The organism is Streptomyces sp. NPDC051172, assembly GCF_040682555.1.
Classification (GTDB): domain Bacteria; phylum Actinomycetota; class Actinomycetes; order Streptomycetales; family Streptomycetaceae; genus Streptomyces.
On the sequence record NZ_JBFBBE010000001.1, the window covers coordinates 57,672 to 115,342 of the forward strand.

Below are 57,671 nucleotides of genomic sequence, written 5' to 3' on the forward strand. Positions count from 1 at the left end.
GCACCGACCCTGCCGGGCCCGCGTCCGAACAGGTTCAACGACACGGTCCGCTCCTCACGGTCAGTCCGGCCTTCCCGGCCGCGTCGAAGGCGTCGTCGACGGCGACCACGTCCCGGCCGGCGGCGTGCAGCAGGGAAGCGGCGATGGCGGCGCGCATACCGCCGGCGCAGTGCACCCACACCTGGCCGTCGGGGACCTCGCCGAGCCGCTGGTGCAGGGCATGGAGGGGGATGTGGACGGCCCCGTCCACGCAGCCGCCCGCGCGTTCGCTCTGCCGCCGGACGTCGAGCACGACCACGTGTCCGTCCCCGTCCCGCCGGCGGTCCGCCAGGTCGGCGAACGTGGCACGCGGGAAGGAGACCGGTGACTCGCCCGCACGCACCCAGTCCGACGGGTCACCGGTCGCCGCGGCGGCCGGACGGTCGATGCCCACCCGGGCCAACTCGCGCTGGGCTGCGAGGAGTTGTCCGGCCGACTCGGCCAGCAGCGTCAGTGGTTTGCCCCAAGGGATCAGCCAGGCCAGATGGGTGGCGAGCTGCCCCTCGGCCTCGAAGTTGACGGAGCCGGCGACATGCCCTGCGGCGAAGGCCACGCGGTTGCGCAGGTCCACCACCCACTCCCCCGCGGCGAGCCGGGCAGCGATCTCCTCGGCGTCGGCGAGGGCGGGCGTGGTGAGGTCGACGGGGGCGGGTCCGGCGGCGTTGGCGGGGCCCATGTGCACGTAGTAGGCGGGGATGTCGTCCAGTCCGGCCAGCAGATCGGCGACGAAGGTGTCCACATCGCGGGTGAGCGCCTCGTTCGACGCCTTCTCCTTGCCGATGGTCGTGTCGCCGCCCTCCGCCCGGGCCGAGGAGCAGAAGCTGCCGAAGCCGTGGGTGGGCAGAACCGGCGTCTCGTCGGGCAGTTCGGCCGCGAGGCGGTGTGCGGAGGCGTGCTGGGCGCGGGCGAGACGTTCGGTGAGCCGCGGTTCGACCAGGTCGGGCCGTCCGACGGTGCCGATGAGCAGCGAGCCGCCGGTGAACACCGCGACCGCCGTTCCGTGCTCCTCCAGGACGTAGGACGTGTGGTGCGGGGTGTGGCCGGGGGTCGCCACCGCGCGCAGAACCAGCCCGCCGTCGACATCGACCTCCGTACGGTCCCCGTCGCGGACCGGCACCCGCTCGAAGGCGACCCTGGCGCCCGCCGGGACGAGATAGGCGGCGCCCGTGACGCGGGCCAGCTCCAGGCCGCCGGTGACGTAGTCGTTGTGCAGGTGGGTCTCGACCACGTGCGATATCCGCACCCCCCGCCGCGCCGCCGCCGCGATCACCTGGTCGATGTCGCGCGGCGGATCCACCGCGACGGCCGTCAGCCTGCCGCCCGCCAGATAGCTCCGGTTGCCCAGGCCGGCCACTTCGATCGTGTCGACGAAGAACACGAGGCACTCCTTTCCCTCGAACATATACCCCATGGGGTATCTGCTCTCGACAGTAGCACGGGTACCCCCGGGGGTATTTTCAGAAGGACCCTCGACCCGTCCCCACTCCTGTGACTGTCCGAGACCCTGACCGATGCGGTACTGGTGCCCGAGGTCGGCCGGTTGGAGCCGGCCGCCCGGGTCGGTTTCCAGGTGCACTTCGTGGAGCGCGCGCCGGGAGGTCAGGGCCGAGGCCATCGAGCGCGCTCTCGCCGCACTGGCCGAAGCCTGCGGGCTGCCGGGGTCGTCGCCGACCTGGTGGGGCAACTTCCGGGTCGTCGACGAGGGCACCTGCCCCTCCTGGAGAGCGGCGTGTTCACCGAGGAGAAGGCCGGGGCGATCCGCTCTTCGGTCGGTGCCTGAGCCCGGCCGATCTCACTGACAGCCGGTGCGGTGACGCCCCGGCAGTGCTTCAGCCGGCCGCCTGCAACTTGCCCCCGGCATGCCCCTGACCGGCGAGCGCGCCCGCGATCAGCCTTTCGAGCTGCTGTGCCACCTGGTCCAGCGGCTGCATGCTGCGCTTGGCGCGGCATATCGCGATGGCGCCCTCGACCGAGGCCACGACGAGGGCCGCGAGGCCCGGAGCCTCGTCGGCGTCGGCTCCGTGCTTGCGGATCGCCTCGGTGAGGAGTTGCTCTCAGGCCCCGAAGGCCTCGGCTGCGGCGGTGAGGGACAGTGGCGTCTCCTCGGCCGGCGGCTCCCCGACGGAGACGGCCAGCACCGGACAGCCGGCCCTGAAGCCGCTCTCGAGCACGATGCCGCGCCAAAGGAACAGGAAGGCGCGCAGGCCGGCGGCCGGGCCCGCGTCCAGTTCCCTGCGCAGGATGCGGGCCACCGCTCCCCCGGCGTACCGCACCGCCTCGGTGGCCAACTGCCCCTTGCCCTCGGGGAAGCAGTGGTACGTCGAGCCGAGCAGCGCCTTGGCGTGTTCGGCCGGCTCGCGGATGCTGGTGGCGTTCAGGCCGCGCCTCATGATCAGGTCCGCCGCACCGGCCACGAGGCGCTCACGCGACGGTGCGCCGGATTCGGCCACGGCCGTACTCCCCCTCCGAACCCCACGTCCCGTCCGGTTCGTTGACCGAGGAGGGCCGCGGGACCTGCGCTGGGAGGGGGCGCCCGACATCGCGTTCTTCCGCGCCCAGGCCTGGAGCTACCTCGTGGAGCTGCCCGAGGGCGCGCAGACGACCGCCGAGGACGACGCTCCCCGCTTCCTCGTGATGGTTCCGCAGGGGCGCTGTGCGAGCGGCGCAAGGCGGGTCTGGTCCAGGACGCCGCCAAGACGGTGCTCGCGGCCGCCGGGCTGTCCGAGGCCGACGTCCTGCGGGTGTGGGTGCTGGTGCACGAGCAGCCCGACGGCACCTGGGGTGCGGGCGGCTCCGTCATCCCGACCGCGCCCTGTTCCCGAGCGCATGGGGCTCAGCAGCCCGTCGGGCTCATCGCGGCTGTTCGGTGAACCCGTCCCTGACGTGGTCGAAGACCGGTCGGTAGGTGCTCCACTTGGCTTCCGGGGCCGACAGGTAGATGTCGTACTCCCGGCCGCCCGCGGTGCCGTAGCCGAGGTCGATGGCGCGAAAGGCGCGGGCCCGGCCCTGGAAGGTGAACTCCCACACCGCCGCCGGTTTGCCCCGGAAGGTCGTCTGCTGCATGCGCAGCCTGCGGTAGACGGAGTAGTTGGCCTTGGTGTTCGTCTCGATGTCCTTGAAGTGGCCTACGGGGTTGGAGCCCGCGGGGTCGACCGTGCCGATGGTGATGCCGGCCAGGCCGGTCGGGTCGGTGTAGGTGACCTCGTCGTCACTCGACTGCTTCTTCGGCTGCCAGCCGTCCGGCACGGGGAAGGAGACGCCGAGCCGGTCGGCGTGGACCAGGTGGTAGCCGTCGGGGACGGGCTTGGGCGATACGGACGCGGTGGGCGTGGTCACTGCGCCCGCTCCGTCCCGGTCGGCCCGGTGCGACGACATGTACAGCGTGACGGCGGTGGCGGCCGCGGCCAGGAGGACCACGACCGGCACGAGGACACGGCGGCTGCGGCCGCGACGACGACGGCGTGCGCTCCTACCCGTCGGCGACGGTGGGCTCGGCGGCGCCGCGGAGGTGTGGTGCGTGGTCGAGTCGTCGTCCTCCGTGCCGACCGGGACGGCGGAGGACCGCTCGGTCGGCGGGCCCGTGGACCAGGTGGCCCGCAGCACCCGTTCCGTCTGCTCCGCCGTGGGCCGGTCCTCGGGGTCCTTCGACAGCAGGGCCTCGATGAGCGGTTCCAGCGAACCGGCCTTGAGCATCGGCTCCAGCGGGTCCACTGCGATGGCGTACGCGGTCTCCATGGGGGTGTCGCGGCGGTACGGCGGACGTCCCTCCACCGCCTGGTACAGCGTCGCGCCCAGCGACCACAGGTCCGAGGCCGGGCCGGGCCTGTGGCCGCGGATCCGCTCGGGGGCCATGAAGTCGATGGAGCCGACCATCTCGCCGGTCTGGGTGAGGGTCGAGGATCCGGCGGTCTGGGCGATACCGAAGTCGGTCAGGACGACCCGGCCGCCGGGACCGAGCAGGACGTTTCCGGGCTTGATGTCGCGGTGCAGCACGCCGGCCGCGTGCGCGGCGCGTACGGCGGCGATCACACCGAGGCCGATGCGTGCCGCCTCCTCGGGCGGCAGCGTCCGGCCGCCGTCGAGGACGTCGGCGAGGGTGCCGGCGGGGACGTACTCCATGACGATGCACGGCTGCCCGCCGTCGTCGACGACGTCATGGACGACGACCACATTGGGGTGCACGACCCGGGCGGCGCTGCGCGCCTCGCGGCGGACGCGCTCGTACAGCGTGGTGATCTCGGCGTCGGACAGGTGCGGCGGTGTGTGGAGCCGTTTGAGCGCTACCTGACGGGTGAGCTCCTCGTCCTCGGCAAGCCACACGGTGCCCATACCGCCGCGGCCGATGCGCTCGACCAGCCGGTAGCGCCCGGCGACGAGCCGCCCTTCGTCCGACACTGCTTCGCCCTCCGCCTGCTCTGCCCCCTTTTCGTCACTCAGCAATGCACACTAACCGACGTTTTCGCACTACAGGTGTGCAGTCCGTGTCGATCACGTCATAAGAGACCTCAGTCGGCAAGGCGGCACGCGCGCATCGCCGCCGTGTACACCTCCGCCGTCGCCGCCGCGGCCGTGTCCCAGCCGAAGGAGCGGGCGTGGCGGGCCGCGGCCTCGCCCATGCGGGCGGAGAGCGCCGGAGCGTCGGCGAAGCGGCGCAGTGCCCGCGCGTAGTCGACCGGGTCGTGGCCGGGTACGAGTACGCCGCTCAGCCCGTCCCGTACCGCCACCGGCAGACCGCCGACCTCGGCGGCGATCACGGGAGTGCCGCAGGCCTGCGCCTCGACGGCGACCAGGCCGAAGGACTCACTGTGGGAGGGCATGACCAGGACGGATGCCGCCCGGTACCAGTCGGCGAGCTGGTCCTGATCCACCGGCGGCCGGAACCGTACGACGTCGGAGATGCCCAGGCAGGCCACCAGTTTCTGCAGGCCCTCCGGCTTCGCCAGGCCGCTGCCGCTCGGCCCGCCCACGACCGGCACCACGATCCGCTCCCGCAGCTGCGGCCGCTCCTCCAGCAGGTGGGCCACCGCGCGCAGCAGGACGTCCGGCGCCTTCAGCGGCTGGATACGGCCCGCGAACAGCGGGATGAGGGCGTGCGTCGGCAGTCCGAGGCGGGCTCGGGCCGCGGCCCGGCCGGCCTCGACTCCGGACGCGGCGAGCCGGAAGCGTTCGAGGTTGACGCCCGGGTGGACGACCGAGACCCGGTCGGTGTCGGCGTCGTAGTGGTGGAGGAGTTCCGCCGCCTCCTTGTCGGTGTTGGCTATCAACCGGTGGGCTGCGCGGGCGACTTGGGTCTCGCCTAGCACGCGGTGCGCGGGTTCGGGGGTGTCCCCCTCGGCGAGGGAGGCGTTCTTGACCTTGGCCATGGTGTGCATGGCGTGGACGAGCGGGACGCCCCAGCGCTCTGCGGTGAGACGGCCGACCTGCCCGGAGAGCCAGTAGTGGGAGTGGACCAGGTCGTAGTGGCCCAAGGGGTGGCCGGCCCAGGCCTGGGTCACGCCGTAGGTGAAGGCGCACAGCTGCGCGGGCAGGTCCTCCTTGGCCAGACCCTCGTAGGGTCCGGCGGCCACGTGCCGCACCAGGACGCCGGGCGCGAGTTCGACGCTGGGCGGAAGGGCGGCGGAGGTGGCCCGGGTGAAGATCTCCACCTCGATGCCGATGGCGGCGAGGCGCTTGGCGAGCTCGACGATGTAGACGTTCATGCCGCCCGCGTCGCCGGTGCCCGGCTGGTGCAGCGGTGAGGTGTGCACGCTGAGCACGGCGACACGGCGGGGACGGCTGCGGGCGCCGGGCGGTCGCTGCCGGGGCGGCGCGAGCAGGGTGCCGCCGTGCAGCGGGGCGCGCCGGGTCACGCCACGGCCTCGGCGGTGAGATCGATGCGCTGTTCACCTGTGTACACGTTCATGGAGGTGCCGCGCAGGAAGCCCACGAGCGTGAGCCCGGTCTCCGCCGCGAGGTCCACCGCGAGGGAGGACGGCGCCGAGACCGCCGCGAGGAGCGGGATACCCGCCATGACCGCCTTCTGCGCCAGCTCGAAGGAGGCCCGTCCGGAGACCAGCAGAATGCTCTGGGACAGCGGGAGTCGGCCGGATTGGAGTGCGCGGCCGATCAGTTTGTCGACTGCGTTGTGCCGGCCGACGTCCTCGCGCAGGTCCAGCAGTTCACCCTCGGGCGAGAACAGTGCGGCGGCGTGCAAGCCGCCGGTCCGGTCGAACACCCGCTGGGCGCCGCGGAGTTGGTCGGGCAGGCCGGACAGCAGGACGGGGGTGACACGGACCTGGGGTGTGTCGGCGATCGGCCGTCGCGCGGTGGTCCGTACGGCGTCCAGGCCGGCCTTGCCGCACAGTCCGCAGGAGGACGTGGTGTAGACGTTCCGTTCGAGGGTGATGTCGGGGACGGGCACGCCGGGGGCGAGCTGTACGTCGACGACGTTGTACGTGTTCGAGCCGTCCGCGGTGGTGCCCGCGCAGTAGACGATGTTCGCCACCTCGTCGGACTGTCCCAGGACACCCTCGCTCACCAGGAAGCCCGCGGCCAGGGCGAAGTCGTCGCCGGGGGTACGCATGGTGATCGCCAGGGGCCTGCCGTTGAGGCGGATCTCCAGGGGTTCCTCTGCGACCAGGGTGTCGGGGCGGGTGGTTTGCGCTCCGCTTCGGATGCGCAGTACGCGTCGGCGTTCGGTGACACGTCCCATGGTCTCGACTCCTGGTTCGATTTCCTGCAGCGCCCGCGCTCTCAGCACTCGATGACGTTCACGGCCAGCCCGCCCCGGGCCGTCTCCTTGTACTTGACCTTCATGTCGGCGCCGGTGTCCTTCATGGTCTTGATGACCTTGTCGAGGGAGACGTGGTGGCGGCCGTCGCCGCGCAGCGCCATCCGGGCTGCCGTGACCGCCTTGACCGCGGCCATGCCGTTGCGCTCGATGCAGGGGATCTGGACGAGGCCGCCGACGGGGTCGCAGGTCAGGCCGAGGTTGTGTTCCATGCCGATCTCGGCGGCGTTCTCGACCTGTTCCGGGCTGCCGCCCAGTACCTCGGCCAGGCCGCCCGCGGCCATCGAGCAGGCGGAGCCGACCTCGCCCTGGCAGCCGACCTCGGCGCCGGAGATGGACGCGTTCTCCTTGAAGAGCATGCCGATGGCGCCTGCCGCGAGCAGGAAGCGGACGATGCCGTCCTCGTCGGCGCCGGGCACGAAGTTGAGGTAGTAGTGCAGGACGGCCGGGATGATGCCCGCGGCGCCGTTCGTGGGGGCGGTGACGACGCGGCCGCCCGCCGCGTTCTCCTCGTTCACCGCCATCGCGTAGAGCGTGACCCACTCCATCGCACGGGCCAACGGGTCGCCCTCGCTGCGCAGTTGGCGGGCGGCGGCCGCAGCCCGGCGCCGTACCTTCAGACCGCCCGGGAGGATGCCCTCCAAGGCCAGGCCGCGCGACACACAGCCCTCCATGACCCGCCAGATGTCGAGGAGCCCCGAGCGGATCTCGTCCTCGGTGCGCCATGCCTTCTCGTTCTCCAGCATCAGCGCGGAGATCGACAGGCCGGTCTCACGGGCCAGCCGGAGCAGTTCGTCGCCCTTGCTGAAGGGGTGGGCGAGCTGGGTGTCGTCGAGCGTGATCCGGTCCGCCCCGACGGCGTCCTCGTCGACGACGAAGCCGCCGCCCACCGAGTAGTACGTCTTCTCCAGCAGCGGCACGCCGTCGGCGTCGTAGGCGAAGAGGATCATGCCGTTGGCGTGGTACGGCAGCGAGCGCCGGCGGTGCAGGACCAGTTGGGTCGAGACGTCGAAGGGGATCTCGTGGGCCGGGCCGATCTGGGCGCCGAGGAGACGGATGCGCCCGGTGGAGCGGATGCGCTCGACATCGAGGTCTGCCTGGGCGACGTCGACCGTGTGCGGCTCGTTGCCCTCCAGGCCGAGCAGCACCGCCTTGGGGGTGCCGTGGCCGTGGCCGGTGGCGCCGAGGGAGCCGAACAGCTCCGCCCTCACCGTGGTGGTCTGGGCGAGCAGGCCGTCCTGCTTCAGCCGGGCGGCGAACATCGCGGCGGCGCGCATCGGGCCGACGGTGTGCGAACTGGACGGGCCGATGCCGATGGAGAACAGGTCGAAGACGCTGATTGCCACGCCATACTCCGGGGGATTGGCGGGGCGTGCCGACGCGGATCACGGGCACGCCCCTGCGGGCGGGTTGTCGGTCACAGACCTGCGTAGGCGTCGGCCGCGGCGGCGATGTCCGGGTCGAGCGTGCGCAGCGACTGGGTGGACAGGGTCATCGGCGGACTCCTCGGGTGTGGGCGCAGTGGGCTGCATACGCGTCGGCGGACAGGGCGCCGGCGATGTTCTCGACCCGCAGCCGGAACAGCCAACCGACGGTGTAGGGGGCGGTGTTGACGACGCCTGGCGCGCCGACCAGCGCGGTGTTGACTTCCAGGACCTCGCCCGAGGCCGGGGCGTACAGGTCACTGACGGCCGTCAGTGACCTGATCTCTCCGCAGCTCTCGCCCGCCTCGACGCGGCTGCCGACCTCCGGCAGCCGGAGGTGGACGACATCGCCGAGGGCCGCGGCCGCGAAGGCGGTGATGCCGACGGTGGCGTTGCCCTCGTCCACGACCAGCCACTCGTGGTCCCAGGTGTAGCGCAGGTGCCGTGGGACGGCGGTCGTCTGCGCGTCCTTCAGGGGCAGTTGGGGCGTGGGACTCATGACACGACGGCCGCGGTGGCGGGGGCGAGGGTGCGGCGGAGCCGGTTGAACAGCTTCGGCTGGTTCAGGGAGAGCACGGCTACGGGGGTGCCCTCGCGCAGATAGACGGAGACGAAGGAGCGGCTGTCGAGGCTGCCCTCGATGAGTTCGGGGCGGTCGCCGGGGGCTACGTGTCCGGCGAGCTGGATGCGCACCTGGTACTGGTCGGACCAGAAGTACGGCGCGGTGACCCGGGCGGGGGCGGCGGACCCGCCGGTGAGGAGCGTGCGGGCGGCGGTCTTCGCCTGCTCGGTGGCGTTGGTCCAGTGCTCGATGCGCGCGTGGCGTCCGGTGAAGGGGTCGGGCCAGCGGGCGACGTCGCCGACGGCGACCACGCCCGGGACGCTGCTCGCGCCGCCCGGATCGCACACCACGCCGTCGTCCACCTGCACACCGGAACCGGCGAGCCAGTCGGTGGCGGGCCGAACGCCCACCCCGACCACCACGATGTCGGCGGGCAGCAGGCGCCCGTCCGCCAGCCGTACCCCGGTGACCCGGTCCTCGCCGGTGAGCCCCGCCACGCCGGTTCCGCACAGCAGGCGCACTCCGTGGTCGGTGTGCAGCGAGGAGACCACCAGGCCCATCTCGCGCCCCAGTTGGCGTTCCAGCGGGACGTCGACGGCCTCCACGACGGTGACGTGCAGGCCGAGCCGGTGGGCGGTGGAGGCGACCTCGGCGCCGATGAAGCCGGCGCCGATGATGACGACCCGAGGCAGTCCGTCCAGCAGTTCGGCGCGCAGGGCCTCGGCGTCGTCGAGGGTGCGCAGGGTGTGGACGCCGGCCAGTCCGTCCATGCCGGGCAGCAGCCGGGGGCCGGCGCCGGTCGCGACGACGACACCGTCGCTGCGCAGCCGGCGTCCTCCGGCGAGGGTGACCGACCGGTCCGCTGGGTCGAGGCGTACGGCGCGCTCGCCGAGCAGCCATGTGACCTGAAGGGCCTCGTACTCTTCGGCGTCACCGAGCGCGAGCGCCTCGGCGTCGATGTCACCCTTGAGGAAGTCCTTGGACAGCGGCGGGCGGTCGTAGGGGGTGTGGCGCTCCTCCCCCACGAGGACGATCTCGCCGTCGTAGCCCTCTGCGCGCAGCGCGCGGGCCGTGCTCAGGCCTGCCAGCGACGCGCCGACGACGGTGATGCTCATGGGGAACCTCCGGGTTGCGGGCGCCTGACCGGGTGTCTCGAATTACACAACAAAGCTCGCTATACGCAACATGCTTGGGGTGAGGTCGGGGGCTTGTCAAGAGACGGGCGACATCAGTGCGCAATGGCGCAGAAGGTTGCGCGATGCGCAACCTTCAGGAGGGCTGGAACGGGGTTGCAGCAGTGGCTCGTCCCACTGGCCGAGCAGCAGGTCATACGGGTGCACGGCTGCACGACGCCGCCGCGCCAGGCCCTACGTCCAGGCGCACCAGCGCGGTGTCGAGCCCGTCGGGGCCACCACGGCGCACTACGTCACCTCCGACCTCGACGCGGAGGCGCAGGTGCTCGCCCGGGCCGTGCAGTGGCGCAGGGAGAGCCGTGTCCTGACCAAAGGGCACTGCACCGTCGCCTTCCGCTGACGCCCGCCACGAAATGCGTATAGTTGCGCCATGAGCAACTACACGCCGGACGGCGAAACAGCTGCTCCCGCGGTGAACGGGGTGCAGTCCGTCGACCGTGCCGTCAGCGTCCTGGAGATCCTCGCCCAGCGCGGCGAGGCGGGCGTCAGCGAGGTGGCCGGCGAGATCGACGTCCACAAGTCGACCGCGTTCCGCCTGCTCGGCGCGCTGGAGGCACGCGGTCTGGTGGAGCAGACGGCCGAGCGGGGCAAGTACCGGCTCGGCTTCGGGATCGTGCGGCTGGCCGGTGCGGTCACCGGCCGGCTCGACATCACCCAGCAGGGCCGGCCGGTGTGCGAGCGGCTCAGCGAGGAGATCGGCGAGACCGTCAACATCGCGGTCCTGCAGGAGCATTACGCCGTCAACCTCTACCAGGTGCGCGGACCGGGCGCGGTCGGCACGCACAACTGGGTCGGACAGCTCACCCCGGTGCACGCCACGTCCAGCGGGAAGATCCTGCTGGCCCATCTGTCGCCGGAGGAACGCTCGGACGTGCTCGCCGCGTCCGGGCTGCAGAAGCTCACGCCCCACACGCTGACGGTCAGGGCGAAGCTGGAGAAGGACCTCACGGCGGCCCGGGAGCGCGGATACGCGGTGACGCTGGAGGAACTGGAGATCGGGCTGCACGCCATGGCGGCGCCGATCCGTTCCCGTGACGGCGAGGTCATCGCGGCGCTGAGTGCGTCGGGGCCTGCGTACCGGTTCACCGAGGAGCGGATGCACGGGTTGGCGCCGGTGCTGCTCAAGGGGGCGGAGGAGATCAGCCATCGGATGGGGTATCTGGGCTAGGCGCTGCGCTGCTTGGTTGCTGTCAGGCAGGCCTCTCGGCGCCCCAGCGGGCCGTCACCCGTACCGCGTCGAGCGTCGACGTCACGTCGTGTACCCGTAGGCACCAGGCGCCCTGCGTGGCAGCGAGTACGGACACGGCGGTGGTCGCGGCGTCGCGCGACTGTGCCGGGCGGGGCTGCCCGGTCACCGGATCCGCCAACAGGCGCCCCAGGAACGACTTGCGGGACGCGCCCACCAGGACGGGGTGGCCCAGCGCGCGGATCTCCCCGAGGCGGCCCAGCAACTGCCAGTTGTGCTCCGCCTCCTTGGCGAAACCCAGGCCGGGGTCGAGGATCAGGCAGCCGGGCCGGATGCCCGCCTGCAGTGCGGCCTCGACCCTCAGACGCAGTTCGTCGACCACGTCGGTGACGACGTCGCCGTAGACGGCGTTCGCCTGCATTGCGGTGGCGTGGCCGCGCCAGTGCATCAGCACATACGGCGCGTCGGCGCGGGCCATCGTCGGCAGCATCGCGGGGTCGGCCAGACCGCCCGAGACGTCGTTGATCAGCCGTGCGCCCGCGTCGAGCGCGCGGGCGGCGACCTCGGCCCGCATGGTGTCGACGCTGACGACGGCGCCCGTGGCGGCCAGTTCCCCGACGACGGGCAGGACCCGCCGCAGCTCCTCCTCGAGTGTCGGCCGTTCCGCACCGGGACGGGTCGACTCCCCGCCCACGTCGACGATGTCCGCCCCCTGTTCGAGCAGCGCAAGTCCGTGCGCGACGGCCGCTTCCGGGGCGAACGCGAGCCCGCCGTCGGAGAACGAGTCCGGCGTGACGTTCACGACGCCCATCACCAGCGTCCGGCCGGGCCGCGGCAGGCCGTGCGGATGCAGTTCCGGAGTCCCGGGGCGCGGCGGGGCGCTCGTCCGGACCATGGCGGTCACGAGGAGCCCGCTTTCCGGGTCGGGTGGACACCGGTTGCGTCGCACTGGTTGCGCACGCCGTACTGGTCGGACCAGAGGCACGACGGACGCCCACCCCTCGCGACGAGGCGGCGGCGGTGACCTGGCTCGGCTGCGGCACGGCCTGCGGGCCACCGGACTGCGCGGTGCCGTCCGCAGTGGACGCGGCAACGGCCCGCGCCGGAGCGCGCTGCGGAGGTGCCCGGCAGCACTGGGGAGCCCGGGCCGGGGCCCGCCGCCATCAGCGGACCGGCGAGGATTCCTGGGCCGGACTCGACGACCGGCCGTCCGGCGTACGGACGACGGCACTCGCCGTCAACGGCCGCGCCCCTCGCGGATCGCAACCTGACACCGCGTCCGACGCGGAGGGCGAGGACCGACCGGCCGCCCCCTGCCCTTCCCAGCGCACCGGCGAACGACCGCCTCGCGCGCACGTAGCACTCCTCGTCGCCAGCCGCCACGCCCACGGGCCGCAGCCGCACGCGGCAGCCGATGGGACGGGCGAGGACCGACCGGCCCCCCGCCGCTGCCCGCGGGTCGGCGAGGGCGGTCGAGCTCCCGACGACCGGCCGCCCGTCGCCGGGGTGACAGGGCTCGTGGACGGCGGTCCTCATATTCCTCACGTGACCCCTCCCGCCGGCGTGGCTCCCCGGAGGCGGGCGGCCACGCATGTCGGCGGGAGGTTCGGTGGAGCCTCGGAGAGCTCGACGTGGATCGTGCCGTCCTCGACGAGGACCCGGTGGGTGCGGACGGGCAGTCGGGCGGGCGGAGCGTCGACGGCACCGGTGCGCAGGTCGAACTTCGAGGCGTGCAGCGGGCATTCCACCTCGAAGCCCTCCAGCCAGCCCTCGGAGAGCGAGGCGTCCTGGTGGGTGCAGGTGTCGTCGATCGCGTAGAGCCCGCCGTCCTCGGTGTGGAACACGGCGACCGCAGGGTCGGACTCGAGCCGGAACGCCTCGCCCCGCAGCAGATCGGCGAGACGGCACGCGGGAAGCTTCATGACCACCTCGGTGCGTATTACGAAACTAAATGCGCGACGCGCAACGTCAGTGTCGGACCGCCCCCCACCCTTGTCAAGGAGTCACCCGGCGGCAGCCACCACGGAGTCACCCGTGCCGACGGGCCCCGACGCACCCCGTCAGGGAATCTCCTGCTCCGCCCAGATGATCTTTCCGTCGGGCGTGTACCGGGCGCCCCAGCGACTGGTCAGCTGGGCCACCAGGAAGAGGCCGCGACCGCCCTCGTCGGTGCTGCGGGCATGCCGCAGCCGGGGGGCCGTGCTGCTGGCGTCGGCGACCTCGCAGGTCAGATGGGAGTCGCGGATGAGCCGTAGCCGGATGGGCGGTTCGGCGTAGCGGATCGCGTTGGTGACCAGTTCGCTCACGACGAGTTCCGTCGTCATGACCAGGTCCTCCAGCCCCCAGGCTGCGACCTGGCGGGTGGCGCGGGCGCGTACGTCGGCCACGGCGGCCGGGTCCACCGGCACCTGCCACGAGGCGACGTGGTCGGCGCCGAAGGCGTGGGTCCGCGCCAGCAGGAGGGCGATGTCGTCGGGCTGCGGCACGGGCACGAGTTGCCGTACCGCGGAGGTGCACAGAACGTCCAGGTCGGTGTCGGAGCGGGCCAGCAGCTCGCCGAGCCGGGACATGCCCAGCTCCATGTCGCCGTCGGCGCCCTCGATGAGGCCGTCGGTGTAGAGGCCGATCAGGCTGTTCTCGGCGAGTTCGATCTCGGTGGCCTCGAAGGCCATCCCGCCGAGGCCGAGCGGCGGCCCGGCCGGCGGCTCCGGGAAGGACACCTGCCCGTCGGGTGCCACGACGACCGGCGGCGGGTGTCCTGCGCGGGCCATCGTGCACCGCCGGGTGACCGGGTCGTAGACGGCGTACAGGCAGGTGGCCCCGAGGAAGGGGGTGGTGCTGCGCTGGGCCGCCTCGTCGTCGGTCCGCTCGGCGCTCAGCCGCAGCACGAGGTCGTCGAGGTGCGCGAGCAGTTCGTCGGGCGGCAGCTCCATGTCGGCGAGGGTCTGCACCGCCGTGCGCAGCCGGCCCATGGTCGCCGCGGCCGTGATGCCGTGCCCCACCACGTCGCCGACGACGAGGCCCACCCGGCCCCCGGACAGCTGGATCACGTCGAACCAGTCGCCGCCCACCCCGTCCGTCGGGTCCGCCGGCAGATAGGCCGAGGCCACCTCCAGCGCGGTTCCGCCGGCCAGGGCCTGCGGCAGGAGACTGCGCTGCAGGGTGACGGCCGCGGTGTGTTCGCGGGTGTAGCGGCGGGCGTTGTCGACGCACAGCGCCGCCCGCGCCACCAGCTCCCGGGCCAGCAGGACGTCGTCGGGCTGGAACTGGACGGGATTGAGCGACCGCATGAACGTGGTCAGGCCCAGGATGGTGTTGCGTGCCCGCATCGGCACGGCGATGAAGGAATGCAGCCCGAACTCCTTTATTTTTGCTGCTCGTTCGGGCTGTTCGGTGATCCATCGCTCGTCGGACGGATCGAGGACGGGCAGCAGGATCGGCTCGCCGTCGACGAGCAGGTTCACGTCGTGCGCGGGAGGCAGGAAGCCCGTCCGGTCCCCGACCCGTACCACGGCCTCCGGGCAGCCCTCGCGCACCGAGCTCATTCCTGCGCGGCGCATCACCGGTCCGACGGAGGCCGGCCCGGCGTCGGTCAGCCATGCGCCGTGGCCTTCGGTGCTGAGTACGGGCTCCAGCAGGTCCACGACGACGAAGTCGGCGAAGCGGGGGACGGCGAAGTCGGCGAGTTCCTGAGCCGTCCGCATCACGTCCAGGGTGGTGCCGACGCACGTCCCCGCCTCGTTGACCAGCGTCAGCAGCCGGCGGGCGGTCCACCGCTCGGTGACGTCCTGGACCATGTAGCAGACTCCGGCGGCGGACTCGTCGGCGTCCACCAGCGGGAAGAAGGATGTCGAATAGGCGTGCTGGCGGTGCGGATCGGCCCAGCTCCAGCCCAGGTACTCGTAGTCGGTGACCGGGACTTTGGTGTCCAGGACCTTGCGCATCAGTCCCTCGATGGCGGCCGCCTGCAGCCCGGGCAGCAGTTCACTCAGCCGGCGTCCCAGCCGCTGCTCGCGGGGCACTCCGCCGAAGCGTTCCAGGGTGTCGTTGAGCCAGACGTAGCGCAGTTCCTGGTCCATCACGGCCATGCCGATGGGGGAACGGGTCAGGAACCCGTCGAGGACGGTCTGGCCGACCGACCACTGCTGCCGCCGCTCCCGCGCCGACAGCAGGAAGCACTCGTCCTCTCCGATACGGAAGGACGCGGACACCCGCAGGTCGACGTCGAGACTCCGGCCGTCGCGGTGCTGCACGGAGATGAGGCCGCTCCAGCCCATTCCGGCGCGGCACCGCTCGGCCACGGCGGCCACCCGGGCCGGGTCGGCGGGCATCGCCACCAGGCGCGCGGCGGGGCCGCCGACCACCTCGGACGCGGAGCGGTCGAGCAGTGCTTCGGCGCCCCGGGTCCAGCCGAGCACGACGCCCGTCGCGGACACGACCGCCGCCGCGTCGGTGGACGCGTCGAGGAGTTCGCGCGGCCCTGAGGGCGTCGGCCCGTCGGATGTCTCTCGCGCAGGGTCCATGGGTGCCATCCGGGGTGCCGTCCTCGTACAGGACCATGTTCCTGCTTGTCCGCCCGATCTGCACGGCCCTGGCGGACTCCCCCTTCCCGCCCGCAGCGCTTCCGCCCTTCCCGGACCGGAGGGAGCATGGAAGTGCCGCTGGTCGGAACCCGGGTGGTGGTGATGCAGGCCGGGGTCAGCGGATCCCGCCGAACGGTGGAGGTGGTTGCGGGATGACAGCCGAATCCTTCCGGTCCGACAGTGGTGCGGCTGATTTCGAGCCGCCCCCGCCGACCGGTCTGCTGGACGTCCTGAGCGTGGCCGCGACGGTCGTCGACGCCGATGGACGCATCGTGTTCTGGACCCCGCAGGCCGAGGAGCTGTTCGGATACAGCGCACAGGAGGCGCTCGGCAAGTACGCGGCCCGGCTGTTCATCCACCCCGAGCATCTGAAGTCCGTGGTGAAGCTGTTCGCGGAGGTGCTGGAGACCGGGCGGAGCTGGGCGGGCGCCTTCCCCATCCGGCACAAGGACGGCAGCACCCGTCTGATGGAGTTCCGCAACATGCGCCTCCAGGACGATCTCGGGGACATGTATGCCCTCGGTATCGCCGCCGACCACAATCTGCTGCAGCGGGTCGAGACCGACCTGGCCCTGTGCGAGCGGCTGATCAACCAGTCCCCGATCGGCCTGGCCCTCCTCGACCCCGATCTGCGGTACATCCTGGTCAACCCGGCGCTGGAGCGCATCGACGGCATCCCCGCCGAGGACCATGTGGGCCGCGGTCTGAGGGAGACGCTGCCACTGCCCGACGTGAGCACCATCGAGAGCGCGCTGTTGCAGGTGCTCACCACCGGGACCCCGCTGCTCGACCAGTACCACGTGGGCCGCCCGCGGACCGATCCGGACCACGAGCACGCCTGGTCGCTGTCCTTCTACCGGCTGGAGGATCCGGGCGGCCGGGTGCTCGGTGCGGCCGCCTCGGTCGTCGATGTCACCGAACGGCACCGGGCGGCCGCCGAGGCGGACCGGGCCCGGCGCCGCCTCGCCCTCATCGCCGACGCCTCGGTGCGGGTGGGCACCACGCTGGAGGTGGAGGAGACCGCCCGGGAACTGGCCGAGATCGCCGTGCCGCAGCTCGCCGACGTGGTCGCCGTCGACGTCCTCGACTCCGCGCTGGCCTGCCGCCGCTCACGCAGGCCGGACGACGGTCCTGAACTCTTCCGCGCCCTCGCGCTCAAGGCGGCCCAGCCGACCGTGGCACTGCGCGCGGCCGACCCACCCGGCGGCCTCGCGGCCTACGAAGGAGACCGCCTGGTCACGTTGTGCGTCCACACCGGCCGGCCGGTCCTGGTGCAGCACGTCGGCGAGCGCGATCTGCCACGCATCGCCCGGGACGCCGAAGCCGGCTCGCTGCTGGCCCGGGCCGGCGTCCACTCCTACCTGGCCGTACCGCTGATCGCCCACGGCGAGATACTCGGCGCCCTGGACCTCAAGCGCACCACCAACCCGCTCCCCTTCGACGAGGACGACGTGATCCTCGCGAGCGAGCTGGCCGGGCGCGCGGCCGTGGCCATCGACAACGCCCGCTGGTTCCAGAGCGTGCGCAACACCGCCCTCACCCTCCAGCGCAGCCTGCTGCCCGACCATCCGCCCCAGCACGCGGGGCTGGAACTCGCCTCCCGCTACCAGCCCGCCCAGGCCACCAGCGAGGTCGGCGGCGACTGGTACGACGTCATCCCCCTCAGCGACGACCGGACCGCCCTGGTCGTCGGCGACGTCATGGGCAACGGCATCGACGCCGCCGCCACCATGGGCCGACTGCGCACCGCCACCTGCGCCTACGCGGACCTCGACCTCGCCCCCGACGCCGTGCTCCAGCACCTCGACAAGATCACCTGCGATCTGGAGCACTACATCGTCACCTGCCTCTACGCGGTGTACGACCCGCGCACCCGGCGGTGTCAGTTCGCCAACGCCGGCCACATGCCGCCCGCCCTGGCCGGCCCCGGCCACGCCGCCAAGCTGCTGGACCTGCCCTCCGGCGCCCCGCTCGGCGTCGGCGGCATCGCCTTCGAGACCACGACCGCCCGGCTCGACCCCGGCGACCTGCTGGTCCTGTACACCGACGGCCTCGTCGAGACCCGCCACCACCCCATCGACGACCGCCTCGACGTCCTGCTCGGCTTCCTCGACGCACCCCACCGGTCCCTGGAGGAAACCTGCGACCTCCTGCTCTACGGCCTGCGCCACCCCGACGACCACGACGACGTCGCCCTGCTCGTCGCCCGGGCCCTCTAGGGGAACGGGGGTGACGGGAGAGGCGTTCTCCTTCGTGATTCGTGAAAGGAAACGGGGCCAGGATGAGTGACAAGGCACGGAAACTGTTCGAGGCGCTCGACCTCGACAACAGCGGAACACTGACCCGCGAAGAGGTGATCATCGCCCTGCGGACCAAGGGCCCGACCCTGGCCGCGTCGGGAGATCTGCCGTCCTGGGCCCTGGGGGACGCCGAGGCCTCCTCCGCCCTCTTCGACGCCGCCGACCAGAACGGCGACGCCATCCTGACCCTGGAGGAGTTCGCGGCCCTGGTGGACCGTCGCTTCGGCTGGCAGTGACGCGGCCGAGGTCAGTTGCCCTGTCGGCGGGCCTGTTTCACCTCGCGGTCGACGGCCCAGGCGTCTCCGACCGGGCCGAGGTGGCCGAGCTTGTCGGGGTTGAGCACCGTGCGGACGGTCTGGATCCGGCCGTCGAGGACATCGAGAGCCATGGTCTGCAGGATCCTGCCGTCCCGGTCGCGGAAGATCGCGCCGGGCTGGCCGTTGACCTCGTGCAGCTCGAACGTCACGTCGACCCGGATCAGCCAGGGGAAGACCGTACCCAGCAGCCGGGCCACGTTCTCCGCGCCCATGACGGCCCTGGCCAGCTGCGGGGCCTTGCCGCCGCCGTCCCCGACCAGCTGCACATCGGCGGCCAGCAGACTCTGCAGCCCGCCCACGTCGCCGTTCTTCAGCGCGTCGAAGAACCGCGTCGCCAGCTCCTCGCGGTCCTCGCGGTCCGCCGCGAACCGGGGCCGTCCGTCCTGCATGTGCCGCCGGGCCCGTACCAGCAGCTGCCGGCATGCCGCTTCCGAACGCCCCACCGCCGCCGCGATGTCGTCGAACCCGAAGGCGAACACCTCGCGCAGCACGAACACCGCCCGCTCCAGCGGGCTGAGCCGCTCCAGCAGCACCAGCGCCGCCATCGACACCGAGTCGGCCAGTTCCACCGACCGCGCCGGATCCTGATACGGGTCGCTGAGCAGCGGCTCGGGAAACCACGGTCCGACATACTCCTCCCGCCGCACCCGCGCGGAACGCAGCACGTCGATCGAGATCCGGGTCACCACGGCCGACAGATACGCCTTGGTCGACGTGGGCCGGGTCGCCGAGCCGTCGAACCGCAGCCACGCCTCCTGCACCGCGTCCTCGGCCTCACTCACGCTGCCGAGAATCCGGTAGGCGATCGAGAACAGCAGCGGCCGCAGCTCCTCGAACTCCTCGACCTTGCTCACGGCCGATCCCCTTTCCCCGAGGTGCTCCCACGTCGCGCGTCCATGATGTGCTCCTCTGCCGTCTTCAGTGACCACGCCCTCTGAGACGGGATGTCCCGCCCCCCTGTGACATCGCCGAATGTGACCTGCGTCGCCCGGCCGGGGAAAGCTCCCTCCCCTGCGCCGCGGAAACCCTCGAACACCTGCTCGGACCGGGACCGGGCGCGCCTGTCAAGGACCTCCCGCAGAGCTGATGTCGCAACCGCCTTTCGGTCCTGCTGTAGCGCCTGCTCCAATTAGCGTGGGCTCATGACCACCGAACGCAAGCAGCACGCCAACGGTGTGGAGTCCCGCCGCCGCATTCTCGACGCCGCCGTGGAGATCGCGGGCGAGCGCGGCTACGAGGGCACGTCCATCGCGGCGGTCAGCGCCAAGTGCGGGCTGCCCGCCAGCTCGATCTACTGGCATTTCAAGGACAAGGACGACCTGATCGCCGCGGTCATCGAGCGCAGCTTCGAGAGCTGGCCGGCGGCCGTCGAGCTGCCGGGCGAAGAGGGCGGTACGCCGCTGGAGCGGGTCACGGCGATGGCCGCGAACGTCGCGAAGGCGCTGGTCGACGTCCCGGACTTCCTGCGTCTTGGCCTGATGCTCGCCCTGGAGCGCCGCCCCACGCAGCCGCGCGGCCGCACGGTGTTCCTCCAGGTCCGCGACATCGCCCGGCAGCGGACGGCCGAGGTGGTCAGGGAACTGTTCCCGGACCTGGCCGAGTCCGACGTACAGATGCTGACCGGCTACGCCCTGGCCGGCGCCGACGGCCTGTTCGTGCACCGGGAGATCAACGGGGATGCCGTCGACCTGGTGGCGATGTTCGAGCTGCACGCGCGGCTGCTCCACGACGCCGCGACCCGTATGAGGGCCTCGCCGCCCTCTGCCTGAACGGCACCCGCCGACGCCTGGCACGAAACCGCGGGACGGCCGCCTGCCGCATTCGCTTCTATCGTGGGAACACACTGATGGTTGGCGCCAAGGCAGGCAGCACATGAGGAAACCGCAACCGATCGATTACGCGGCGGTCTTCCAGGCCCTGCCCGGCATGGTGGCGCTGCTGACGCCGGAGCTGGTCTACGTCGACGTCAACGACGACTTCGAGCAGCTCGCCGGGCGCTCCCGGGAGCAGCTCCTCGGCCGCTACATCTTCGACGTCTTTCCGGAGAACCCGAACGACCCGGCCGCCGCCGGCATGCGGGAGACCAGGGAGTCGATGCTGCGCGTGGTGGCCACCGGCGAGCGGGACACCATGGCGGTGCTCCGCTACGACATCGAGGACGCCCAGCGGCCCGGCCACTGGCAGGAGCACTTCTGGAGCCCGGTCAACGCCCCCGTCCTCGGTCCGGACGGGAAGGTGGTGCTGGTCGTGCACCGGGTGGAGGAGGTCACCGAGCTCCTGCGCGCCCGCGGCAGCCTGACCGACAGCGACCGGGCAAGCGTGCTGGAGGCCGAGCTCTACACCCGCGCGAGGGAACTGCAGGAGGTCAACGAACGGCTGCGCAGGGCCCACGCCCATGAGCGGGAGGTCGCCCTGGCTCTGCAGACGGCGATGATGCCCACCCCGAGGCATCTCGGTCCTCATCAGGCGGCCGTGCGCTACCGGCCCGCCATCGGTGACCTGAACGTGTGCGGCGACTGGTACGACCTGGTGGACCTGCCGGGCGACCGGATGGCGGTCGCGGTCGGCGACGTCGTCGGCCACGGTCTGGCGGCCGCCTGCGCCATGGGGCAGCTGCACAGCGCGCTGAGCGCGGCCACCCGTGTCGCCGACGGACCGGCGCAGGCGCTGGAGGCCCTCGACATGTACGCCTGCTCCGTCGACGGGGCCGAGTCCGCCACGGTGACGACGACCTTCATCGACTGGGGCGGGCGCAGCATCACCTACAGCTGCGCCGGCCATCCTCCGCCCGCCGTACTGCACCCCGACGGCACCGTGTCCTTCCTGGACCAGGCCACCGACCCGCCGATCGACGCGCGCCCCGTCCGCGTCGCCCGCCCCCAGGCCCGTGTTTCCTTCGCGGAGGGCGACACTCTGGTGCTGTACACCGACGGTCTGGTCGAGCGCCGCAGCGAGGACATCGACACCAGCCTGGGCCGCCTCGCCGACTGCCTGGCCCGCCACCGCCAGGCCGCTCCCGAGGCCCTGGCGGACGCCCTGCTGGCCGACCTTCTCCCCGCAACGGGCAACACCGACGACACCGCGCTGGTCGTCGTCAGCCTGTAGCCGACGAGCCCGACCTGCCGACCCTCTCCTGCCGAGACGGCCGCACCGGCACTGCCTCCGGCCGGCGCCCACCCATGCCCGTCGTACTGCACATGGCACCCCAGGCGTCCCCCAAAGCGCGAAAGACCCTCGCCTTTGACATCGTTCCGGGCCTTTGCGGCAAGGCCGCCTACGGATTCGCCTCAGTCTCCCCCGTACTCAGCAGGAGGTACACCGCATGGTCGGCAGACATGCAGCGGGCAAACACCACGCCGCCCTGGCCGCACTCGGCACCCTCGTCCTCACCGGGATCCCCGCAGTCGCGGCGGCCGCCCCACCCCCCGCACCGGGGCCCCTGCCCGCCGGGGCCCGGTCACTCGGCGCCGACAAACCGTCCGCGCAGATCCTCGGCGCGATGCAGCGCGACCTGCATCTGACGCGGGCGCAGGCGGCCACCCGGCTGGTCAACGAGGAGGAGGCGGGGACCCGTGCGGGCCGGCTGCACAACGCCCTGGGCGGGCACTTCGCCGGAGCCTGGGTGAGCGGGAAGACCTCCGCCGAGCTCACCGTCGCGACCACCCACGCGGAGGACGTGCCCGCCATCAAGGCGCAGGGCGCCAAGGCCGTGGTCGTCAAGGCGCCGCTCAGCGCCCTCGATGCCGTCAAGGCGAAGCTGGACGCGGCGGCCGTCCGCGTGAAGGCCCACGACACCCCGGTCTGGTACGTGGACGTACCGGCGAACCGGGTCGTCGTCGAGGCGACGAGGCAGTCGGCGGCCGCCGCCTTCCTCAAGGCCGCCGGGGTGGAGGACCGGGGTGTGGCGGTCCGGCTGACGAAGGACCGGCCGCGGCTGATGGCGGACCTCGTCGGCGGTGAGGCCTACTACATCAACAACGCCGCCCGCTGCTCCATCGGCTTCTCCATCACCAAGAGCCAGCAGCAGGGCTTCGTCAGCGCGGGCCACTGCGGCAAGGCCGGCGACAAGACCACCGGCTACGACAAGGCCGACCAGGGCACTTTCCAGGCGTCCACGTTCCCCGGCAAGGACATGTCCTGGGTGGCCGTCAACAGCAACTGGACCGCCACGGCCGACGTCAAGGGATCGGGCGGCAGGAACACGCAGGTCGCCGGCTCGGTCCAGGGGCTCGTCGGGGCGTCGGTCTGCCGCTCGGGCTCCACCAGCGGGTGGCACTGCGGCACGATCGAGCAGCACAACGCGTCGGTCGACTACGCCCAGGGCTCCGTCGACGGCCTGACCCGGACCTCGGTGTGCAGCGAACCGGGTGACTCCGGCGGGCCGTTCCTCTCCGGCGCGCAGGCGCAGGGCGTCACCTCCGGCGGCTCCGGCGACTGCACGGCCGGCGGGACCACCTTCTTCCAGCCGGTCAACCCGATCCTCAGCACCTTCGGCCTCACCTTGAAGACCGCGTCCGTGCAGACCGGCCCGCCCGCCCCGCAGGGCACCGGCACGGCCAGTGCATGGGCCGCCGGCCGGGTCTACGAGGTGGGCGCCACGGTGACCGTCGCGGGCGTGCGCTACCAGTGCCTGCAGACCCACCAGGCGCAGGGTGCCTGGTCGCCGGAGGGCACGCCGGCCCTGTGGCAGCGGATGTAGCGGCCGCGGGGCCCCGGTGCGGGGGCGCGGCCCCCGCACCGCCCGCTCAGCGCACGGGTTCCGGGGCCCTGGCCGCCCTGCCCAGCAGCCACTCCAGAGGTCCGCTCCGGAAGTACCGGGACCACAGCGTCGCGAACGCGGTCACGGCGACGACGAAGCCGAGCAGTACGTGCAGCGGGGAGCCGGGCAGTTCCTCGATGCCGAGGAAGCGGATGCCGACGATGTGGAACACATAGGCCGTCAGGGACATCGATCCGACCGCGATGACCGGGCGGGCCAGCCGGTGGAAGGGCAGGAAGGCGTCGACCGCGGCGAGGCAGGCGGCCAGGACCGCGATCGCCAGGCCCGTGTTGGCCACGATCGACAGGGAAGTCTCACTGTGCGGTGAGGCCACCAGCAGGCCGGCCGGGGTGTCCCCGCTCGGGTAGCCCCAGCTGTCGGACCGCCAGGCCGGCCCGGCCGCACCGCCCTCGCCGAGGCCCCCGGAGCTCAGCTTCGACAGGACGCCGGGGACGAGGTGCAGGGCCGGCCAGGAACCGCCGTGACCGAGAACGGCGAGGCCCACGCCGGTGAGCGCCAGACGGGCGCGTACGGCGGTGGCGGCGAGGTCGAGTCGGGCCACGGCCATGCCGGCGATGGCGAACGGGACCCAGGCCAGCGCCGGGTGGCTGCCGGTGAACAGCGGCGAGACGATGCCGTCGCCGCCCTCGGGCCAGGCACAGATGCCGCCCGGGCCGCCGTCGGCGGTGTTCAGGGCGCCCTGGACGACGTAGAGGATCTGGGGCAGGACCAGGGCGCTCGCTGCCGCGACGGCCGCGAGCGGCCCGGCGCCGAGGCGGTACAGCGGCAGTACGAGCAGGAAGTACAGGCCGTAGAAGGCGAGGATCACCTCGACCGGTGTGCCGGTCAGGGTGAGTGCGGTGCCCAGGGCCAGCAGGATCAGCGCCCGGATGACGACCTTGGCGACCGCCTGGCGCCCCGCTCGGCCGGTCTTGGGGGTGCGGAGGCCCGGCCGTGTGCCAGCTCCATGAGGTGACCGGTGACGCCGCCTTCGGAGGGGCCGGGGCCGACATGGGCGGCGTACCTGCCGTAGACCGCGAGGCCGCGGGCCAGATCCACGCCGATCAGGCGGCCCACCGGGGGCGTTGAGCCGCCGAGGCTCCGGCCGGTTCACTCGCCGGGCGCTCGGAGCGGGCGGAGCCGGACTCGACGTGCGCCGTGTCATCTGCGTTCTGGGTCATGCCTCCCAGGCGGGAGAGGCGTTCGGGCCGGGAGTGTCCGGCGGGTGCCCGGACCTCCCCCGCCACCTGGCGGGGGGAGGCACCGGGCCGCGGGACCCTAGATGTATTCGGTCGCCGCGTCCAACAACCAGTCCGCCAAGTACCCGGCGAAGGACGAACGGACCAGGACCCAGAATCCGGCCCCGGGTTCGTCCCGGGCGACCAGGACGACCTGGGTGCGGCCCAGCGTCGTCTGGGCGCAGCGGCCGGTGCCGAAGGCGCGCGGGTGCAGGTCCAGCGCGCAGCCGTGGGCAAGCAGATCGCGGGCGCTGGAGCCGGAGACGAGGAGGGTGGTGCGCTGGGCGGAGACGTCGGTGACGGAGACGGGCTCCTCTCCGACGGCGGCCCGGATCCGGGTCTCCAGGTCCCGCTCGCTGCCCGGCGGGCCCACCACCAGCCATTCGTCCGGGCCGAGCCACAGCGCGGTCGACTCCCCCGCGCGGATGGCCGTGTTGGGTTCGAGCGGCAGCTGCAGGCCCAGTGCGAGCCCGACCGCGTCGGCCGCTCCGCCCTTGGCGTCCAGGCGGACGTTCACCTGGGACAGGAAGGGGAGTTCGGCCAGCCGGACGGCGCCCCGGGAGGTGCGGGTCGCGGCGGCCAGCCGGTCTGCGTAGGGCGCCAGGGGGCTGCGGGGCGGGGCGGTGAGTGCGGTGTCAGCCATCGCGGCGGGCTCCCTCGGGGTCGTAGAGGACGGGGCTTGCGACGGTCACCGGGACCAGCCGGTCGCCGACGGGGGCGTACAACCGCTCGCCGATGCGCTCCCGGCCGCCCTTGATCAGGGCGAGGGCGAAGGTGCGGCCGAGGGCGGCGCTGCGGTAGCTGGAGGTGACGTGGCCGAGCATCGGGACGGGCGGCGCGGGCAGTTCGCTGTCGGCGACCAGCTGGGTGCCCTCGGGGAGGAAGGTGCCGGGGTCCTCCGGGAGCAGGCCGACCAGGTGCTTGCGGTCCGGGCGGACGGTGTCGGCGCGGGCGAACGAGCGCTTGCCGATGAAGTCCGGCTTCTTCTTCGACACCGCCCAGCTCATCCCGAGGTCGTGCGGGGTGATGGTGCCGTCGGTGTCCTGCCCGATGATCGGGTAGCCCTTCTCGGCACGCAGGACGTGCATGGTCTCGGTGCCGTACGGGGTGATGCCGTACGGGGCACCGGCCTCGTACAGCGCCTCCCACAGGGCGAGGGCCTCCCACGGCGACACGTTGATCTCGTAGGCGAGCTCACCGGAGAAGCTGATCCGGCACACGCGCGCCCCGATGCCCGCGACGGTCGTCTCCCGCCAGGCCATGAACGGGAAGTCCTCGTTGGAGACGGCCAGTCGGGGAGCGAGCGAGGCGAGGACCTCGCGGGACTTCGGGCCGACCAGGGCGACGGTGGCCCACTGCTCGGTGACCGAGGTGCAGTGGACCTTCAGCTCCGGCCACTCGGTCTGCAGCCACTCCTCCATCCAGTCCAGTACGGTCGCCGCGTTGCCGGTGGTCGTGGTGACCAGGAAGCGGTCCGGAGCGAGGCGGATGACCGTGCCGTCGTCGAAGACCATGCCGTCCGGCTTGCACATCACGCCGTAGCGGATCATGCCGACCTTCAGGGTGCTCATCATGTTGGTGTAGAGCAGGTCGAGGAAGACGCCGGCATCGGGGCCCTGTACGTCGATCTTGCCGAGGGTGGAGGCGTCCATGAAACCCACGCTCTCGCGCGTGGCCGCGCACTCGCGCAGCACGGCCGTCTCCAGGTCCTCGCCGTCCTGTGGGTAGTACCAGGGGCGCTTCCACTGGCCGACGTTCTCGAACAGGGCGCCGTGTTCGACGTGCCATCCGTGCAGGGCGGTGGTGCGGACCGGGTCGCTCAGCACGCCCCGGTCCCGGCCCGCGAGGGCCGCGAAGGAAACGGGTGTGTAGGGCGGCCGGAAGGTGGTCGTGCCGAGCGCGGAGATGTCCACGCCGAGCAGGTCGGCGACCACGCCACTGGCCAGGACGCCGGAGGTCTTGCCCTGGTCGTTGGCGGTTCCGGCCGTGGTGTAGCGCTTGGTGTGCTCGACCGAGCGCATGCCGGCGCCGGTCGAGCGGGCCAGGTCGTCGATGGTGACGTCGCGCTGGAGGTCGACGAAGCGGGGGGCGCCTTCGCGGCCGGGGACGGTGAAGACCTGCATGGGAGGCGTGGCCTGCGGCTGGGCGGGCACGGCCGGGAGCGCCGGGGTGTCCGGGGTGTCCGGGGTGTAGCCCTCGGCCTCGATCGCCCGGGCACCGGCGGCGGCGCCCTGGGCGAGCACGGCGGCCAGGTCGAAGGTGCCGTTCGCGCTGCCCGCGACCTCGACGGCCTGCCGGACGACGTCGGGCACGAAGGTGCCGAGCGCCTCGTCGTAGCGGAGCTTGCCGCCCGCCTGGCTGAACAGGTGCGCCACCGGGTTCCAGCCGCCGGAGACCAGCAGCAGGTCCGCGGCGAACTCCCGCTGCGCCGCGGTCTCCCCGTACGGCGCGACGCTCACAGCGGTCAGCCGCGCCTCGCCCTCCGTGCCGGTCACCGCGTATCCGGCGAGCACCTCGATGCCGGCGGCGCGGGCGCGGTCCGCCCACTCGCCCGGTGCGGGGCGGGTGTCGACGATCGCCGCGATCCGGACGCCCGCCGCGGCGAGGTCCAGTGCGGCAGTGTAGGCGCTGTCGTTGGTGGTGAACACGACGGCGTGACGGCCGGGCAGGACACCGTGGCGGTGCAGGTGGGTGCGGGCCGAGGCGGCCAGCATGATGCCGGGACGGTCGTTGTCCGCGAAGGCCAGCGAGCGCTCGTGGGCGCCGGTGGCGAGGACGACACGGCGGGCGCGGATGCGGTGGACGCGTTCGCGGGACACGTTCGCCGGGGCGTCGGCGCCGAGGTGGTTGGTGCGGCGCTCCACGGCGAGGAGGTGGTTGTCGTCGTAGTAGCCGAAGACGGTGGTACGGCGCAGCACGCGGACCTCGGGGGCGGACTCCAGACGGGCCTCCAACTCATCTGCCCAGCCGGGGAGTTCGCCGGTGCCGAGGAGGCTGCCGCCGAGTTCGGGGCGGTCGTCGGCGAGGATGACTCGGGCGCCGCTGCCCGCCGCGGCCGCTGCCGCCGCGAGGCCGGCGGGGCCGGCGCCGACGATCAGCAGGTCGCAGTGGGCGTGTACGGCGTCGTAGCGGGCGGGGTCCGGTCGGGTGGCCAGGCGGCCCTGGCCGGGGAGGCTGGTGGCGACCAGGCCGTCGTAGAGCTCGACGGTCGTCGCCGGGAGCATGGGCTCGGGGAAGGGTTCCTCGATCTGGACGACGGCGTTGGGTTCTTCCACGCCGGCGGAGAAGATGCCTCGGGGGCGGCCGAGCTTGATGCCGGTCGCTGCGGTGATCACTCCGTTGGCCAGCAGTGCCGAGGCCAGGGTGTCGCCTCGGTAGCCCTGGTATTCGGTGCCGTCGAAAGTGAACGTGAGGGGTTCGGCGCGGTTGATGCGACCGCCGCTCGCGAGGCGGAGGCCTGTGGCCGTGGACGTCGCCGGGGGCTCTGCCCCCAGGCCCCCGTTCGGCCCTGAAGGGGCCTCGTCCTCAAACGCCGGACGGGCTGGAGTGGCTGGACGCGGCTCAGACGTGGCCGCAAGCGAGGCAGGAGTTGCGGACCGGGGCTCAACAGTCGCCGGGCGTCCCTCACCCGACCGGTACACCGCCAGGATCTCGTTCGTCGACGTGTCCCGTATTGCGTTGAACCAGCGGCGGCAGCCCGCCGAGTGGCTCCAGCGTTCGGCGAACGGGCCCTTCGGGTTGTCGCGGAAGAACAGGTACTTGGCCCACTCCTCGTCGGTCAGCGCCGACGGGTCCTGCGGATAGGCCACATGCGCCTGGCCGCCGTAGTGGAACTCGGCTTCGTCGCGGGGCCCGCACCACGGGCATGAGATCAACAGCATGGTTCGGGCTCCCTAGTGGGCCACCGCGGCAGCGCCGTGCTCGTCGACGAGCGCGCCGGTGGTGAAACGGTCGAGCGAGAAGGGGGCGTTGAGGGGGTGGGGGGTGTCGTGGGCGATGGTGTGGGCGTAGACCCAGCCGACGCCGGGTGTGGCCTTGAAACCGCCCGTTCCCCAGCCGCAGTTGAGGTAGAGGTTGTCGACGGGGCTCAGGCCGACGATCGGCGAGGCGTCGGGGCTGACGTCGACGATGCCGCCCCAGGTGCGCAGGACGTGGGCGCGGGCGAAGACCGGGAAGAGCTCCAGGGCCGCCGCCATCTGGTCCTCGATGATGTGGAAGGCGCCGCGCTGGGTGTAGGAGTTGTACGCGTCGATGCCCGCGCCCATCACCAGCTCGCCCTTGTGCGCCTGGCTGACGTACACGTGGACGGCGTTGGACATGACGACGGTGGGGTGCACCGGTTCCAGGAGTTCCGACACCAGGGCCTGCAGGGGGTGGCTCTGGACCGGGAGGTCGATGCCCGCCATGGCGGCGAGGACCGAGGTGTGGCCCGCGGAGCAGAGGGCCACCTTGCCGGCCGCGATCGGGCCCAGGTTGGTCTGGACGCCCACGACCCGGCCGCCGACCACGTCCAGGCCGGTGACCTCGCAGTTCTGGATGATGTCGATGCCGGCCGCGTCCGCGGAGCGGGCGAAGCCCCAGGCCACGTAGTCGTGCTTGGCGATGCCTGCGCGGGGCTGGTAGGTGCCGCCGAGGACCGGGTAGCGCACGTCGGGTGAGATGTTGACGATCGGGCAGACCTCTTTGACCTGCTCCGCGTCGAGCCACTCGGCGTCGACGCCGTTGAGGCGGTTCGCCTCGACACGGCGGACGCTGTCACGGACGTCCTGGAGGCTGTGGGCGAGGTTGAGGACACCGCGCTGGGAGAAGAGGATCGGGTAGTCCAGCTCCTCGTCCAGGCCCTCCCACAGCTTGAGGGCGTGCTCGTAGATGCCGGCGCTCTCGTCCCACAGGTAGTTGGAGCGGATGATCGTGGTGTTGCGGGCCATGTTGCCGCCCGCGAGCCAGCCCTTCTCCAGTACGGCGACGTTGGTGATGCCGTGGTTCCTGGCCAGGTAGTGGGCGGTGGCCAGGCCGTGGCCGCCGCCGCCCACGATCACGACGTCGTACGACCGCTTCGGCTCGGGGTTGCGCCACAGGAATTCCGGGTGGTCGGGGAGGTCGGCGCCGGGGGTGGTGGGGCTCATCGGGCGTCTCCTGAAGTACCGGAAAGGTGCGGGTAGAGCGGGTGCTTGGCGGCCAGGGCCGCGGTGCGGGCGCGCAGGGCCGCGATGTCGGGCTCGGGCTGGAGGGCCAGCGCGATCACGTCGGCGACCTCCGTGAAGTCCTTCTCCATGAAGCCGCGGGTGGCCAGCGCCGGGGTGCCGATGCGCAGGCCGGAGGTGACCATCGGTGGGCGCGGATCGTTGGGGACGGCGTTGCGGTTGACCGTGATGCCGATCTCGTGGAGCAGGTCCTCGGCCTGACGGCCGTCGAGCGTCGAGTCCCGCAGGTCCACGAGGACCAGGTGGACATCCGTACCTCCGGTCAGGACCTTCACCCCGGCCGCCGCCGCGTCCGGCTGCGTCAGACGCTCGGCCAGGATGCGGGAGCCGGCCAGCGTGCGGGCCTGGCGTTCGGCGAACTCCGGGGAGGCCGCGACCTTGAAGGACACCGCCTTTGCGGCGATGACGTGCTCCAGGGGGCCGCCCTGCATACCCGGGAACACCGCCGAGTTGATCTTCTTGGCGAGGTCCGCCTCGTTGGTGAGGATGACCCCGCCGCGCGGGCCGCCGAGCGTCTTGTGGGTGGTCGTGGTGGTGACATGGGCGTGCGGGACCGGGTTCGGGTGCAGCCCCGCCGCCACCAGGCCCGCGAAGTGCGCCATGTCGACCATCAGCAGAGCGCCGACCTCGTCGGCGATCCGGCGGAAGGCCGCGAAGTCCAGCTGCCTGGGGTAGGCCGACCAGCCCGCGATGATCATCTTGGGGCGGTGTTCCTTGGCGAGCTGCTCGACCTCGTCCATGTCGACCAGGTTGTCGGCCTCGGACACGTGGTAGGGCACCACGTTCAGCATCTTGCCGCTGTAGTTGATGCGCATGCCGTGGGTGAGGTGGCCGCCGTGCGCGAGGTCCAGGCCGAGGATGGTGTCGCCGGGCTGGAGCAGCGCGAAGAAGACCGCCGTGTTGGCCTGCGCGCCCGAGTGCGGCTGGACGTTGGCGTAGCCCGCGCCGAACAGGGACTTGATGCGCTCGATCGCCAGCCGCTCGGTGACGTCCACGTGTTCGCAGCCGCCGTAGTAGCGGCGGCCGGGGTAGCCCTCGGCGTACTTGTTGGTCGCGACCGAGCCCTGCGCCTCCATCACGGCGGTGGGCGCGAAGTTCTCGGAGGCGATCATTTCGAGGGTGGACTGCTGACGGTGGAGTTCGGCGGTGAGGGCTTCGTGGACCTCGGGGTCCAGCTCGGCCAGGGGGGTGTTCAGCGCGTTCATACGGCGTTCGCGTTCCTCTCGGCGGCCTCGACGACGTTGGCCAGCAACATCGCGCGGGTCATGGGGCCCACACCTCCGGGCATCGGCGCGAGCCAGCCGGCGACCTCGGCGGCCTCCGGGTGGATGTCGCCGACCAGCCCGTTCTCGGTGCGGGTGATGCCGACGTCCAGGACGGCCGCGCCGGGGCGCAGCATGTCCTTGGTGATCAGTCCGGGTGAGCCGGCCGCCGCGATGACGATGTCCGCCTCGCGCACGTGCCAGGACAGGCCCTTGGTGCCGGTGTGGCACAGGGTCACGGTGGCGTTCTCGGAGCGGCGGGTCAGAAGCAGGCCGATGGGCCGTCCGACCGTGATCCCGCGTCCGATCACGCACACCCGGGCGCCCGCGAGGGGCACCTCGTGGCGGCGGAGCAGTTCGACGATGCCACGCGGGGTGCAGGGCAGCGGCGCCTCGGTGCCCAGGACGAGCCGGCCGAGGTTGACGGGGTGCAGTCCGTCGGCGTCCTTGGCCGGGTCCATACGGGCCAGCACGGCGCCCGCGTCCAGGTGCCCCGGCAGCGGGAGCTGGACGATGTAGCCGGTGCAGGCCGGATCGGCGTTGAGTTCGTCGATGACGTCCTCGACCTGCTGCTGGGTCGCGTCCGCGGGCAGATCACGCCGGATGGACGCGATCCCGACCTGCGCACAGTCCCGGTGCTTCCCGCCGACATAGGCATGACTGCCGGGGTCGTCCCCGACGAGGACGGTGCCGAGGCCCGGCGGCGGCCCGCCATCGGCGGTCAACTTGGCGACGCGCTCGGCGAGTTCGCGGCGGATGGCAGCGGCGGTCGCCTTACCGTCAAGCACTTGGGCAGTCACCGACGGCACTCCTTCCAACAGGGCTCAGCGGCGGCGCCCCGAAGGGGCGCGGGGAACTGCTCGACCAGCCACACCGAACCTGCAGCCGATCGACAACCAATCGCGGCACTACGAACGCTTCACCCACGGAGACGGGACATGGTCGGGTCGAACAGCGGCTCTTCGGTGACGACTGCTTCGATGCGCTGGTCGAAGTACCCGATCTGCAGCGTGGTCCCAGGAGCGGCCAGCTCACTCGGCAGCCACGCATACGCAATGCCCTTGCCGATCGTGTAGCCGTACGCTGCGCTGGTGACGTAGCCGACCGCCCGCTCACCGTCGAAAACCGGCTCCTTGCCGAGGACGACGGACTGCGGGTCGTCGATGGTGAGGCAGGTCAACTTGCGCTGCACGTTCTCCTTGCGGCGCTCAAGGGCGGCCTTGCCGATGAAGTCCTCCTTGTCGAGCTTCACGGCGAACCCGACACCGGCCTCATAGGGGTCGTGCTCATAGGTCATGTCGGTGCCGAAGGACCGATACCCCTTCTCCAGGCGGAGGCTGTTGAAGGCGCCGCGGCCGGCGATGATGCCGCCCAGGGGCCTCGCCGCCTCCCACAGGGTGTCCCAGAGCTTCTGGCCCTGGTCGGCGGTGGTGTACAGCTCCCAGCCCAGTTCACCGACGTACGACAGGCGCATCGCGGTCACCGGCACCGAGCCGATGTGGGCGCGCTTGGCGCGGAAGTACTTGAGGCCGTCGCCCGAGAAGTCCTCGTCCGTCAGCGGCTGCAGCACCTTGCGGGCCAGCGGGCCCCACAGGCCGATGCAGCAGGTGCCGGGGGTTGTGTCGCGGACCTGGACGGTGCCGTCGGCGGGGAGGTGGCGGGTGAACCAGTCGAGGTCCAGGTTGCCGTTGGCGCCGACCTGGAAGAGGTCGCGGGCCAGGCGGGCGACGGTGACGTCGCTGCGGATGCCGCCGTCGTGGTCGAGCAGCAGGGTGTACGTCACCGAGCCGACCGACTTGGCGACCTTGCCGGTGACCAGCTTCTCCAGGAAGTCGGCGGCGCCGGGGCCGCTGACCTCGAGGCGCTTGAGGGCCGTCATGTCGTACATCGCGACGGTCTCCCGGGTGGCCTGCGCCTCCGCGCCGACGATGGGCGACCAGAACTGCGCCGCCCAGTCGTTGGGTGTGGGGATGTTGCGGCCCTCGACGAGGGAGGCGTTGGCCTCGTACCACTGCGGGCGCTCCCAGCCGTTCGCCTCCAGGAAGAAGGCACCGTGCTCCTGCTGGCGGGCGTGGAAGGGGCTGGTGCGGATCGGGCGCGGCTTCCCGGACGGCTGGAGGGGGTGGAGGATGTCGTAGACCTCGACGAAGTTCTGGCAGTCGCGGGCCAGGACGTACTCCGGGGACAGCTGGTGCGGCTCGAAGCGGTTGACGTCGCACTCGTGCAGGTCGAAGGAGGAGCAGTAGCCGTCGACCAGCCATTCGGCCATCGCCCGGCCGACGCCGGCGGAGTGGGTGACCCACACGGCCTCGGCGACCCAGAATCCCTTGACGTCCTGGGACTCGCCGAGGAGAGGGAAGTTGTCGGTGGTGAAGGAGAACAGGCCGTTGATGCCCTCCTCGACCTTGGCCTCCTGCGTGGCGGGGAGCAGCGACTGGGTCTCGGTCCAGGCGGGCTCGAAGTCCTCCTCGGTGAACTTCAGGACCGACGGCATGGGCGCGGCCTCGTCGAAGGAGAGGATCTCGTCGGCGGTGATCGGCATCGGGCGGTGGCCGTAGTAGCCGATGCCGATGCCGTCGAAGCGGTCGCGGTAGTAGAGGTCGGCGTCCTGGTGGCGCAGGATCGGACGGACCGCTTCCTCGGTCTGGCCGGCGAGCGCCGGTACCGGGCCGGTCCAGGCGAGCTGGTGGGCGAGCGGGGTCAGCGGGAGGTTCATGCCCACCATGCGGGCGATCTTCGGGCCCCAGATGCCGGCGCAGCACACCACGATGTCGGCCGCGATCTCGCCCTGGTCGGTGAGGACGCCGGTGACGCGGCCGTCGGCCTGCTGGACGTCGAGTACCTCGTGGCGGGCCAGGAAGGTGACGCCGCGCTCGGTGGCGCGGCGGATCTGCGCCTCCACGGCGAGGACCGCCTTGGCCAGGCCGTCGGTGGGGACGAGGAGGCCGCCGAGGACCTTGTCCCGGTTGACCAGCGGGTGCTGCTCGACGCACTCGTCGGCGCTCAGCAGCCGGGCCTCGATGCCCCAGGCGGTGATCCAGCCGTGGCGGCGGTGCAGTTCCGCGAGGCGCTCCGGGGTGGTCGCCACTTCGAGGCCGCCGACCTGGAGGAAGCAGGGCTTGCCGTCGACGTCGAGGGAACAGAACTTCTCGACCGTGTAGCGGGCCAGCTCGGTCATGGTCTTGGAGGAGTTGGTCTGGAAGACCAGGCCCGGCGCGTGTGAGGTGGAGCCTCCCGTGGCGGGCAGCGGGCCCTGGTCGACCACGGTCACTTCGGTCCAGCCTCGCGCGGAGATCTCGTCAGCGAGGGCCGCTCCCACGACGCCCGCTCCGATGATCACCACTCGGGGTCCCGCCATCGCCGCACCTCCGAAATTCAAAACCGTCGAGTTGCTTTCTGCGCAACGTGATTCAGGTTGCGCAACTCAGCGTGCCTGTCGCGGGAGGGGGTGTCAAGAGGTCCGTGACGTCGGAAAACGGGCCGGAACACCCGCCCGGGACATGGCGATGCCCGGCGGGCGGCGCACACCAGTGCACGCCGCCCGCCGGGCATGTTCGACCGTCCGCCGAGTCCGGCCGTCGGGCCGGGCTACTTGATCCAGGCGTCCACCTTGTCCTTGTTGGCCTCGACCCACTTCTTGGCCGCCGCGTCGTCCGTCAGCTTGTCCTGGGCGATGTACTTGGCGACCTCGTTCTGGTCGTCGTTCGTCCAGGTGAAGTTCTTCACCAGGTTGTAGGCGGGGCTGCCGGACTTGGCGAACTTCGCGCTGACGACCTTGTTCAGGTTGTAGACGGGATAGTCGCAGGCGACCTTGGCCGCGTCTGTGTCACAGCCCGTCTTGTACGCGGGCAGGGTGACCTTCTTCAGCGGGACCTCGGACATGAACCACTGCGGCTCGTAGAAGTAGCCGATCACCCACTGCTTGTTCTTCTCGGCGGTGCGGAAGGCCTGGATGAGCGCCGTCTCGCTGCCCGCGTACACCACCTTGAAGTCCAGCTTCAGGTTCTTGACCAGCGCCTCGTCGTTGGTGACGTACGACGGGTCGCCGTCCAGGAGCTGGCCCTTGCCGCCGGACTCGGAGGTCTGGAACTTCGACGCGTACTTGTTGAGGTTCTTCCAGTCGAGGATGTCGGGGTGCGCCTTGGCCAGCCACGGCGGCACGTACCAGCCGATGATGCCTTTGTTGCCGGTCGGGCCGGCGTCCACGGCGGTCTTCTGCTCGGTGATGTACTTCTTCACCAGGTCGGCGTGGCCCCAGTTCTCCAGGACCGCGTCGACCTCGCCGGTGCCGAAGCCCTGCCAGGCGATCTCTTCCTTGAGGTTCTTCTTGTTGACCGTACAGCCGAGGTTGTGCTGCGCGACGTACGCGACGACCGCAGCGTCCGCCTCGTAGCCCACCCACGGGTTGACGGCCAGGTTGAAGGTGCCGCACTTGCCCGAGCTTCCCGAGCCCGCGGAGGAGCTGTCGCCGACTTTCGCCCCGCCGCACGCGGTGAGGGTGAGGCCGAGGACGGCCAGGCCGGCCGCGCCGGCTCGCCAGTGTCTTGCCATGGTGTCGTGCTCCTTAAGCGCTGGCGCGGCGCGCCGCGGCCTGAGTGATCCGGTCGAACATGACTCCGAGAAGGACGATGGCCAGACCCGCGGCAAGCCCCTTCCCGTACAGCTGCCCCTGTGAGAAACCGGCCACGACGTCGTAGCCGAGAGCGCCTGCCCCTACCAGGCCGCCCACAACAACCATCGACAGCACGTAGATCAGGCCCTGGTTGGTCGCAAGCGTCAGGGCACTGCGTGACATCGGCAGTTGAACCTTGGTGATGATCTGCCAGGTGTTGCACCCGGCGGAGGTGGCCGCCTCCACGGTGGTCTCGGGCACGGCCCGGATCCCGTCCGCGATGATCTTCATGGCGACGGGGGCCCCGTAGACGATCGCGGCCACGATGGCCGTGAAGCGCGTGGGGCCGAACAGCGCGAGGAACGGCACGAGGTAGACGAAGGGCGGCATGACCTGGGCGGCGTCCAGGGTGGGCCGGATCAGCCGGTCCACCATCATGCTGCGCCCCATCCACACCCCGAAGACGATGCCGAGGACCATCACCAAGACCGTCGCCACCAGCGTCGAGGCCAGCGTGGTCATGGCGTCCGACCACAGACCGGTGCCGACCAGCAGGCCCACGCACACGGCCGTGGTGACCCCGGACTTCCAGCCGCCGAGCACCACGCCCAGCGCCACCAGCACCGCGCCGACGAGCCACCACGGGGAGTCGGTGACCAGCGTCTGGAACGGATTGAGCAGGCCGTTGGTGATGACGTCACGGATGGCGTTGGTGACACCCGACAGGCTGTCCTGCGCCCAGTTGGTCGCGCTGTCGGCCGCGCTCGCGATGTGGCTGCCGACGGTCCCGTCACCGGGGAAGTCGGCCGCCCACAGGTAGGTGTGCGACAGATAGATCAGGACCGCCGTGACGACGGCACCGGCGCCCAGCAACGGCCGCCGCCACTTCGAGAGGTCGTGCTTGGCGTTGCGTGCGTTCTCCTCGCGTGCCGCCGCCGCGGTGGTCACCCGGTCCAGGACGATCGCCATGACGACGATGGCGAGGCCCGCGTTGAAGGCGGTTCCGACGTCGAGCGACTGCAGTGCCTGAAGAACGATCACGCCGAGGCCCGGCGCATTGATCAGGGCCGCGATGGTCACCATGGCCAGGGCGGCCATGATGGTCTGGTTGACGCCCATCACCACGGTCCGCTTGGACATCGGCAGCAGGACCTTCAGCAGCGACTGGCGGCGGGTGGCACCGAGTGAGTCGGCCGCTTCGACCGTCGTCTTGGAGACGTTGCGGATGGCGTGCGCGGTGATGCGGATCGTCGGAGGGGCCGCGTAGATCACGGTGGCGATGGTGGCGGAGGCGCCGCCGATGAGGAAGAACAGGGTCAGCGGTGCCAGGTAGACGAAGGTCGGCATCGTCTGCATGAAGTCCAGGAAGGGCGTGGCGATCCGGTTGAACCGGTCGGACAGTCCCGCCCACACCCCCAGCGGGATCGCGAACAACAACGCCACGAACACCGCGGAGAGGGTGAGGGAGAGGGTGTCCATGCTCTCCTGCCACAGCCCCTGCAGCCCGAAGAACGTGAACCCGGCCACCGCCAGCAGCGCGACCCGCCAGTTGCCCACGGCCCAGGAGACATAGCCGGCGATGCCTACGACGCCGAGCCAGCCGATCTCCGGGACCGGGCGGGCCCCGGACGGCTGGGAGATCAGGTGCTGGATGAAGGTCACCAGGTTGTCGATGACCAGCCGGATCTCGTTGAAGAAGTACAGGAAGAGCGGGTTGGAGTTGCGGTTGGCGCCGATGGAGTCGTTGAAGTCGTTGATCCAGCGGTGCAGATCGGTCAGGTCGGCCGCCGCAAGCGACAGCGTCTGCTTGCCGCGCAGTACGGCGAAGAGCACCAGCCAGACGACCACGATCGCGCCGACCACCATGGGCCGGCTGATCTTTCGTGCCACCTTGACGGGCGCGACCGGCTCCGCGGCCTCCGTCTTCTCGGGCTTCTCTACGGCGACGGTCATCACGCGCCGCCTTCCTGCCCGGCGACCACCGCGAGGATCTCCTCGTCACCGACAATGCCGAGCAGCTTGCCGTCCTCCACGACCTTGATGGGCTTGTCGGCCGCGAGCACCGCCCTGGTCGCCTCCTTCACCACGACGTCCGGGCCCAGCTCGGGGCCGTCCAGCTCGTCGCCGTCCTCCGGCGCCCGCATGATCCAGCGCAGGGTGAGGACGTCGCCGCGCGGCACGTCCTTGACGAACTCGCGGACGTAGTCGTCGGCCGGGGCGCCGACCAGCTCGTCGCCGGTGCCGCACTGGACCATCTTGCCGTCACGCATGATCAGGATGCGGTCGCCCAGCTTCAGCGCCTCGGAGAGGTCGTGGGTGATGAACACCATGGTCTTGCCGACCTCGTGGTGCAGGCGGATGACCTCGTTCTGCATGTCACGGCGGATCAGCGGGTCGAGCGCGGAGAACGGCTCGTCGAAGAAGAGCACGTCCGGGTCTCCGGCGAGCGCCCGGGCAAGGCCGACGCGCTGCTGCATACCGCCGGAGAGCTGGTCGGGGTAGGAGTTCTCGTAGCCGGACAGGCCGACCAGCTCGACGACCTCCAGGGCCCGCTTGGTGCGCTCGGCCCTGCTCATGCCGCGGATCTCCAGGCCGAAGGCCACGTTGTCCACGACCCGGCGGTGCGGCAGCAGCCCGAAGTGCTGGAAGACCATGGAGAACTTGCGGCGGCGCAGGTCGCGCAGCCGGGCCGCGTCCGCCTCACGAATGTCCTGGCCCTCGAAGACGAGCTCACCCGAAGTGGGTTCGATCAGCCGGGTCAGACATCGTACGAGGGTGGACTTGCCGGAGCCGGACAGGCCCATGACCACGAACACCTCGCCCTTGCGGACGTCGAAGTTCACGTCACGGACCGCGGCGGTACAGCCGGTGCGGTCCATCAGCTCGCGGCGGGAGAGACCGCACAGCTCCTCTGAGCCCGGCACCCGGTCGGCCTTCGGCCCGAACACCTTCCACAGATTGCGCACGGATATGACGGGCGTGCCGTCCGAGTCCTGGGGGGTGCCACGCCGCTGCGGCACCTCTGTCTGTGTGGGGGTCACGATCGACCTCATTTCGGCGTTCAGCCGCGGAACCAGCGCTGCGGCCGGGGTTGGATGTTCTGCCAGATGTGCTTGGGCTCTCGGTACTCGTCCAGGCCGGTCGGTCCCAGCTCCCGGCCCGTGCCCGAGTGCCCGAAGCCACCCCATTCCGCTTGCGGCACATAGGGGTGGTAGTCGTTGATCCAGACCGTGCCGTGGCGCAGCCGCCGGGCGACCCGCTGGGCCTTGCCGGCGTCCTCGGTCCAGACGGCGCCGGCGAGGCCGTACTCGGTGTCGTTGGCGATGCGTACGGCATCGTCCTCGTCGGTGAAGCGTTCGATGGTCAGCACGGGCCCGAAGGACTCCTCGTGCACCACCCGCATGTCCTGCGTGCACGCGTCGAGCACGGTCGGCGGGTAGTAGTGACCGCCCGCGAGGTCCGGGTCGGCGGGCCGCTGCCCGCCGCAGCGCAGTACGGCGCCCTCGGCGATGCCCGCTGCGACGTACGCCTCGACCTTCGCCAGGTGCTGGGCGGAGATCAGCGCTCCCGTCTCGGCGTCGGCGTCGAAGGGCCCGCCCAGGCGGATCTGCCGGGCGCGACGGACCACCTCGTCGACGAAGCGGTCGTGCAGCGAGTCCTCGACGATCAGCCGGGCCCCCGCCGAGCAGACCTGCCCGGAGTGCAGGAAGACGGCCGTGAGAGCCATGTCCACGGCCGTCTCGAAGTCGGCGTCGGCGAAGACGACGTTGGGGTTCTTGCCGCCGAGCTCCAGCGCCACCTTCTTCACGGTGGCGGCCGCGGTGGCCATGATCCGCTTGCCGGTCTCCAGGCCCCCGGTGAAGGAGACCATGTCGACGCGCGGGTCCTCGGACAGCGGTGCGCCGACCTCCGGGCCGGTGCCCAGGACGAGGTTGGCGGCGCCGGCCGGGAGTCCGGCCTCCTCCAGTGCCTTCATCAGCAGGATGGAGGTGGAGGGGGTGAGCTCGCTGGGCTTCAGGACGATCGTGTTGCCGGCGAGCAGCGCCGGGGCGACCTTCCAACTGGCCTGCAGCAGCGGGTAGTTCCAGGGGGTGATCAGTCCGCACACGCCGACCGGCTCGTACACGACGCGGCTGATGGCGTCCTCGCGGCCGGTGTCGATCACCCGTCCGGCGTCCGTGCCGCCGATCCCGCCGTAGAAGCGGAAGCAGGAGACGACGTCCGCGATGTCGTACTCGCTCTCCACCAGCCGCTTGCCGGTGTCCAGCGACTCGGCGCGGGCGAACTCCTTGGCGTCGCGCTCGAGGATGTCGGCGGTGCGCAGCAGCAGTGCGCCGCGCTCACGCTCGGGGGTGCGGGGCCAGGGGCCCTCGTCGAAGGCTCGGCGGGCCGCGGCGATCGCCGCCTCCGTGTCGGCACGCGTCCCTTCCGCCACGGTCGCCGAGAGGGTGCCGTCGGCGGGGCAGCGGATTTCGCGGCGCCCGCCGGCCACCGGCTCGCGCCACTCTCCGTCCACATACAGATCTGCCACGCGCCAAGCCTTTCAACCGAAATTCGTTGCGCATCGTGCATTCAATTGCTTGTGGTGGAACACCCTGACGAATGTCCAGACAGACGTCAAGGGGTTGGCGGATGACGATTTCGCAAGAGGCCCAATGCCCCTTCCTCTCTTGACCGGGGGGCCCACCGGCCCGACCATGTTGCGTATCGCTCACCTTGTTGTGCAATACGCACCGACGGAGGCCGCACATGTCCCCTCGCCCGCAACCTGGCCGTGAGTTCGTCCTCACCCTCTCGTGTCCCGACAGCGCGGGACTGGTCCATGCCGTGAGCGGCTTCCTCGTCAGGAACTCCGGCAACATCCTGGAAAGCCAGCAGTTCGATGATCGACTCCAGGGCCGCTTCTTCATGAGGGTCCACTTCGACGTTTCCGATCCAAACGCGGATCTGGAAACTCTGCGTTACCGGTTCGGTCCCGTCGCCGAGGCCTACCGCATCTCCTGGAAGCTGTGGGACGCCTCGACCCCGACCCGGACGCTCATCATGGTGTCCAAGTTCGGCCACTGCCTCAACGACCTGCTCTTCCGCCGCCGCACCGGCGCCCTCAACATCGAGATCCCCGCGATCGTCTCCAACCACCGGGACTTCGAGGGCCTGGCGGAGACCTACGGCATCCCCTTCCACCACGTCCCGGTGACCAAGGAGACCAAGCCGGACGCGGAGGCGCGGTTGCTGGAGCTGGTGCGCGAGCTGGACGTCGACCTCGTGGTGCTCGCCCGCTACATGCAGGTCCTCTCCGACGACCTGTGCAAGCAGCTGGAGGGCCGCGCGATCAACATCCACCATTCCTTCCTGCCCAGCTTCAAGGGCGCGCGCCCGTACGTCCAGGCCTACGACCGCGGAGTGAAGCTCGTCGGCGCGACGGCGCACTATGTGACCTCGGACCTGGACGAGGGCCAGATCATCGAGCAGGACGTGGTCCGCGTGGACCACTCCCTCGACCCCGGCGAGCTGGTCACGGTCGGCCGGGACGTGGAGGCCCAGGTACTCGCACACGCGGTGAAGTGGCACAGCGAGAGCCGGGTGATGGTGGACGGCAACCGCACGGTGGTCTTCCGCTGAGCGGTACGCCACGAGACGGGCGGGGCTGGATTTCCAGCCCCGCCCGCGCTCTGTCTGTATACGGGTTTCTGCCTGTATACGGCTGCATCCTGGCACCGGCCGGCAACTCCAGCCCGTCCGGCGTTTGAGGACGAGGCCCCTCAAGGGCCGAAGCGGGGGCCTGGGGGCGGCAGCCCCCAGTACGCCCACTGCACCCCCCTCAGCCGCCGAGCCGCTCCAGCACCGCCCGGCGCCACACTTCGGTCTCAGCAATCTGGTTGAAAGTGAACACGTGCAGGCCCGCCACTCCCGCCGAAGGCGCCGTGAGGGCCGCCTCGCTGCGCTGCAGCAGGCGGTCGGGTGAATAGCCCCCGGGGGCAGCGAACCGCAGGAACCACGACGCATGCTTCGTCAGGAACCGCGTCGACTCCCCCACCCCGATCTTCGTCGCCATCGCCATCAGCTTGGTCCGCTGCACGGGCCCGGCGACACCCACGTACACCGGCAGGGAGACGTCCCGCCGCCGTATCCGGGCGATCCACTCCCCGAGCACGCGCGGGTCGAAGCACAGGTTGCTGACGATGTACGTGGCGTGCGCGCGCTTGTCCCACATCGACTGGATGGTGATGTCGTCGTGGATGAGGGGATGGCTCTCGGGGTAGCCGGTGATGCCCACGTGGGCGAAGGGCTCGCCCAGCTCGGTGAGCCTGCGCAGCACCGGCAGGGAGCCGTCGTAGGCCCCGGCCGGCGGGTTGGCGTCCCCCGCCGGCACGAAGACGTCGTCCACGCCCGCCTCGCGCAGCCGCTCGACGACCTCTTTCAGATGCACCTCGTCCCGCAGCAGCCGGGCGGGCACGTGCGGCACGACGCGGTAGCCGTGCGCCGCGAGCCGGCCGGTCAGTTCGAGGGTCGGCTCCAGGCCCTTGACCGGCGACGCCGTGACCGTGACCACGACGTCGCGCGGGACATGGGCGAGGACCTTGTCCTCGGTGGCCTTCGCGGGCAGCACCTCGTAGCGGACACCGTCCAGCAGCGCCCTCAGGCCGGTGGCGTCCAAGGCCCGCTACCCGGCCTGCTTCTGGGCGTCGCGGTGGCGGTAGTACGCGGCCTTCGACGGCGCCAGGGGCTCCTTGCCGAGGATCAGGTCGGCGGCCTTCTCGGCGACCATCATCACCGGCGCATAGATGTTGCCGTTGGTGACGTACGGCATCACCGACGCGTCGACGACCCGCAGGCCCTCCACGCCGTGCACGCGCATGCTGGTGGGGTCGACGACGGACATCTCGTCGGTGCCCATCTTGCAGGTGCAGGACGGGTGCAGGGCGGTCTCGCCGTCCTTGGCGACCCAGTCGAGGATCTCCTGGTCCGTCTCCACGGACGGGCCGGGCGAGACCTCCCCGTCGTTGAAAGGCGCGAGCGCGGGCTGGTTGAGGAGCCTGCGGGCGACGCGGATCGCCTCGACCCACTCCCTGCGGTCCTGCTCGGTGGAAAGGTAGTTGAAGCGCAGCGCCGGGTGTTCGCGCGGATCCTTGCTCTTGATCTTCACCGAGCCGATGGCGTCGGAGTACATGGGCCCGACGTGGACCTGGTAGCCATGGCCGCCGGCGGGCACGGAACCGTCGTAGCGGACCGCGATGGGCAGGAAGTGGAACATCAGGTTGGGGTAGTCCACGTCCTCGTTGCTGCGGGCGAAGCCGCCGGCCTCGAAGTGGTTGGTGGCCGCGGGGCCCTTGCGGAACAGCCACTGCAGGCCGATGAAGGGGGCCCGCCACTTGGCCAGATACGGCTGCATGGACACGGGCTGCTTGCAGGCGTACTGGATGTACACCTCCAGGTGGTCCTGCATGTTCTCGCCGACGCCCGGCAGATCGTGCACGACGTCGATGCCGAGGGCGCGCAGCTCCTCCGCGTTGCCGACGCCGGACAGCTGCAGCAGCTGCGGGGAATTGATCGCGCCGCCGCACAGGATGACTTCCTTGGCGCGCACCTGCTTCGGGGCGCCCTTGCCGCGCTGGTACTCGACGCCGACGGCCTTCTTGCCCTCGAAAAGGACGCGGGTGACCAGGGCGCGGGTCGTGACGGTGAGGTTGGGCCGCTTCCTGGCGGGCTTGAGGTACGCCTTCGAGGCCGAAAGACGGCGTCCGCGGTGGACGTTGCGGTCGAACTTGGCGAAGCCCTCCTGCCGGTAGCCGTTCACGTCGTCGGTGGGGGCGTAACCGGCTTCCTGGGTGGCCTTGAGGAAGGCGCCGAAGAGGGGGTTGGTGGCCGGGCCGCGCTCCAGGACGAGGGGGCCGTCGTGGCCGCGGAACTCGTCGTCCGGGTCGGCGGCCAGACAGTTCTCCATCCGCCGGAAGTACGGCAGACAGTGCGCGTAGTCCCAGGTCTCCATGCCGGGGTCGGCCGCCCAGCGCTCGTAGTCCATGGGGTTGCCGCGCTGGAAGATCATGCCGTTGATGCTGCTGGAGCCGCCGAGCACCTTGCCGCGCGCGTGGTAGATGCGCCGGCCGCCCATGTGGGGCTCGGGCTCGGACTCGTACTTCCAGTCGTAGAAGCGGCTGCCGATCGGGTACGTCAGTGCCGCGGGCATGTGGATGAAGACGTCCCAGGGGTAGTCGGAGCGGCCTGCCTCCAGGACCAGCACCTTGTTCGCCGGGTCAGCTGAGAGCCTGTTCGCCAGTGCACTGCCGGCCGAACCGCCGCCGACGATGACGAAGTCGTATTGGGGAGCCATGGTGCCTCGTCTCGCTCGCGCCGTAGATACGCGAGGCATGCTAGTACCAGTAGCGCTATACGCACTAGGTTGCGAGCCACGCAACTTACGGGTTGTTGATTTCGCCACGGTTACTTGCAGTCGTGTTGTTTACTGCGCGTATAGTTTCGGAGTGAGCAACCACAGCCAAGACACCGAAACGTCAAATTCGCAGGCCGGCGGAGTGCAGTCGGTCGACCGAGCCATCAGCGTCCTGGAGATCCTCGCGCAGCGCGGCGAGGCGGGCGTCAGTGAAGTGGCCGCCGAGATCGATGTTCACAAGTCCACCGCCTTCCGCCTTCTCGGCGCCCTGGAGGCGCGCGGTCTGGTGGAGCAGGCGGGCGAGCGCGGCAAGTACCGGCTCGGCTTCGGCATCGTACGCCTGGCCGGCGCGGTGACGGGACGCATCGACATCACCCAGCAGGGCCGCCCGGTCTGCGAGCGGCTCGCCGAGGAGATCGGTGAGACGGTGAACATCGCGGTGCTGCAGGAGCACTACGCGATCAACCTGTACCAGGTGCGCGGCCCCGGAGCGGTCACCGCGCACAACTGGGTCGGTCAGCTGACCCCGCTGCACGCCACGTCGAGCGGCAAGTGCCTGCTGGCGTACCTGCCCGCCAAGGAGCGCGCCGCGCTGCTGGCCGAGGCGGGCCTGAAGAAGGTCACGCCGCACACCCTCACCTCGAAGGCGAAGCTCGAGAAGACCCTCGCCGAGGTACGGGAGGCCGGCTACGCCTGGACCAAGGAGGAGCTGGAGATCGGTCTGCACGCCATGGCCGCCCCGGTCCTGGACCGGGACGGCGAGGTCATCGCGGCGGTCACCGCCTCCGGGCCCTCGTACCGCTTCACGGAGGAGCGGATGCGCGAGCTCGCGCCCGTGCTGATCAAGGGTGCGGAGGAGATCAGTCACCGCATGGGCTACCTGGGCTGAGTCACCCCTGGGACAGGCCCAGGCGCTCGTTCACCCAGTCGTGGAAGGCTCCGATGTGGTGCTCGCTCGGCACCAGCACGCCGCCCTTGGCGTACATCCGGGAGCTCATGCCGGGCTGTGTGCGCTCGCAGGCGTCGAAGTCCTGGCGGTTGACGCGGTCGAAGAGCTCCACGGACCGGCTGACGTCCTTGCCGCTCTCCACGACGTGCGGGAGGTAGAGCCAGTCGCATTCGACGATCGTGCGGTCGACGGCCACCGGGTACATCCGGTGGAAGATCACATGGTCGGGGACGAGGTTGATGAAGACCTGCGGCTTGACCGTGATCGCGTAGTAGCGGCGGTCCTGGTCCTCGGCGACCCCGGGGATGCGGTCCAGGCCCTCGGAGCCGTCGACCGTGAAGCCCTGCACCTCCTCACCGAACTCGGCGCCGTGCCCGACGTAGTACTGGGCGGCGTAGCCGTCGGCGAACTCCGGGAGCACCTCGGTGAGTTCGGGGTGGATCGTGGCGCAGTGGTAGCACTCCATGAAGTTCTCGATGATGAGCTTCCAGTTCGCCTTGACGTCGTAGACGATCCGCTTGCCCACGGAGAGGTTGTCGATGTCGTAGTGCTCGATCGACTCCACGTCGCCGAGACGGGAGATCACCTCGCCGATGACGTCCTCCTCGAAGGAGGGCGGGTTCTCCGCCAGGCACACCCAGACGTAGCCGAGCCATTCACGGACGGCCACACTGACCAGGCCGTACTCGGTGCGGCCGACGTCGGGCATCTTGGTGAGGTTGGGGGCCGCGACCAGCTTGCCGTTCAGGTCGTAGGTCCAGGCGTGGTACGGGCACTGGAAGGCCCGCTTGACCTCGCCGGTCTCCTCGGTGCAGAGCTTGGCGCCGCGGTGGCGGCACACGTTGAAGTAGGCGCGGATCGAGTTGTCCCGGGCGCGGGTGACGAGGATGCTCTCACGGCCCACGTCGACGGTGCGGAAGGCGCCGGGCTTGGCCAGCTCGGAGGAGCGTGCGACGCAGAACCACATGGTCTCGAATATGCGCTCCTGCTCCTGGGCGAAGATCGCCGGATCCGTGTAGGAGGAACCAGGAAGGGTGGCGATCAGGCTGTCCGGCAGGCTGGTCGAGGTCACGGTGCACTCCTCGGGAACGTAATGGTAGGAGCGCCCCACAGGGGCGCGGGACGGTGCTTGTGTGCGGCTCCGCCGGGGGGCGCGACCAGCCACAATGGCGCCGCAGAAGAAAAACGGCACATCACGGCACTCACAGCGAGGCGCTCAGCTGCTTGCGCCAGCGGGTGAACAGCCGCGGCTGGTTCATCCCGAGCACGGCGACCGGCTGTCCGGCACGCCGGTAGACGGCGAGGACGTTGCGGTCGTCCGCAGCGCCTTCCTCGACCGTCACACTGTCGGCGCCGGCCGCATGGCCGGCGAACTGGATCTTCACTCCGTACTGGTCGGACCAGAAGTACGGCGGCCGGGGCACGCCCGGCTCCACCGCACCGCCCGCCAGCAGTGTGGCGATGGCGGCGTCGGGGCGCTCGCGCGCCCCGGTCCAGTGCTCCACGCGGCGATGGGCGCCCGCGCGGGGGTCGTACCAGTTGGCGCAGTCGCCGACCGCGACCACACCGGCGAGGCTGGTGCGGCCGTCGGCGCCGCACTTCACGCCGTTGTCGAGCGTGACACCGGAGCCTTCCAGCCACTCGACGCACGGGCGTGCACCCACACCGACGACGACGATGTCGGCGGGGATGCTGCGGCCGTCCTCCAGCAGCACGGCGTCGACCTGGCGCTCACCGCTGAGCCCCTTGACGCCCACGCCGCACAGCAGCCGTACGCCGTGGTCCGCGTGGAGTGCGGAGACGACCGCACCCATGGTCTCGCCGAGCGGTCCTGCAAGCGGCGTCGGGGCCGCCTCGACCACCGTCACGTCGAGCCCGAGGGCGTAGGCCGTGGAGGCGACCTCGGCACCGATGAAGCCGCCGCCGATCACCACGAGCCGTCCGCCGCGGGCCAGTTCGTCGCGCAGGGCGCGGGCGTCGTCCAGGGTGCGCAGGGTGTGCACTCCGGAAAGGCCCTCGGCGCCGGGCAGATTGCGCGCGGCGGCACCCGTCGCGATGACGATGCCGTCGGCGCGGAGCTCACTCCCGTCGGCGAGCCGGACGGCGCGCCGGGTGCGGTCGAGGCCGGTGGCGCGGGCGCCGAGCAGCCACTCGGCCCCCAGGTCCTCGTCGTCCGTCTCCAGCACGAGGTCGGCCTCGCCGATCGTGCCGGCCAGGAACTCCTTGGACAGCGGGGGCCTGTCGTACGGGCGGTGAATCTCGTCGCCGATGACGACGAGCCGCCCGTCGTAGCCCTGCCCCCGCAGTGAGCGCGCCGCCGACAGGCCGGCCAGCGAGGCGCCGACCACGGCGACCGTCCTCACGCGGGACCTCCGGCGAGGCGGGAGGCGATGCAGGGCGGCAGATTGGGGGCGTCGGTCGACACCTGGACGTAGATCATGCCGTCCTCGACGACGACCTCGTGCGTCCGCACCGGCAGCTTGGCCGGTGGGGCGTCGACGGCGCCGGTGCGCAGGTCGAACTTGGAAGCGTGCAGCGGGCATTCCACCTCGCAGCCCTCCAGCCAGCCGTCGGCGAGCGAGGCGTCCTGGTGGGTGCAGGTGTCGTCGATGGCGAAGACCTCGCCGTCATCGGTATGGAACACCGAGACCGGCGGATCGATGTCGAGCCGGAAGGCCTCACCTCGCGGGAGATCCGCGAGACGGCACACGGGAATCATCATGACACCTCGGTGCGTATAACGAAACGGATTGCGGTAAGCGCAACATCAGTCTGAGGTCGCCCTGAACCCTTGTCAAGGAGTTCAGGGGCCCCGATGACCCCTGCCGAGTGTTGCTTTTCATGCAACTTCAAGCACGATATGCAACACCCTCAAGGCAGGGGTCGGCACCGGAGTCAGTGCCTTCGAGCAGGTCAGCGGGTCAGTGACCGCGTGCGATCCAGTCCTGCAGGTGCGGGGCCTCCGCACCGACGGTGGTCGTGTCCCCGTGACCGGTGTGCACGACGGTGTCGCCGGGCAGGGTCAGCAGCCGTTCCCGGATGGAGTCGATGATGGTCGGGAAGTGGCTGTACGACCTCCCTGTGGCCCCCGGGCCGCCCGCGAAGAGCGTGTCACCGCTGAAGAGCGCGCCGAGCGCCGGCGCGTACAGGCAGACCGCACCAGGGGCGTGACCGGGCGTGTGCAGCACGGTCAGGTCGACGCCCGCCACCGTCAGGACCTGGCCGTCGGCCAGTTCCGCGTCGGGCGCCCGCTCCGGATGCGTCTGCTTCCACAGGGGCAGGTCGTCGGGATGGAGGAGGACCGGGCCGCCGGTGCGCGCCGCGAGATCGGGCGCGGCGTCGATGTGGTCGTTGTGCGCGTGGGTGCACACGATCGCCCGCAGGGTCCGGCCGCCGACGGCCTGGGCGATGGCGTCGGCGTCATGGGCCGCGTCGACGACGATCACCTCGTGGTCGTCGCCGACGATCCACACGTTGTTGTCGACGTCCCAGGTACCGCCGTCCAGCGAGAACGTGCCCGAGGTGACGAGGTGTTCGATGCGGGCGGCCATCAGAGCACCACCACCGAGCGCAGGACGTCGCCACCGTGCATCCGCTCGAAGGCCTTCTCGACCTCGTCCAGGGCGATGGTCTCGGTGACGAAGGCGTCCAGGTTCAGACGGCCCTGCAGGTAGAGGTCGATCAGCATCGGGAAGTCGCGGGAGGGCAGGCAGTCGCCGTACCAGCTCGACTTCAACGATCCGCCGCGCCCGAACACGTCCAGGAGGGGCAGTTCGAGCTTCATCTCGGGGGTGGGCACTCCGACGAGGACGACCGTGCCGGCGAGGTCGCGGGCGTAGAAGGCCTGCTTGTACGTCTCCGGGCGGCCGACCGCCTCGATGACGACGTCGGCGCCGTGGCCGCCGGTCAGCTCGCGGATCGCCTCGACGGGGTCGGTCTCCTTGGAGTTGACGGTGTGGGTCGCGCCGAGCTTGCGGGCGGTCTCCAGCTTCCGGTCGTCCAGGTCCACCGCGATGATCTTCGCGGCACCCGCCAGGTTCGACCCCATGATCGCGGCGTCGCCGACGCCACCGCAGCCGATGACCGCCACGCTGTCGCCGCGGCCGACGTTGCCGGTGTTGATCGCGGCGCCGATGCCCGCCATCACACCGCAGCCCAGCAGGCCGGCGGCGGCCGCCGACGCCGAGCGGTCGACCTTGGTGCACTGACCCGCCGCGACCAGCGTCTTCTCCGCGAAGGCGCCGATGCCCAGCGCCGGGGACAGCTCGGTGCCGTCCTCCAGGGTCATCTTCTGCTCGGCGTTGTGGGTGTTGAAGCAGTACCACGGCCGCCCGCGCAGACAGGCCCGGCACTGACCGCACACCGCACGCCAGTTGAGGATCACGAAGTCACCGGGGGCGACATCGGTGACGCCCTCCCCCACCGACTCCACCACGCCCGCGGCCTCGTGGCCCAGCAGGAAGGGGAAGTCGTCGTTGATGCCGCCCTCGCGGTAGTGCAGATCGGTGTGACAGACCCCGCAGGCCTCCACCTTCACCAGGGCCTCGCCCGGCCCGGGGTCGGGCACGATGATCGTCTCCAGGCTGACGGGGGCGCCCTTGCCCCGCGCGACGACTCCACGGACCTGGTGCGTCATGGCCACTCCTCGGCTGGTACGAGACTGAGTCAGATGTTGCTCAATACGGCACACATCTCATGTGCCGCAACACAGCATCGTGGAGCGCGGACCCGGGGTCAAGGCTCTCGGGGGTGCACGGTCGACATCGGCGATCCCAAGGATTGACGGTCGTTTCCTCCCCTCTTGCCGTAGCGATCGTTCCAGCAATGTGGTTGCGCCGTCGATGCGCAGGGCCTGCCGGCGCGCTGCGGTGCCGTGGCGGCGACGTCCCTCGGTGCGGCAACCACGCAGGCCGCCGACGCCCCGCTGCCGTCCGGCAGTTACCGCATCGACGTGCACTGCCACATCGTCCCGGAGTTCTACCGCAGGTCGCGCCGCGGCCCGGCGACTTGAACGACTACCTCAGCCGCGACCTGGTCCACACCACCACCGCGCGGCTCGCCGGACGCTTCGGCGGCTTCGCCGTGCTGCCACTGGGCGCGCCGGCCGGCGGCACTTTGCCCTGCATCTCCTACCGCACCAGCCTGCTCACCGTGACCCCGGCGGTTGCGCAGCAGTGGGGATCGGCGGCCTGGACGACAGCAACCCCGCCTCCCTCGTAGAACCACGGCATGGTTCCGCTGCCCGGGTGGTCTCCCGGGCAGCGGGACCGTCGCTCAGTCGTCGGCGACACCGGCGCCACTGAGGGCCGGTACCGTGGCCGACGGGGGTGTGGCCCCAGATGCTGCGCCTGAGAAGCACCGGAGCCGCCCCATGACCAGCGCAGCCGGCCGGGTCGACGTCCACCACCACATCGTGCCGCCGCTGTATCGCGACGCTCTCGCCAAGGTGGGCACCACCGAGGCCGGTGGTCGTGACCTGCCCGACTGGAGCCCGGGGGCCGCGCTGGAGGCGATGGACCTCCTGGGCACCGCCACGGCCATCGTGTCCGTGTCCAGCCCCGGCACCGGCTTCCTCACCGACCCGGCGGCGGCCGCCGAGCCGGCCCGGCAGCTCAACGCCTTCTCCGCCTCCTTGCCGCAGACCACCCCGGCCGCTTCGGGTACTTCGCCACCCTGCCCATGCCCGATGTCGCCGCCTCAGCGGCCGAGACCCGGCGGGCCCTGGACTAACTGGGCGCCGACGGGGTCACCCTGCTCGCCAACAACCAGGGCACGCATCTCGGCACGGGCGGCCAGGACCAGTTGTGGCAGGTCCTCGACGACCGCGGCGCCGTCGTGCTGATCCGCCCGGCGGACCTCCCGGCGCCCGCCGTCGAGAACGTCCCGCCGTTCGCCGCGGACTTCCTGCTGGACACGACCCGCGCCGCCGACCTCCTGGTCCGCAGCGGCATCGTCCGGCACTACCCGAACATCCGGTTCATCCTCAGCCACGCGGGCGGTCTCGTGCCGTACGCCTCGCACCGGTTGGCCGTGGCGATCGCGAGCGACACCGGACGCAGCCCGCTGGACATCCTGGAGGAGCTGCGCGGCTTCTACTTCGACACCGCGCTGTCCTCCAGCCTGGACGCCGGCGTGGATGCAGGCACACTGGCGGCCGTGAACCGCACCAACGCCGAAGCCCTGTTCCCCCGCCTGGGCGGAGCCCCGGTGTCGGCTCCGGTCCGATCCCCCGCCGCCCGCCTGCGTCAGTCCGCCCAGCGAGCCGGGGCGCGGCTCTTCTTCAGGCTCGTCCAGTCGGGCACCCGGTAAAGCCGGAGACTCAGCGGCCCAACCGTCGCCGTACCCGCCGTACTTGCCCGTTCTCCGCCACCGCGTCGAGGAGTCGGCGCCCGCTGCCGGGCTCGTAGGCCGGGCCTTCCAGGCGGAGCAGGGCGCCGTCGCGGACGACGGCGTGGGCGACCGGGGTGTCCGTCTTCGGGAGGGTGACCGGGTGGCGGCCGGCCGGGAGGGCGAGACGGGTGGGCAGGCGCAGTTCGGCCGTCGCGCCGTCGGGGGCGGGGATCAGCTCGGCGTCCAGGGCCAGGGAGGCGACCGTGACCTTGATGCGCGCCGGGGCTCCGGCTGCCCCCGCCGCAATGTACGGCAGTGGGAGGGAACGTCTGCCGCGTCCGCTGTTCGCCGCGGAGGCGTCGGCAGTGTCGGGGCCGAGCCTGCGCTGGCGCTGGTCCACGTCGAGGGCGAGCTGGCCGCCGGCCGTCCAGTACGGGAGCGCGAGGCGGCCGCCGGTCAGTGCCGGACCCGTGGCCGGGGCGCCCGGGGTGCCGTCGCCGGTGACGCGGACCATCCGGTCGATGCCGAGTAGTTGGACGTACGCCCACACGTCGTGCACCCCGCGCTCCAGCGGACGGCCGCCGGCCATGCGCTCGGGATCGAGGAGCAGCCGTCCGGAGGCGACCAGCCGTGAGCGGCTCTCGCCGAGCGGCTCCAGGCGCACCTCCAGGTCGCCCTCGGGGTACCACCAGTCCTCACGGTCGCGGTCCTTGACCACCAGTTCCGCGTACGCCAGCCGGAACGGGTCGCGGACCTCCCAGCCGTCCTCCGCTCCGGGCACGCCGGACAGCAGCTCGGGGTCCAGCCATCGCTTGCCGTCCCGCTCGACGAGGGTCAGCGGTTCGCCGTCGCCGCGCAGCAGGTCGAGGGTGACGTCGGCAACCAGCCGGCCGCCCTCCCAGCGCAGTGCGCCGACCTCGCTGCGGGCCTTCACCTCGCGGACGCGCTCGGCGAGAGCCACTGCGCCGTCGAAGTCGCCGCTTTCGAGGAGTTCGGCGCGTAGCCGGGACACGGTGGGCAGGCCTTCGCGTACGCCCGCCGGGAACTCCGTCAGCGCCAGTTCGCGGGCCGCCTCGAAGCGCTGCCTCTGCTCGCCCGGGTCCTCGCGGAGGATCTCGGGCTCGCGGGTGCGGGAGAGGATCTCGACGTGGTAGAGGCGGTGCAGGAGGCGGTTCTGCAGGGCGTCGATGTCGTCGGAAGCCTCGGTGCCGTCCTTGATCTGGCGGACGATGGTGCGACAGTTGGGCCAGAAGCCGTGCCGGGGGCTGAACCGGTGCTGCGTGTTGTTGCCGCCGTCGTCCCGCTTCATCCAGTAGTAGCAGGGGTAGTCGGCGAGGATCGAGATCCGCTCCGCCTTGAGGTAGGCGGCGCTGACGAAGAGCAGGTCCTCCAGGATCCAGGGGCCCTCGGGGAAGCGCAGGCCGTGCTCCTCGACGAAGGCGCGCCGGAACATCTTGTGCGGCGACATGCTCTGCATGAGCTCGTCGTTCTCGATGGTGCAGGCGTCCACCGTGTGCCGGAACAGCCGTCGGGGCCGGACCATGGTGGTGGACATCTTGCCGAGCACCACGTCGGAGTCATTGCGCTTGGCGAACTCGTACAGCCGCTGAAGCGCCTCGGGGCCGAGGGTGTCGTCGTGGTCGACGAACTGGACGTACTCGCCCCGGGCGTGGCTCATGCCCAGGTTGCGCGGTGCGCCCGGCCAGCCCGAGTTGGGGCGGGTGTGCACCTGCACGTTCGGGTGCTTCGCGGCGATCTTCTCCAGGCGGGCCAGGGTGTCGTCCGTCGAACCGTCGTCGACGTAGATGACCTCGTACTCGTCGGCGGGCAGGGACTGCCCCAGCAGCGACGGCGCGCACTCGTCGACGTACTTCCCGGTGTTGTACACGGGCACGACGACGCTGACCTTGACTCTCGGCATCCCAGAGACCTTACCCGGCCACCGGAAGGACGTCATTCATGGCAGGGTCATGCCTGCGGTGCCGGGACGTACTCGGCGGGCGGTCGAACACCGTGGAGCAGCTGCGGCGCCCCGCTGACCGCCTCCACCGCGACCGCGAGGCACACATCCGTCGCACCCGAGGAATCCCAGGCCGGGCCGGCCCCGCCGACCGATCGGTGGGGCCGGCCCTCTGGCACAGGCGCGGGGGCCGGCGGTGTCGACAGTGTGAGCGACGGCTCAGCCGATCTCGACGAGCAGGTCGCCGCCCTCCACCTGCTGGATCTTGTTGATGGCCAGCCGGCCGACGGTGCCCGCCCTGGGGGCGGTGATCGCGGCCTCCATCTTCATCGCCTCGATGGTGGCCACCGTCGCACCGGCGTCCACCTCGTCGCCCTCGGCGACCGCGAGGGTGACCACGCCGGCGAACGGGGCGGCGACATGGCCCGGGTTGGTGCGGTCGGCCTTCTCCGTCACCGGGACGTCGGAGGCGGCCGACTTGTCGCGGACCTGGATCGGGCGGAGCTGCCCGTTCAGGGTGGACATCACGGTCCGCATGCCGCGCTCGTCGGCCTCGCCGACCGCCTCCAGCTCGATCAGCAGCCGGACGCCCGGTTCGAGGTCGACGGCGTACTCCTTGCCGGGGCGCAGCCCGTAGAAGAAGTCCTTGCTGTCGAGCACGCTGGTGTCGCCGTAGGCCTGACGGTGGGTCTCGAAGTCCCTGGTCGGGCCGGGGAAGAGCAGCCGGTTGAGGGTGGCGCGGGGCTCCTTCGCCAGGCCCTCGCGGTCCTCCGTGCTCAGCTCCTGCACGGGCCTGGGCTCGGCGCGGCCCTCAAGTGCCTTGGTGCGGAAGGGCTCCGGCCAGCCGCCGGGCGGGGTGCCCAGCTCGCCGCGCAGGAAGCCGATGACGGAGTCGGGGATGTCGTACCGGTTCGGGGTCGCCTCGAACTCGGCCGGATCCACCCCGGCGCCCACCAGGTGCAGGGCGAGGTCGCCGACGACCTTGGAGGACGGGGTGACCTTGACCAGGCGGCCCAGCATCCGGTCGGCGGCGGCGTACAGATCCTCGATCTCCTCGAAGCGGTCGCCGAGGCCGAGCGCGACGGCCTGGGTGCGCAGGTTGGAGAGCTGGCCGCCGGGGATCTCGTGGTGGTAGACGCGGCCCGTCGGGGAGGCGAGGCCCGCCTCGAACGGGGCGTAGACCCTGCGGACGCTCTCCCAGTACGGCTCCAGGTCACCGACCGCCTGGAGGTCGAGGCCGGTCGGGCGGTCGGAGTGGTCGGTCGCGGCGACGATCGCCGACAGCGACGGCTGGGACGTCGTTCCCGCCATCGACGCCACCGCGCCGTCCACCGCGTCCGCGCCCGCCTGGATCGCCGCGAGGTAGGTGCCGAGCTGGCCGCCCGCCGTGTCGTGGGTGTGCAGGTGGACCGGGAGGTCGAACTCCCGCCGCAGCGCGGATACGAGCTTGGCGGCGGCCGGGGCGCGCAGCAGACCCGCCATGTCCTTGACGGCCAGGACGTGCGCACCCGCCTCGACGATCTGCTCGGCGAGGCGGAGGTAGTAATCCAGCGTGTACAGGCGCTCGTTCGGGTCCGACAGGTCCGAGGTGTAGCAGAGGGCCACCTCGGCGATCGCCGTGCCCGTCTCGCGTACGGCGTCGATGGCGGGGCGCATCTGGCCGACGTCGTTGAGGGCGTCGAAGATGCGGAAGATGTCGATGCCGGTGGCGGCGGCCTCCTGCACGAAGGCGTCGGTCACCTCGGTCGGGTACGGGGTGTAGCCGACGGTGTTGCGGCCGCGCAGCAGCATCTGCAGACAGATGTTGGGAACGGCCTCCCGCAGAGCGGCCAGGCGCTCCCAGGGGTCCTCGGCGAGGAAGCGCAGTGCGACGTCGTAGGTCGCTCCGCCCCAGCACTCCAGGGACAGCAGCTCGGGCAGGGTCCGCGCGACCACCGGGGCGACCGCGAGGAGATCCTTGGTGCGGACGCGCGTGGCGAGCAGCGACTGGTGGGCGTCGCGGAAGGTGGTGTCGGTGACGCCGATGGTCGGCGACTGGCGCAGCGCGCGGGCGAACCCCTCCGGGCCGAGCTCGACCAGCCGCTGACGCGAACCGGCGGGCGGCTCGCCTGCGGGCAGCACCGGCAGCTTGCTGACGGGTTCGATCAGCTCGGGGCGCTCGCCGTTCGGTTTGTTCACCGTCACGTCGGCGAGGTAGGTGAGCAGTTTGGTGCCGCGGTCGGCGGAGGAGCGGGAGGTGAGCAGGTGCGGGCGCTGTTCGATGAACGACGTCGTCACCCGCCCGGCCTGGAAGTCCGGGTCGTCGAGGACCGCCTGCAGGAACGGGATGTTGGTGGCCACGCCACGGATGCGGAACTCGGCCACGGCGCGCCGGGCCCGTCCGATCGCGGCCCTGAAGTCCCGGCCCCGGCAGGTGAGCTTGACCAGCATGGAGTCGAAGTGGGCGCTGATCTCCGTACCGGCGTGGGTGGTTCCGCCGTCCAGGCGGATGCCGGAGCCGCCGGGTGAGCGGTAGGCGCTGATGCGGCCGGTGTCCGGGCGGAAGCCGTTGGCCGGGTCCTCGGTGGTGATACGGCACTGCAGGGCCGCGCCGTGCAGCTTCACCGTCTCCTGGGACAGGCCGAGGTCGGCGAGGGTCTCGCCGGAGGCGATGCGCAGCTGGGACTGGACGAGGTCGACGTCGGTGACCTCCTCGGTGACCGTGTGCTCGACCTGGATGCGCGGGTTCATCTCGATGAAGACGTGGTTGCCGTCGCGGTCCAGCAGGAACTCGACGGTGCCCGCGTTGCGGTAGCCGATCTCGCGGGCGAAGCGGACCGCGTCGGCGCAGATGCGGTCGCGCAGCTCCGGGTCGAGGTTGGGTGCGGGGGCGAGTTCGACGACCTTCTGGTGGCGGCGCTGGACGGAACAGTCGCGCTCGTAGAGGTGGATGACGTTGCCCTCGCCGTCGGCGAGGATCTGCACCTCGATGTGGCGGGGGTCGACGACCGCCTTCTCCAGGAAGACGGTGGAGTCGCCGAACGCGGAGGCCGCCTCGCGGGAGGCCGCCTCGATGGACTCGCGCAGCTGGGCGGGGTCCTCGACGCGGCGCATTCCGCGTCCGCCGCCGCCCGCGACCGCCTTCACGAACACCGGGAAGCCGACCTCCTCGGCTGCGCGGACGAGTTCGTCGACATCGGTGGAGGGCGCGGAGGAGCCGAGCACCGGAACACCGGCGGCGCGGGCGGCGGCCACCGCGCGGGCCTTGTTGCCGGTCAGTTCGAGAATGTGCGCGCTCGGCCCGACGAAGGTGATGCCCGCTTCCTCGCAGGCCTTGGCCAGCTCGGGGTTCTCGGACAGGAAGCCGTAGCCGGGGTAGACGGCGTCGGCGCCCGCCTGGCGCGCCGCGCGGACGATCTCCTCGACGGAGAGATACGCGCGGACGGGGTGGCCCGGCTGGCCGATCTCGTACGCTTCGTCGGCCTTGAGCCGGTGCAGCGAATTTCGGTCCTCGTGGGGGAAGACGGCGACGGTCCTTGCGCCCAGCTCGTAGCCTGCGCGGAACGCCCTGATCGCGATCTCACCACGGTTGGCTACCAGCACCTTGCGGAACATCGCCGCTCCCTTCAGCCCTGCGGATGACGTCCCCCATGGTGTCGGTGACATGCCCTTCTGGCCATGTGAGCCGGGCCACTCACCCCGCGTGTCGTCGTGCAGACCGAAGAAACGTCAGGAAGGGAGGTCGGCTGCCGCCTTTTTGACGGCCTCGCGGACACGGGCGCAGGTGCCGCAGCCGACCTCCGGGACGAGCATCTCGGCGTCGGCACCGGTCACCAGGACGTATGAGGGGCCGGGTGGGCCGTGGGTCGCCCGAGTGCCGTCAGGCCGCCGGGGACTTCCGGACTGTCGCGCGCGGCCTGGCCGCCCCGGCGCCCGCTCCTCCGTAGGCTCTGCTTGCTGCAGAGGAGCCGTGAGGCAGACGTCCCGTCCCCACAACCTACGGAGAACCATGGCCGACGCCAGCCCCCAGGCCCGTGCCGCCACACTGCTGGGCCGCCCCAAGCTGTGGCTCATGCCCACCGTCCTGACCGGACTGCTCGCCTTCCTGCTGGCCCTGCTCTACATGGGCGGCATCGTCAATCCGCAGCGCGATCTGCACCATCTGCCCATCGCCCTGGTCAACGCCGACACCGGCAGACCGCCGGCCGGGCAGCAGCAGAACGCGGGCACGCAGATCGCCGCGGCCATCACCGCCGACAAGTCGAACGACAAGGCCCAGTGGCGCACGCGCACCCTCGCCCAGGCCCGGGACGACCTCGACTCCGGCAAGGTCTACGGCGCCCTGGTCATCCCCTCCGACTTCACCGCGTCCATCACCGCACTGACCACGCCCGGGGCCACCGCGCGGCCGACGATGACGGTGCTCACCAACCCCGGCAAGGGCAGCCTGGGTTCGTCCCTCGCCAGTCAGATCAGCACGGCGGCGGCGCACCAGGCCTCGCAGACCATCGGCAAACAACTGACCGCGGCCGCGGGAACGCGGGCGAACTCCACGACCAAACTGCTGCTGGCCGACCCGGTGAACGTCGTCACCCAGGTCGGCCACCCGATCG

General features: G+C 71.2%; 45 protein-coding genes and 3 pseudogenes (2 of these 48 cut by a window edge). 15 read left to right on the forward strand and 33 right to left on the reverse strand.

Annotated elements, in window-relative coordinates; translation table 11 throughout:
- The 3 genes and pseudogenes from AB0N07_RS00235 to AB0N07_RS00245 all read right to left on the reverse strand — a co-directional run.
- Positions 1–38, reverse strand: the start of a protein-coding gene (locus tag AB0N07_RS00235; RefSeq protein WP_365830791.1) for a rhodanese-like domain-containing protein. Its footprint begins 343 nt before the window's first position; 38 of the gene's 381 nt are visible here — the first part of the coding sequence; its start codon is at positions 36–38; the stop codon falls past the left edge of the window.
- A complete protein-coding gene (locus AB0N07_RS00240; RefSeq protein ID WP_365830460.1) occupies positions 35–1,417 on the reverse strand; it encodes an MBL fold metallo-hydrolase in 1,383 nt (460 codons plus the stop codon). Before AB0N07_RS00240 ends, AB0N07_RS00235 begins: the two co-directional genes overlap by 4 nt.
- Positions 1,418–1,868: 451 nt before the next feature.
- Positions 1,869–2,489, reverse strand: a pseudogene (locus AB0N07_RS00245) (TetR/AcrR family transcriptional regulator).
- A gap of 64 nt (positions 2,490–2,553) precedes the next feature.
- Here AB0N07_RS00245 and AB0N07_RS00250 point away from each other — a divergent pair.
- Positions 2,554–2,909, forward strand: a pseudogene (locus AB0N07_RS00250) (4-oxalocrotonate tautomerase); the annotation flags it as partial.
- On the opposite strand, the gene AB0N07_RS00255 reads toward AB0N07_RS00250, so the two are convergent.
- The 6 genes from AB0N07_RS00255 to AB0N07_RS00280 form a co-directional block, all read right to left on the reverse strand.
- The gene (locus AB0N07_RS00255; RefSeq protein ID WP_365830462.1) at positions 2,890–4,434 is read right to left on the reverse strand and encodes a serine/threonine-protein kinase; all 1,545 of its coding nucleotides are present in this window, start codon (positions 4,432–4,434) and stop codon (positions 2,890–2,892) included. The pseudogene AB0N07_RS00250 and the gene AB0N07_RS00255 overlap by 20 nt on opposite strands.
- Before the next feature lie 110 nt (positions 4,435–4,544).
- Entirely contained in the window at positions 4,545–5,855 is a 1,311-nt protein-coding gene (mshA, locus tag AB0N07_RS00260) for a D-inositol-3-phosphate glycosyltransferase (RefSeq protein ID WP_365830793.1), read from the reverse strand.
- Positions 5,856–5,884: 29 nt separating this feature from the next.
- Complete coding sequence (gene fdhD, locus AB0N07_RS00265) at positions 5,885–6,730, reverse strand: formate dehydrogenase accessory sulfurtransferase FdhD (protein WP_365830464.1); 846 nt, start codon at positions 6,728–6,730, stop codon at positions 5,885–5,887.
- Between the two features lie 41 nt (positions 6,731–6,771).
- Positions 6,772–8,154 (reverse strand): L-serine ammonia-lyase, encoded by a 1,383-nt coding sequence (locus tag AB0N07_RS00270; protein WP_365830466.1) that lies wholly within the window; start codon positions 8,152–8,154, stop codon positions 6,772–6,774.
- A gap of 145 nt (positions 8,155–8,299) precedes the next feature.
- On the reverse strand, positions 8,300–8,731 hold the full coding sequence (gene gcvH, locus AB0N07_RS00275; RefSeq protein WP_365830468.1) for a glycine cleavage system protein GcvH: 432 nt from the start codon (positions 8,729–8,731) through the stop codon (positions 8,300–8,302).
- Positions 8,728–9,909 carry an FAD-dependent oxidoreductase gene (locus AB0N07_RS00280; RefSeq protein ID WP_365830470.1) on the reverse strand — a complete coding sequence of 394 codons (1,182 nt, stop codon included), beginning with the start codon at positions 9,907–9,909 and terminating at the stop codon, positions 8,728–8,730. Before AB0N07_RS00280 ends, gcvH begins: the two co-directional genes overlap by 4 nt.
- Positions 9,910–10,153: 244 nt before the next feature.
- Here AB0N07_RS00280 and purU (AB0N07_RS00285) point away from each other — a divergent pair.
- Together purU (AB0N07_RS00285) and AB0N07_RS00290 are read left to right on the forward strand one after the other, a co-directional pair.
- Positions 10,154–10,327, forward strand: a pseudogene (gene purU / locus AB0N07_RS00285) (formyltetrahydrofolate deformylase); the annotation flags it as partial.
- Positions 10,328–10,357: 30 nt separating this feature from the next.
- The gene (locus AB0N07_RS00290) at positions 10,358–11,155 is read left to right on the forward strand and encodes an IclR family transcriptional regulator (protein ID WP_365830472.1); all 798 of its coding nucleotides are present in this window, start codon (positions 10,358–10,360) and stop codon (positions 11,153–11,155) included.
- Between the two features lie 22 nt (positions 11,156–11,177).
- Here the strand turns inward: AB0N07_RS00290 and folP are convergent, their stop codons facing one another.
- The 3 genes from folP to AB0N07_RS00305 all read right to left on the reverse strand — a co-directional run bounded on the left by folP (position 11,178) and on the right by AB0N07_RS00305 (position 15,696).
- Positions 11,178–11,984, reverse strand: coding sequence for a dihydropteroate synthase (folP, locus tag AB0N07_RS00295; protein ID WP_365830795.1), 807 nt, complete (start codon positions 11,982–11,984; stop codon positions 11,178–11,180).
- Positions 11,985–12,714: 730 nt separating this feature from the next.
- Positions 12,715–13,095, reverse strand: coding sequence for a bifunctional 3-phenylpropionate/cinnamic acid dioxygenase ferredoxin subunit (locus AB0N07_RS00300; protein WP_365830474.1), 381 nt, complete (start codon positions 13,093–13,095; stop codon positions 12,715–12,717).
- Positions 13,096–13,233: 138 nt separating this feature from the next.
- Positions 13,234–15,696, reverse strand: a complete 2,463-nt coding sequence (locus AB0N07_RS00305) for a SpoIIE family protein phosphatase (protein WP_365830476.1) — start codon at positions 15,694–15,696, stop codon at positions 13,234–13,236.
- A gap of 212 nt (positions 15,697–15,908) precedes the next feature.
- Here AB0N07_RS00305 and AB0N07_RS00310 point away from each other — a divergent pair, with 212 nt between their 5' ends.
- A complete protein-coding gene (locus AB0N07_RS00310; RefSeq protein WP_365830478.1) occupies positions 15,909–17,975 on the forward strand; it encodes a SpoIIE family protein phosphatase in 2,067 nt (688 codons plus the stop codon).
- A 62-nt stretch (positions 17,976–18,037) separates the two neighbouring features.
- Positions 18,038–18,292, forward strand: a complete 255-nt coding sequence (locus tag AB0N07_RS00315) for an EF-hand domain-containing protein (protein WP_365830480.1) — start codon at positions 18,038–18,040, stop codon at positions 18,290–18,292.
- An 11-nt stretch (positions 18,293–18,303) separates the two neighbouring features.
- Here AB0N07_RS00315 and AB0N07_RS00320 read toward each other — a convergent pair whose 3' ends face one another.
- Entirely contained in the window at positions 18,304–19,227 is a 924-nt protein-coding gene (locus tag AB0N07_RS00320) for an RNA polymerase sigma-70 factor (RefSeq protein WP_365830482.1), read from the reverse strand.
- A gap of 288 nt (positions 19,228–19,515) precedes the next feature.
- Between AB0N07_RS00320 and AB0N07_RS00325 the strand changes: the two genes are divergently transcribed.
- From AB0N07_RS00325 to AB0N07_RS00335, 3 genes are all read left to right on the forward strand, one after another.
- Positions 19,516–20,142 (forward strand): TetR/AcrR family transcriptional regulator, encoded by a 627-nt coding sequence (locus tag AB0N07_RS00325; RefSeq protein ID WP_365830484.1) that lies wholly within the window; start codon positions 19,516–19,518, stop codon positions 20,140–20,142.
- Positions 20,143–20,245: 103 nt separating this feature from the next.
- Positions 20,246–21,478 (forward strand): SpoIIE family protein phosphatase, encoded by a 1,233-nt coding sequence (locus AB0N07_RS00330; RefSeq protein WP_365830486.1) that lies wholly within the window; start codon positions 20,246–20,248, stop codon positions 21,476–21,478.
- Between the two features lie 217 nt (positions 21,479–21,695).
- Positions 21,696–23,072, forward strand: a complete 1,377-nt coding sequence (locus AB0N07_RS00335; protein WP_365830488.1) for an alpha-lytic protease prodomain-containing protein — start codon at positions 21,696–21,698, stop codon at positions 23,070–23,072.
- A 46-nt stretch (positions 23,073–23,118) separates the two neighbouring features.
- On the opposite strand, the gene AB0N07_RS00340 is transcribed toward AB0N07_RS00335, so the two are convergent.
- From AB0N07_RS00340 to AB0N07_RS00390, 11 genes are all read right to left on the reverse strand, one after another.
- Positions 23,119–23,961, reverse strand: a complete 843-nt coding sequence (locus tag AB0N07_RS00340; RefSeq protein WP_365830490.1) for a DUF418 domain-containing protein — start codon at positions 23,959–23,961, stop codon at positions 23,119–23,121.
- Between the two features lie 449 nt (positions 23,962–24,410).
- The gene (locus AB0N07_RS00345; protein ID WP_365830492.1) at positions 24,411–25,013 is read right to left on the reverse strand and encodes a sarcosine oxidase subunit gamma family protein; all 603 of its coding nucleotides are present in this window, start codon (positions 25,011–25,013) and stop codon (positions 24,411–24,413) included.
- The gene (locus AB0N07_RS00350; RefSeq protein ID WP_365830494.1) at positions 25,006–28,251 is read right to left on the reverse strand and encodes a sarcosine oxidase subunit delta family protein; all 3,246 of its coding nucleotides are present in this window, start codon (positions 28,249–28,251) and stop codon (positions 25,006–25,008) included. Before AB0N07_RS00350 ends, AB0N07_RS00345 begins: the two co-directional genes overlap by 8 nt.
- A 12-nt stretch (positions 28,252–28,263) precedes the next feature.
- Complete coding sequence (locus AB0N07_RS00355) at positions 28,264–29,496, reverse strand: sarcosine oxidase subunit beta family protein (RefSeq protein WP_365830496.1); 1,233 nt, start codon at positions 29,494–29,496, stop codon at positions 28,264–28,266.
- Positions 29,493–30,779 (reverse strand): serine hydroxymethyltransferase, encoded by a 1,287-nt coding sequence (gene glyA, locus AB0N07_RS00360; RefSeq protein ID WP_365830498.1) that lies wholly within the window; start codon positions 30,777–30,779, stop codon positions 29,493–29,495. The genes AB0N07_RS00355 and glyA overlap by 4 nt, the downstream gene beginning before the upstream one ends.
- A complete protein-coding gene (locus AB0N07_RS00365; protein WP_365830500.1) occupies positions 30,776–31,636 on the reverse strand; it encodes a bifunctional methylenetetrahydrofolate dehydrogenase/methenyltetrahydrofolate cyclohydrolase in 861 nt (286 codons plus the stop codon). Before AB0N07_RS00365 ends, glyA begins: the two co-directional genes overlap by 4 nt.
- A gap of 119 nt (positions 31,637–31,755) precedes the next feature.
- Entirely contained in the window at positions 31,756–34,194 is a 2,439-nt protein-coding gene (locus AB0N07_RS00370) for an FAD-dependent oxidoreductase (RefSeq protein ID WP_365830502.1), read from the reverse strand.
- Between the two features lie 230 nt (positions 34,195–34,424).
- Positions 34,425–35,387 (reverse strand): ABC transporter substrate-binding protein, encoded by a 963-nt coding sequence (locus tag AB0N07_RS00375; RefSeq protein ID WP_365830503.1) that lies wholly within the window; start codon positions 35,385–35,387, stop codon positions 34,425–34,427.
- 13 nt (positions 35,388–35,400) lie between these two features.
- Positions 35,401–37,401 carry an ABC transporter permease subunit gene (locus AB0N07_RS00380; RefSeq protein WP_365830505.1) on the reverse strand — a complete coding sequence of 667 codons (2,001 nt, stop codon included), beginning with the start codon at positions 37,399–37,401 and terminating at the stop codon, positions 35,401–35,403.
- A complete protein-coding gene (locus tag AB0N07_RS00385; RefSeq protein WP_365830507.1) occupies positions 37,401–38,489 on the reverse strand; it encodes a glycine betaine/L-proline ABC transporter ATP-binding protein in 1,089 nt (362 codons plus the stop codon). The genes AB0N07_RS00380 and AB0N07_RS00385 overlap by 1 nt, the downstream gene beginning before the upstream one ends.
- Before the next feature lie 20 nt (positions 38,490–38,509).
- Entirely contained in the window at positions 38,510–39,979 is a 1,470-nt protein-coding gene (locus AB0N07_RS00390; protein ID WP_365830509.1) for an aldehyde dehydrogenase family protein, read from the reverse strand.
- A 218-nt stretch (positions 39,980–40,197) separates the two neighbouring features.
- On the opposite strand from AB0N07_RS00390, the gene purU (AB0N07_RS00395) reads away from it, so the two are divergent.
- The gene (gene purU / locus AB0N07_RS00395) at positions 40,198–41,070 is read left to right on the forward strand and encodes a formyltetrahydrofolate deformylase (protein WP_365830511.1); all 873 of its coding nucleotides are present in this window, start codon (positions 40,198–40,200) and stop codon (positions 41,068–41,070) included.
- 199 nt (positions 41,071–41,269) lie between these two features.
- Here purU (AB0N07_RS00395) and AB0N07_RS00400 read toward each other — a convergent pair whose 3' ends face one another.
- Both AB0N07_RS00400 and betA read right to left on the reverse strand, forming a co-directional pair.
- Positions 41,270–42,106, reverse strand: coding sequence for a 5,10-methylenetetrahydrofolate reductase (locus AB0N07_RS00400; RefSeq protein WP_365830513.1), 837 nt, complete (start codon positions 42,104–42,106; stop codon positions 41,270–41,272).
- Between the two features lie 6 nt (positions 42,107–42,112).
- Entirely contained in the window at positions 42,113–43,780 is a 1,668-nt protein-coding gene (gene betA, locus AB0N07_RS00405) for a choline dehydrogenase (protein ID WP_365830515.1), read from the reverse strand.
- Between the two features lie 202 nt (positions 43,781–43,982).
- On the opposite strand from betA, the gene AB0N07_RS00410 reads away from it, so the two are divergent.
- A complete protein-coding gene (locus AB0N07_RS00410; protein ID WP_365830797.1) occupies positions 43,983–44,729 on the forward strand; it encodes an IclR family transcriptional regulator in 747 nt (248 codons plus the stop codon).
- A 1-nt stretch (position 44,730) separates the two neighbouring features.
- Here the strand turns inward: AB0N07_RS00410 and AB0N07_RS00415 are convergent, their stop codons facing one another.
- The 5 genes from AB0N07_RS00415 to AB0N07_RS00435 all read right to left on the reverse strand — a co-directional run bounded on the left by AB0N07_RS00415 (position 44,731) and on the right by AB0N07_RS00435 (position 49,425).
- On the reverse strand, positions 44,731–45,861 hold the full coding sequence (locus AB0N07_RS00415; RefSeq protein WP_365830517.1) for an aromatic ring-hydroxylating dioxygenase subunit alpha: 1,131 nt from the start codon (positions 45,859–45,861) through the stop codon (positions 44,731–44,733).
- Positions 45,862–45,991: 130 nt separating this feature from the next.
- Positions 45,992–47,152 (reverse strand): FAD-dependent oxidoreductase, encoded by a 1,161-nt coding sequence (locus AB0N07_RS00420; protein WP_365830519.1) that lies wholly within the window; start codon positions 47,150–47,152, stop codon positions 45,992–45,994.
- A complete protein-coding gene (locus tag AB0N07_RS00425) occupies positions 47,149–47,511 on the reverse strand; it encodes a bifunctional 3-phenylpropionate/cinnamic acid dioxygenase ferredoxin subunit (RefSeq protein WP_030928447.1) in 363 nt (120 codons plus the stop codon). The genes AB0N07_RS00420 and AB0N07_RS00425 overlap by 4 nt, the downstream gene beginning before the upstream one ends.
- 199 nt (positions 47,512–47,710) lie before the next feature.
- Complete coding sequence (locus tag AB0N07_RS00430; protein WP_365830521.1) at positions 47,711–48,340, reverse strand: MBL fold metallo-hydrolase; 630 nt, start codon at positions 48,338–48,340, stop codon at positions 47,711–47,713.
- Positions 48,340–49,425 carry an S-(hydroxymethyl)mycothiol dehydrogenase gene (locus tag AB0N07_RS00435; protein ID WP_365830523.1) on the reverse strand — a complete coding sequence of 362 codons (1,086 nt, stop codon included), beginning with the start codon at positions 49,423–49,425 and terminating at the stop codon, positions 48,340–48,342. Before AB0N07_RS00435 ends, AB0N07_RS00430 begins: the two co-directional genes overlap by 1 nt.
- A gap of 237 nt (positions 49,426–49,662) precedes the next feature.
- On the opposite strand from AB0N07_RS00435, the gene AB0N07_RS00440 reads away from it, so the two are divergent.
- From AB0N07_RS00440 to AB0N07_RS00455, 4 genes are all read left to right on the forward strand, one after another.
- On the forward strand, positions 49,663–49,800 hold the full coding sequence (locus tag AB0N07_RS00440; RefSeq protein ID WP_365830525.1) for a hypothetical protein: 138 nt from the start codon (positions 49,663–49,665) through the stop codon (positions 49,798–49,800).
- Positions 49,797–50,009 (forward strand): hypothetical protein, encoded by a 213-nt coding sequence (locus AB0N07_RS00445; RefSeq protein ID WP_365830527.1) that lies wholly within the window; start codon positions 49,797–49,799, stop codon positions 50,007–50,009. Before AB0N07_RS00440 ends, AB0N07_RS00445 begins: the two co-directional genes overlap by 4 nt.
- 151 nt (positions 50,010–50,160) lie before the next feature.
- Positions 50,161–50,631, forward strand: a complete 471-nt coding sequence (locus AB0N07_RS00450) for a hypothetical protein (protein ID WP_365830529.1) — start codon at positions 50,161–50,163, stop codon at positions 50,629–50,631.
- Positions 50,541–51,098 carry an amidohydrolase family protein gene (locus tag AB0N07_RS00455; protein ID WP_365830799.1) on the forward strand — a complete coding sequence of 186 codons (558 nt, stop codon included), beginning with the start codon at positions 50,541–50,543 and terminating at the stop codon, positions 51,096–51,098. The genes AB0N07_RS00450 and AB0N07_RS00455 overlap by 91 nt, the downstream gene beginning before the upstream one ends.
- A 10-nt stretch (positions 51,099–51,108) precedes the next feature.
- Here AB0N07_RS00455 and AB0N07_RS00460 read toward each other — a convergent pair whose 3' ends face one another.
- Positions 51,109–53,040: a glycosyltransferase family 2 protein gene (locus tag AB0N07_RS00460; RefSeq protein ID WP_365830531.1), complete on the reverse strand. Its 1,932-nt coding sequence runs from the start codon at positions 53,038–53,040 to the stop codon at positions 51,109–51,111.
- Between the two features lie 258 nt (positions 53,041–53,298).
- The gene (locus tag AB0N07_RS00465; RefSeq protein ID WP_365830533.1) at positions 53,299–56,673 is read right to left on the reverse strand and encodes a pyruvate carboxylase; all 3,375 of its coding nucleotides are present in this window, start codon (positions 56,671–56,673) and stop codon (positions 53,299–53,301) included.
- A 394-nt stretch (positions 56,674–57,067) separates the two neighbouring features.
- Here AB0N07_RS00465 and AB0N07_RS00470 point away from each other — a divergent pair, with 394 nt between their 5' ends.
- On the forward strand, positions 57,068–57,671 hold the beginning of the coding sequence (locus AB0N07_RS00470) for a DUF3533 domain-containing protein (protein ID WP_365830535.1). The gene runs 674 nt beyond the window's last position; 604 of the gene's 1,278 nt are visible here — the first part of the coding sequence; its start codon is at positions 57,068–57,070; its stop codon lies off the right edge, out of view.

Bases quoted from the DNA above. Each gene is read 5' to 3' on its own strand.
- AB0N07_RS00435 (WP_365830523.1), bottom strand. From the start codon at position 49,425: ATGACGCACCAGGTCCGTGGAGTCGTCGCGCGGGGCAAGGGCGCCCCC.
- AB0N07_RS00370 (WP_365830502.1), bottom strand. From the start codon at position 34,194: ATGGCGGGACCCCGAGTGGTGATCATCGGAGCGGGCGTCGTGGGAGCG.
- fdhD (WP_365830464.1), bottom strand. From the start codon at position 6,730: ATGGGACGTGTCACCGAACGCCGACGCGTACTGCGCATCCGAAGCGGA.
- AB0N07_RS00335 (WP_365830488.1), top strand. From the start codon at position 21,696: ATGGTCGGCAGACATGCAGCGGGCAAACACCACGCCGCCCTGGCCGCA.
- AB0N07_RS00290 (WP_365830472.1), top strand. From the start codon at position 10,358: ATGAGCAACTACACGCCGGACGGCGAAACAGCTGCTCCCGCGGTGAAC.
- glyA (WP_365830498.1), bottom strand. From the start codon at position 30,779: ATGAACGCGCTGAACACCCCCCTGGCCGAGCTGGACCCCGAGGTCCAC.
- AB0N07_RS00450 (WP_365830529.1), top strand. From the start codon at position 50,161: ATGACCAGCGCAGCCGGCCGGGTCGACGTCCACCACCACATCGTGCCG.
- gcvH (WP_365830468.1), bottom strand. From the start codon at position 8,731: ATGAGTCCCACGCCCCAACTGCCCCTGAAGGACGCGCAGACGACCGCC.
- AB0N07_RS00375 (WP_365830503.1), bottom strand. From the start codon at position 35,387: ATGGCAAGACACTGGCGAGCCGGCGCGGCCGGCCTGGCCGTCCTCGGC.
- AB0N07_RS00345 (WP_365830492.1), bottom strand. From the start codon at position 25,013: ATGGCTGACACCGCACTCACCGCCCCGCCCCGCAGCCCCCTGGCGCCC.
- AB0N07_RS00350 (WP_365830494.1), bottom strand. From the start codon at position 28,251: ATGCTGTTGATCTCATGCCCGTGGTGCGGGCCCCGCGACGAAGCCGAG.
- AB0N07_RS00465 (WP_365830533.1), bottom strand. From the start codon at position 56,673: ATGTTCCGCAAGGTGCTGGTAGCCAACCGTGGTGAGATCGCGATCAGG.
- betA (WP_365830515.1), bottom strand. From the start codon at position 43,780: ATGGCTCCCCAATACGACTTCGTCATCGTCGGCGGCGGTTCGGCCGGC.
- folP (WP_365830795.1), bottom strand. From the start codon at position 11,984: ATGGGCGTCGTGAACGTCACGCCGGACTCGTTCTCCGACGGCGGGCTC.
- AB0N07_RS00325 (WP_365830484.1), top strand. From the start codon at position 19,516: ATGACCACCGAACGCAAGCAGCACGCCAACGGTGTGGAGTCCCGCCGC.
- AB0N07_RS00430 (WP_365830521.1), bottom strand. From the start codon at position 48,340: ATGGCCGCCCGCATCGAACACCTCGTCACCTCGGGCACGTTCTCGCTG.
- AB0N07_RS00305 (WP_365830476.1), bottom strand. From the start codon at position 15,696: ATGGACCCTGCGCGAGAGACATCCGACGGGCCGACGCCCTCAGGGCCG.
- AB0N07_RS00300 (WP_365830474.1), bottom strand. From the start codon at position 13,095: ATGAAGCTTCCCGCGTGCCGTCTCGCCGATCTGCTGCGGGGCGAGGCG.
- AB0N07_RS00380 (WP_365830505.1), bottom strand. From the start codon at position 37,401: ATGACCGTCGCCGTAGAGAAGCCCGAGAAGACGGAGGCCGCGGAGCCG.
- AB0N07_RS00355 (WP_365830496.1), bottom strand. From the start codon at position 29,496: ATGAGCCCCACCACCCCCGGCGCCGACCTCCCCGACCACCCGGAATTC.
- AB0N07_RS00315 (WP_365830480.1), top strand. From the start codon at position 18,038: ATGAGTGACAAGGCACGGAAACTGTTCGAGGCGCTCGACCTCGACAAC.
- purU (WP_365830511.1), top strand. From the start codon at position 40,198: ATGTCCCCTCGCCCGCAACCTGGCCGTGAGTTCGTCCTCACCCTCTCG.
- AB0N07_RS00310 (WP_365830478.1), top strand. From the start codon at position 15,909: ATGACAGCCGAATCCTTCCGGTCCGACAGTGGTGCGGCTGATTTCGAG.
- AB0N07_RS00280 (WP_365830470.1), bottom strand. From the start codon at position 9,909: ATGAGCATCACCGTCGTCGGCGCGTCGCTGGCAGGCCTGAGCACGGCC.
- AB0N07_RS00425 (WP_030928447.1), bottom strand. From the start codon at position 47,511: ATGATGATTCCCGTGTGCCGTCTCGCGGATCTCCCGCGAGGTGAGGCC.
- AB0N07_RS00460 (WP_365830531.1), bottom strand. From the start codon at position 53,040: ATGCCGAGAGTCAAGGTCAGCGTCGTCGTGCCCGTGTACAACACCGGG.
- AB0N07_RS00330 (WP_365830486.1), top strand. From the start codon at position 20,246: ATGAGGAAACCGCAACCGATCGATTACGCGGCGGTCTTCCAGGCCCTG.